The sequence below is a fragment of the Streptomyces sennicomposti genome (assembly GCF_019890635.1).
GTDB classification, from domain to species: Bacteria; Actinomycetota; Actinomycetes; order Streptomycetales; family Streptomycetaceae; genus Streptomyces; species Streptomyces sennicomposti.
The window spans coordinates 57672-100575 of sequence record NZ_JAIOAB010000022.1; the positions used below are offsets into that span (position 1 = coordinate 57672).

Genomic DNA, 42904 nt, shown 5'->3' on the forward strand with positions numbered 1-42904 from the left:
TTCCCGCCGCGCAAGGGGGAGTTGCTGCCGACGGGAAACGTGCGCGACACGGTCGCCGGCATCGAGGTCACCTGCGTCGACAACGGCATGCCGACCGTCCTGATGCCGGCCGGGGCCCTCGCGGTCACCGGTCAGGAGGACCCGACGGACCTGGAGGGCAACCGGGAACTGACCGCCCGACTCCATGACATACGGCTGGCGGCCGGCCGTCTGATGGGACTCGGCGACGTCACCGGCACCACCGTCCCCAAGCTCACCCTGCTCTCCGCGCCGCGCCACGGCGGCGCCGTCACCACCCGCACCTTCATCCCGACCCGCGTCCACACCTCCATCGGCGTCCTCGGCGCCGCGAGCGTGGCGGCCGGGCTGCGGATCGAGGGAAGCGTCGCGCACGGCATCGCGGCCCTCCCCGCTGAGGGCGATCGGCTGCGCATCGAGCATCCCAGCGGGTTCACCGAGATCGAGAGCAGCGTCGAGCACGCCCCCGACGGCGGCCTGAGGGCCCGTCGCACCGCCGTCGTCCGCACCGCCCGCAAGATCTTCGACGGCACCGTCTTCCCCGTACCACCCACAGGAGGTCGCTCATGACCCCGCCTCTCGGCGACATCGCCCACATCGGCCACGTCCAGCTGTTCACCCCGGACCTGGACGCCTCCGTCGCCTTCTTCACCGACTTCCTGGGCCTGACCGTCAACGGGCAGGACGGCGACACCGTCTACCTGCGCACCTTCGACGACTACGAGCACCACAGCCTCGTTCTCACCGCCCGCGACCAGCCCGGCCTCGGCCGCCTCGCCCTGCGCACCTCCAGCGAGGAGGCGCTCCGGCGCCGGGTGAGGGCCGTCGAGGCGGCGGGCGGCGCCGGCCACTGGACGGAGGACGAGCCCGGGCTCGGCGCGCTCTACGTCACCGCCGACCCCGACGGCCACGAACACGCCCTGTACTGGGACAGCGAGCACTACCGGGCCCCGGAGGCGCTCAAGCCCTCTCTCAAGAACCAGCCGCAGGCCAAACCCAACCGCGGCGTCGGCGTCCGCCGCCTGGACCACGTCAACTTCCTCGCCGCCGACGTCCTGTCCAACGCCGAGTGGCAGGAAAGGCTCCTCGGCGCCCGCCCCACCGAGCAGATCCGGCTCGACTCCGGGAAGATCGCGGCACGTTGGCTGACGTACACCGACAAGTCGTACGACGTCGTCTACACGTCCGACTGGACCGGCAGCGAGGGCCGGCTGCACCACATCGCCTTCGCCACCGACACCCGCGAGGACATCCTGCGCGCCGCCGACCTCGCCATCGACACCGGCGTCTTCATCGAGACGGGACCGCACAAGCACGCCATCCAGCAGACGTTCTTCCTCTACGTCTACGAACCCGGCGGCAACCGCGTCGAACTGTGCAACCCGCTCACCCGCCTCGTCCTCGCCCCCGACTGGCCGCTGATCACCTGGACGGAGGAGGAGCGCGGGAAGGGGCAGGCATGGGGCCTGCAGACCATCGAATCCTTCCACACGCACGGCACGCCGCTCGTGCAGCCCTGATCCGAACCGCCCTTTCCGGCCCCGGAGGACGGCGCTCCCGACTTCCGGGGCCCAATGGCCTCTCCGATTGTCAACAAAAGTGTTGACGTACCGGGATCGGCTTCTTAACGTCTACGCCACAGCGAGTCCGAGGCTCCCCGCGCGGAGCCCGTACCTCCCGGGCGCATGCTCCGTCCGCCCTCCCCACCGGCCGCGCGAGCCGCACCGGCCCACTGCCCTTGCAGCCAGGGACCAAGGCCCTGCCCTGACGTCCCGCACGAGAGGAAACAATGATGTCCTCCTCCGCCACCTCCCCACTCGCCCGAGCGACCGGGACAGCGGCCCGCCGCAGCCGCACCGCTGTCATCGCCCTGTGCTGGGGACTCGTCCTCCTCGACGGCGTCGACACGTTCATCTACGGCTCCGTGCTGCCGAAGATGCTCGGCGGCCACAGCCTCGGTCTCACCCCCGACACCGCCGGCACGATCGGCAGTTACGCCAACTTCGGCATGCTGCTCGGCACGATCCTGTCCGGCATGGCCTCGAACTGGATCGGCCGCCGCGTCACCGTCTTCGTCAGCGTCGTGATCTTCACCCTCGCCACGCTGGGCACCGGCTGGTCCCAGTCCTCGGACCAGTTCGGCTTCTTCCGCTTCGTGTGCGGCTTCGGCCTCGGCGCACTGCTGCCGATCGCGATCTCGTACGGCATGGAGTTCACCTCGCGCGGGCGCCGCGCCCTCGCCACCGGCGTCATCATGACCGCCCACCAGACCGGCGGCGCCCTGGCCCCGCTGCTCGCTCTCTGGCTGGTCGACGACCACGGCTGGCGAACGGCCTTCATCGCCTCCGCGATACCCGCCCTGATCCTGCTCCCGGTCGCCGTCAAGCTGCTGCCCGAGTCGCCCACCAACCTGCTCACCCGCGGCCGCCGCGCCGACGCCGAGCTGCTCGCCGCCGACTACGGCACCGAACTGGCCGAGCCGAAGGCGACCGGCGGGGACAAGCTGGACGCGCTGAAGAACCTCTTCCGGCACGGCCAGTGGGCCACCACGCTCTGCTTCTGGCTGACCTCCTTCGCGGGTCTGCTCCTGGTCTACGGAGTCGGCCAGTGGCTGCCCAAGATCATGGTCGACCTCGGTCACGACACCGGCGACTCGCTGCTCTTCTCGACGTTCCTGAACGTCGGCGGCATCTGCGGCATGCTCATCGCCGGCCGCACCGCCGACCGCATCGGCCCGCGCAAGGTCGTCATCGCCTGGTTCGTCCTGACCGCCGTCTTCGTCTACCTCATGGGCGTCGAGATGTCGGTCGGCGCCCTGTACGCGGTGGTCTTCTGCGCCGGACTGCTGCTCTTCTCCGGCCAGACCATGGTCTACGCGACGGTCGGCACCCACCACAACGACGAGGACCGCCCCACCGCCCTCGGCTGGGTCTCCGGCATGGGCCGCTTCGGCGCCATCTTCGGCCCGTGGATCGGCGGCGCCCTCATCGAGGCGGGCAACGCCGACATCGGCTTCACCATGTACGCCTGCGCCGCGCTGTTCGGCGCGCTCATGATGACCGCGGCCGCCCTCACCATCAAGAGCCGCACGGCCGCCAAGGTCTGACCGCGGACAGCCGGAAGAGACCCTCCGGCGCCGGGGGCCCACGAGGAGTCGCGCACCAGGTGGTCGTGTCGGCCGGTCCTCCCGGCCCGGTCACCGCGCGCACAGCCGGTCCAGGGACGCGCGGCTCTCCTCGTCCGCGGCGCGGTAGACCAGCAGGCGCAGTTCCGGATCCTGGAGCGGCAGCAGGACTTCGAAGTCGACGGTGAGCGCGCCGGCGACCGGATGCCGCAGCGCCTTCCGGCCGCGTCCGTTGACGCCGACCTCCCGCTCCGACCACAGGCGGGCGAAGTCCTCGTCCTGCGCGGCGAACTCGTCGATGAGGCCGGACAGTTCCCGGTCCTTCGGGTGCGCGGCCCATGCCGCGCGCAGGTGGGCGATCCCGTCCCGCAGCACCTGCTCCCGGTCGGCGTAGAAGCCGCGCATCGCCGGGTGCAGCAGGCACAGCCACATCGCGTTGCGCCGTGACGGCGGCACGGTCTCGAAACCCGGGAGCAGCCGGGCCATTTCGGGGTTCCAGGCGAGGATGTCGTAGCGGTGGTCCAGCAGCATGGCCGGCAGCGGCGAGAGATCACCGACCAGGCGTGCCAGCGACGGCGCCGCACCGGCGGCCGGCCCACCGGCGGCGGGGCGGCGGCGTCCGGCCAGGTCGAACAGGTAGTCGCGTTCGCTCGGATCCAGGCACAGGGCCCGGGCCAGCGCCGCCAGCACCTCTGCCGAGGGCCGCAGCCCGCGGCCCTGCTCCAACCGGACCACGTAGTCGGTGCTGACCCCGGCCAGTTCGGCGACCTCCTCTCGGCGCAGCCCCGGCGTCCGCCGGCGCCGCCGGGGCGACGGCAGGCCCAGCCGGTCGGGGTCGAGGCCTTCGCGCCTGCTCCGCAGGAAGGCGGCCAACTCCTGGGCGGGATCCATGGTTCGGGACGTCATGACCGGTCCAACGCCCCAGGGTGGGACCGGTCTTCCCAGGAAGTGCCGTCCCTTACCCCCGGGCCGCCGCCGCCACAGACTCGGTCCCGGCAACGGACCACGAGCACAGGAGGATCTGATGGCACTGACCCTCGACGCCTACCGGCTGCTGGGCCGCTCGGGACTGCGGGTCTCACCGCTGGCCCTGGGCACGGCGACCTTCGGCACCGAGTGGGGCTGGGGCGCCGAACGGGCCGAGGCCCGCAAGCTGTTCGACCACTACGTCGGGCTGGGCGGCAACCTCCTGGACACCGCCGACACCTACACCGACGGCAGTTCCGAGCGCCTGCTGGGCGAGTTCGCCCGTAAGGAGCGCGAACGCCTGGTGCTGGCGACCAAGTACTCGACGCTGCGCCGTCCCGGCGACCCCAACTCCGGGGGCGGTCACCGCAAGGCCCTGTTCGGCTCGGTGGAGGGGAGCCTGCGGCGCCTGGCCACCGACTACATCGACCTGCTGTACCTGCACGTCTGGGACTTCCGCACGCCGGTCGAGGAGGTCCTGCGCGGCCTGGACGACCTGGTCCGGCAGGGCAAGGTGCTGTACGTGGCGATCTCCAACACCCCGGCCTGGCAGGTGTCCCGGATGCAGGCGATCGCCGACCTGCGCGGCTGGTCGCCGCTGGTCGCACTGCAACTCGAGTACAGCCTGATCGAACGCACCGCGGAGCGCGACCTGATCCCGATGGCCCGGGAACTGGGCCTGGGCGTGGTGCCGTACTCACCGCTGGGCGGCGGGGTGCTCAGCGGCAAGTACGGCCGGGACGACGTGACCGCGACGGGCGACGGCGCTGGCGACGGCACCCGCAGGAGCCTCAACCTCGCCCTGGGCACGCTCACCGAACGCAACCTGGCCGTGGCCGGGGCCGCCCGGGATGTCGCCGCCGAGCTGGGCCGCACCCCGGCCCAGATCGCGCTGGCCTGGACCCTGCGCAACCCGGGCGTGACGACCACGCTGATCGGGGCCCGCACCCCCACCCAGCTGGAGGAGAACCTCGGCGCCCTGGAGGTCGAGTTCACGGCCGCCCAGCTGGCCCGCCTGGACGCGGCGAGCACGATCGAACTCGGCCGGCCGCACGACCTGTTGGCCAGCGACCACATCCGCCGGGTGACCACGGGCGGCCTGCGGATCGAGACCCGTAGCTGACGGCCGGCCGCGGCGGCAGGAGCCGGGGTCCGGCGCCGCGCTGGTGACGGCCCTGGCCGCCCTGCCGTCAAGCCTCGCCCGGCCGCGAAGGCGTGACCGTGCGAGCAGGAGGCAACGAGACCTCCGGCGGCGGGAGTTCAGTGCCGGGAGGCTCGTGACCGCCCGGGTGCGCGCGCACTTCGCGGCGAGGGCCTCAATCTCAGAGCCCTCTGAGTCGGGGCCGCTAGCGTCCCGCTCATGGTGCGCGATTACCTCATCATCGGGGCCGGACCGGCCGGACTACAACTCGCCGCTCTGCTCGAACGCGACGGGCTCGACTACGTCGTCCTGGAGCGGGGAAGCGGACCGGGTACGTTCTTCACCACGTATCCGCGGCACCGCCGGCTGATATCGATCAACAAGGTCAACACCGGGTGCACCGACCCGGAACTCAACCTCCGCATGGACTGGAACTCGCTGCTCAGCGACGATCCGCGGCTGCTGTTCGGCCGGTACACCGACCGCTACTTCCCCCACGCCGACGACCTGGTGCGCTATCTGGCCGACTTCGCCGACTGCACCAGCGTCCGCGTCGAGTACGGCACGGACGTCGTCCGCGTCTCCCGCGCGGAGGGAGTCTTCACCGCCCTCGACGCCGGTGGACGGACCTGGCGGGCCCGGCGGCTCGTCGTGGCGACCGGCGTCTCCCGCCTCAACGTCCCGCGCATACCGGGCATCGAACTGGCCGAACGCTACGACACGTTCGACACCGACCCGGCGTCCTTCACGAACCAGCGGGTGCTCGTCGTCGGCAAGGGCAACTCCGCGTTCGAGACGGCCGACGCCCTCATGGAGAAGGCCGCGGTCATCCATGTCGCGGGCCCGCACTCGGTGCGGATGGCCTGGAAGACCCACTTCGTGGGGCATCTGCGCGCGGTGAACAACAACTTCCTGGACAGCTATCAGCTCAAATCGCAGAACGCCGTCCTGGACGGCACCGTGGAGAGCATCGAGCGGACCGCCGACGGCCGGTACCGGGTGGCGTTCCGCTACGCGCGGACCACGGAACACCTGCGCGAACTGCGCTACGACCGGATCATCCTCTGCGCGGGCTTCCGCTTCGACGCCGAGGTCTTCGACGAGAGCTGCCGTCCCGCGCTCGCCATCGACGACCGGTTCCCCGCGCAGACCTCCGCGTTCGAGTCGGTGAACGTCCCCGGTCTCCACTTCGCCGGCACCCTGACCCAGCAGCGGGACTTCAAGAGATCCACCAGCGGCTTCATCCACGGCTTCCGCTACGGCGCCCGCGCACTGCACCGCATCCTGCGCGCCCGCCACCACGACACGCCCTGGCCGTCCCAGACGCTCACCGCGGCGCCGGAGGCGATCGCCGACGCCGTCATCGCCCGCGTCAACCGCTCGTCCGGACTGTGGCAGCAGTTCGGGTTCCTCGGCGACGTGGTGACCGTCGACGGGGAGACGGCCCGCTATCAGGAGGAGGTCCCGCTCGACCACGTCGCCGACGGCGGGCTCGGGCCCGCCGCGCACCGCTTCGTCGCCGACCTGGAGTACGGGGCCGACCACGACCAGGCCGACCCGTTCGACGTCGGTGTGCCGCGGGTGGCCGAGAACGACGCCGAGCACGCGGAGGACTCCGCCTACCTCCACCCCGTGGTCCGGCACTACCGCGACGGCGTCCTCGCCGGCACCCACCACCTGGCGGAGAATCTGGAGAACGACTGGGACATCCCGGCCGTGCACCAGCAGCCGCTCGCCGCGTTCGTGAAGTCCTGCCTTGGCTGAGCAGTTCCCCGGCGGCGTGCTGGACCTCCTCGACGCGGCGGGCGACCGGCCGGTGTTCGAGCACGCCGACCGGGTGGTCACCGCCTCCGGGCTCCTCGGCCTGATCAGACGCGCCACGAGTGGTCTGCGCGAGTACGGCGTCCGGCCCGGCGACGGTGTCGGCCTGCTGCTGGGCGTGAGCCCGGAGGCGTTCGCCGCGATCATCGCGGCCCATGTCGTCGGCGCCCGCGTCGTGGGCGTCCGGCCGGGACTGACCGGACGCCAGCAGCGGCACCTCCTGGCGGACACCCGCGTGCGGGTCACCGAGGTCGGGACCGCCGGCGTGTCCGGCACAGGCGGCCGGGAGAGCGACTTCTCCACCACGGACGACCGAGCCCCTGGCGACCGCAACAGCGGTGACCGGGCCCGTGGCGACCGGCACGGCGGCGACCGGCACGGTGGCGACCGGGACGGCGGCGACCGGGACGGCGGCGGTCCGGACACGCCGTGGCCCGGACGCGTCCTCGCCCTCGACGCGCTGCTGTCGGCGCCGGACGACGGCCTGCGGCCCCGGGTGTCGGCACGGCCGCACGACATCGCCCGGCTCATCCACACCAGCGGCAGCACCGGCGTGGCCAAGGCCTGCGCCCAGACCTACGCGGCGATGACCGACGCCTGGGCCCTGCGCCCCGACGCCTGGCCGCCGGCCGTCCGCGAGCTGGCCGCGCGGCTGGAGAGGTTCCTGGTGTTCGGCACTCTGGCGAGCCAGGTGATGATGGAGTACGGGCTGCTCGCCCTCACGGCCGGCGGAACCCTCGTCACCGCCGACCCGCCCGTCTTCCCGGACGCGCTCGTGCGCCACCGGGCGACGGCGAGCGTCATCACCGTGGCCCGGCTGAACCGCCTTGTGGCCGGTCAGCGGGATCGGCCCGCGGACCTGGGCGCGCTGCGGGCGCTGATGGTGTCCGGGTCCCCGCTGGACGCGGGGCGGCTGCGGGAGGCCGTCGAGGTGCTCGGGCCCGTCGTCTTCCACGGGTACGGCCAGACGGAGACCGGCATGATCTCCATGGCCGTCCCGGGGGACCCGCCCGGTTCGCTGGGCGTGCCTCCCGTCGAGCTGGAGGTCCGGGACGCCTCGGGCGGGACCGTGCCGCCCGGCGCCGACGGCGAACTCTTCGTCCGGACCCCGTCGCAGGGGTGCGGCTACTGGCGGGAACCCGCGCTCGGCGCCGAGGTGTTCGTGGACGGCTGGGTGCGCACCCGCGATCTCGGCCGCCTCGACGCCGAGGGCCGGCTGTGGCTCACGGGGCGCACCCGTGACGTGATCATCGTCAACGCCAACGTGTACTACGCCGGTCCGATCGAGCGGCTGCTCGCCGCCCATCCGGCCGTGGCCGAGGCGTACGTCGTCGCCGTGCCCGACGAGAACACCGGGGAGGCCGTCCACGCGTTCGTGGTGCCCGCCGCCGGTCGGCTCCCGGACCCCGGTGAACTGCGCGAGCTGGTGGCGGCGCAGTTGGGCGAGGCGTGCGCACCCGCCCGCCTCCACCTCATCGACGAGGTGCCGCTCACCCCTGCCGGGAAGCCCGACAAGCGGCGGCTGTCCATGGAAATGTGACGAAGCGTCATGTTCCGCAAGGGCTTCGCCGGCGCGCGCCTCACGCGACGGCGAAGCCCTTTCCGCGTCCTCAGCGGACCTCGGCCGGGACCGCCCGCAACGGCGGGTCCTCCTTGCCGGCGCGGTCCCGCCGGTCGATCAGCCGCAGGAGCGGGGTGGCCATCACGGTGGTGACGAGGGCGACCACGACCAGGGCGCTGAACATCGCCCGGGTCACGATCCCGGCCGCCAGACCGAGGTTGAGCGCGATCAGCTGCATCAATCCTCGCGCGTTCATCAGCGCCCCGACGCGCAGCGCCACCCGGTTCGGCTCGCCGGCGGCGCGGGCGGCGAGCCAGCAGGCGCCGAACTTGCCCACGACGGCGACCACCACGCACCCCGCGGTGAACAGCAGCACCGGCCCGGAGCCGAGCAGGGCGAAGTCCGTGTTCAGCCCGGAGTAGGTGAAGAACAGCGGCAGGAACACCCGGCCCACCGGTTCCAGCGTCTCCACCGAGCGGTCCAGCTGGGAGGAGCGGGGGAAGACCAGTCCCAGGCTGAACGCGCCGAACACCGCGTACAGGCCGATCTCGTCGGTGTACCAGGCCGCCAGGAAGAGCACGCCCACCAGCGCGAGCAACAGGTTGTCGGGTCCGGCGCGTTCGGCGAGCCGTACGGTGCGCGGGCGCAGGCGGACCGCCGCCGCCAGGACGGCGACGAGGCCGAACGCGCCCGCGACGGCCACCGACACCAGCCCCGCGCTGCCGCCCGAGATGCTGAACACGCCCGCCAGCAGGATCCAGGCGACCGCGTCGTCGACGGCTCCGGCGCCGAGCGAGAGCGAGCCGAACCGGGTTCCGGTCAGGCCCTGTTCGGCGATGATGCGGGCCAGCATGGGGAACGCCGTCACCGCCAGGGCGACCCCGACGAACAGCGCCGACACGACCAGCCGGGTGTCGGGCGCCAGGACACCGGTCCGTCGGCCGGCGGTGACGATCAGCAGGGCGCCGAGCGCCACCGGCACCAGCACACCGGCCGCCGAGACCAGGGCGGCGGGCCGGGCGACGCCGCGGAGCCGGTCCACCCGGAACTCCCAGCCGACGCGGAACATGAACGCGACCAGGCCGATCTGCCCGACGACGTACAGCACCGGTCGCAGGTCCGGCGGGAAGAGCGCGGACTCGGTGCCGGGCAGCAGCGCGCCGAGCACCGAGGGGCCGAGCACCACGCCGGCGACCATCTCGCCGACCACGGGCGGCTGTCCGACCGCCTGCAGCAGCCGGCCGACGGCCCGGCAGACGACCAGGACGACCACGACGGCGAGGAAGAACGCGGGGGCGAGATCCGTGGCGCTCATCGGCTGTCTCCTTCCGGGTGGGCGACCGGGCAGCGGGCGGCCGGGTGCTCCTCGAAGTAGCGGGTCGCCGGCCTCTGGTGGCGGGCGTGCAGCACCATGACGGTGCCGAGGACCAGTTGCCGTACGCCGCGGGTGACGTCCTCGACCGCGTCGCGGACCCGGACGGCGGTGCGCAGCGCTTCCAGGCGGCGCGGCCGGTCGGGCAGGGTGCGCGGGATCAGCAGGCAGGGCGCGCGGTGCGGGATGGACCGGGTGTGGGAGGCCGTGGAGTCCAGCCGGAAGCGGTGCAGCACCTCCCGTACGGCGGCGCTCAGCACGAGGGGGGAGAGCCGCCAGGCCGGGCAGGGCCGGTTGGCGGCCATCCCGAAGGGGATGTGGTGGGCGTCCTTGCGGGACAGGGTGGTCCAGCGGTCGGGGTCGAACTCGTCGGGCCGGTCGTAGCCGGTGGCGTGGTAGTCGGGGTAGCTGAAGCACACCACCGTTCCGGCGGGGAGGGTCGTGTCCTCGTCGAGCGGGACGGCGTCCGTGGTGATGCGGTGGGCGATGCCGAACAGGGGGTACAGCCGCATCGTCTCGTCGAGCACGTGCGCGAGGTGGCGTTCGTCGTCCGGGGCGGCCGCCAGCCGGTCCTGTACGCGGGGGTGGCGGGCCAGGGCGAGCAGGACGTGCGCGGTCGCCTCGGACAGTTGCACGACGGCCGTGTTGAAGAACGTCCCCTGGAGGTAGTGCACCTGTTCCTGCGGCGTCAGGGAGGCCGGCAGCGGGTGCGGCACGTCACCGGCGGCGATCCGCTCGCGCAAATAGGCCGTCAGCCGGGCCCGGCGGCGCGGGTGGCGCAGCGAGGTGCACTTCAGGGCGCTGATCACGTCGTCGGCGTGCGCGGTGATGAGTTCTCGGGCGCGCGGCGGGCACGGCTCCTTGAACACCAGTTCGTAGCAGAACTCGGCCCATGCGGGCATCACCAGGTCCCGCAGCCGTACCAGGCTGATCCTGTCCTCCGGCAGCGTCTCCAGCACGCGGGCGACGGCCCGGCCGGCCGTCGCGGCGAGGGCGGCCGAACTCCCGGCCAGGACGCGGCGCGTCGTCGCGGCGACGTCCTCGTAGCGCGCGCCGGGTTCCAGGTGTTCCTGGTGCACCTCGGGTCCGGGCGCCAGCCAGTACCAGAACAGGTCGGACAGGCCCGCTCCGGCGCTGCGCCCGTCGGCGGCCGGATGGGCGTAGACCCGCTCGAACACCTCGGGTCCGTGGCGGGCGTCGGGCAGGGTCACGGCGCGGTCGCCGTTGACCTTCTCGAAGATGCGCACGCGCAGCGCCACCACGGTGCGCGGCAGCCACCATGTGTCCGCCGCGGCCGTTCTCGGTCCGTTCCTCACCACCGCGGCTCTCCTCTCCGGACCACCATGTCCCTCGTCAGGTCGGCGTTGCGGCGGCCGCCGCACAGCGCGAGCGTGTGGTCGTACTCGTCGCGCAGCAGCGCCAGGACCCGGCGGACGCCGCTCTCCCCCGCGGCGGCCAGCCCCCACACCACCGGCCGTCCCACGCCGACGGCCCTCGCGCCCAGGGCGAGCGCGACGGCGATGTCGGTGCCCCGCCGCACGCCGCCGTCCATCAGGACCGGCACCCGGCCGGCGACCGCGTCGGCGACCGCCGGCAGACAGTCCAGGGCCGCGGGGACGGTGTCGCACTGGCGGCCCCCGTGGTTGGAGACGAGCACGCCCGCCGCGCCGTGCTCGACGGCCAGGCGCGCGTCCGCCGGATGCAGGACTCCCTTCACCAGTACGGGAAGCGACGTGCCGCGCACGATCTCGTCGAGGTCCTGCCAGGACACCTCCGGGGACATGGGGACGTCGGTGAGGCCGCCGGGCGGGGCGCCCGGCAGGTCGCGCATGTTCTCCGCGGCGTAGCCGGGCGGCAGGTCGGTGAACCCGTTGCGCAGGTCCCGCGTGTGCCGGCCGAACACGGGTGAGTCGACGGTCACCACCAGTGCCGTGCAGCCCGCGTCGGCGGCGCGCCGCGCGAGCGCCGCGGTGACCTCGCGGCGGGGGTGCGGGGAGAGCTGGAACCACACCGCCGGGTCGGATGCGGCCTCGCGTGCCGCCGCGACGACGTCGGCGACCGCCGTGGTCGCGGCGGTCCCGGTGACGAGGACGGCGCCCTCGGCCGCGGCGGCGCGGGCCGTGGCGCGCTCGCCGTCGGGGTGCATCAGCCGGTGGAACGCGGTCGGTGCGACGAGGACCGGCGCGGTGCGCGGGGCCCCGGGCAGATCGACGGCGGTCTCCCGTCTCCCGCTGCCGCGCAGCACCCTCGGCAGCAGGGCGTAGCGGGCGAAGGCCCGCTCGTTGTCGGCGAGGACGCGTTCCTCGCCGGCCCCGCCCGCCACGTAGTCGTAGTGGACGGGGTCCAGCGCGCCGCGCGCCGCCGCGTGCAGGTCGTCGAGGGTCACGCCGCCCCCGCCGGGGCGGGGCCGCGGTGGGCGGCGAGGAAGGCGCGCAGCGGGGCCCGGTGGATCTCCTCGCTGTCCCACTCGTTCTCCAGGTTCTCGGTGAGATGGTGCTCGGCGACGAACGCGCCGGCCCGGTACCAGCGGACCACCGGATGCAGGTAGCGGCCGTCGAGTCCTCGCACGTCCTGCTGGGAGGTGCGGCCCGCGGTGACGTCGAAGGGATCGACCCGGTCGTGGTCCGCGCCGTACTCCAGGGTGATCACCGCGTGGGCGTCCGCCGCCCCGAAGTCCCCGGCCCGTACGGCGCCTGGCACATGCCGCACGGGGACCTCCTCGGCGTAGCGCAGCGCGCCGTCGGGGCCCACGAGCAGCAGGTCGCCGAGGACGCCGAACTGCTGCCACAGCGCGGAGGAGCGGTTGACGCGGGAGACGACGGCGTCGACGGCCGCCTCGACGGTGTCCCCGAGGTCCCGCGTCGGCCACGGTTCGCCGTGGTGGCGCTGTCGCAGCGCCCGGTGCAGGGCGCGCACCGAGTAGCGGAAGCCGTGGATGAAGCCGGTCGTGGCCTTCTTGAAGTCGGCGCCCTGCATCAGCGTCCCGGCGAAGTACAGTCCGGGCACGTTGACGGACTCGCCGACGGGTGTGAGGGCGGGGAACCTGCCGTCGACGATCAGATCGGGCACACAGGTGTCGTCGAAGACCGAGACGTCCATGCGGAATCCGGTCGCGACGATCACCCGGTCGTAGCGCAGGTCCTTGACCACCTCCTCGACCCGCTCGAAGGCGACCGGTACCCGGAAGCCGTCCTCCTCCTCGCGGACGGCGAGCACCCGGCCGTCGAGCACGGCGTTCTGCGACTTCAGCTGGTAGCTGTCCAGGAAGTTGTTGTTCACCGCGCGCAGGTGGCCGACGTAGTGCGACCGCCAGGCCAGCCGCAGCGAGCCGGAGCCGATCACATGGATGACGGCCGCCGTCTCCATCAGGCTGTCGGCGGTCTCGAAGGCCGAGTTGCCCCGGCCGATGACCAGCACCCGCTGGTCGGTGAACGACTGCGGGTCGGGGTCGAACGTGTCGTAGCGTTCGGCCAGTTCGATGCCGGGGACGGACGGCAGGTTCGGCAGGGGCACGCCGGTGGCCACCACCAGGCGGCGGGTGCGCCAGGTGTTCCCGGTGCGATCGGTGACGGTGAAGACGCTCTCGTCGCCGTCGCCCGCGCCGTCGCCGTCGTCGCGGGAGATGCGTTCCACGGCCGTGTCGTACCGTACGCGCACCCCGGTGCGGGCGGCGTAGTCGGACAGGTAGCGGACCATGTCGTCGGCCGGCGGGAAGTAGCGCCGGCCGTAGCGGGTGAAGAGCAGTTCCGGATCGTCGCTCAGCAGCGAGTTCCAGTCCATCCGCAGCCGCAGCTCCGGGTCGTCGTATCCGGTGTGCACCTTGTTGATCGAGATGAGTCGGCGGTGCCGGGGAAACCGGGCGAAGAACGTCCCCGGACCGCTGCCGCGTTCCAGTACGACGTAGTCGGCACCGTCACGCTCCAGTGAGGCGGCGAGTTGGAGTCCCGCGGGCCCCGCTCCGATGATCAGGTAGTCGTGCGCCATGGACCGGAAGCTATCCACCCGTTTTCAGAGCGCTCTGAGATTCACCGCCTACGTTTCCCCGCGTGCTGACCCCTACGGACACCGTCTCGCTCACCGGTCCCCTGGCCCCCGCCGCGCTGCGCCGCGCGGCAGCGCCGCTCACCGTCGCCGTGGACGACGCGGCCCGCGCGCGCGTCGAACGCGGCAGGCGCCTGTTCGACGCGCTGCGGCACGACGACGGCGCGGCCCGCCCGATCTACGGCGCGACCACCGGCTTCGGCGCGCTCGTCGGATACGCGGGCCGCGCCGACGAGGCCGACCAGTGCGACAACACGCTCGCCCATCTGGGCGCCGGACAGGGACCGGACCTGCCGCACGCGATCGTGCGCGCCGCACTGCTGCTGCGCACGCGCTCCCTCGCCCAGGGCGCCTCCGGGGTGTCGGTCGAGGTCGTGGACCGGCTCGCCGCGATGTTCGCCACGACCTTCTGCCCCGCCGTCCCCCGCTTCGGCTCCGTCGGCGCGAGCGGCGATCTGATTCCGCTCGCCTACGCGACGCAGGCGCTGCGCGGCCGGGGCCACGCCTACGCGGACGGCCGCCGTATGCCCGCCGCTGACGCGCTGGCCGTCGCCGGGCTGCGGCCGCTGGGGCTGGACGGCCGTGACGCGCTCGCCCTCGTCAACGGCACCTCGGTCACCACGGCGGCTCTCGCCCTGGCGTGCGACGCCGTGCGCGCCGCGCACCGCTCGCTCACCTCGCTCACCTGCCTGCTCGTCGACGTCCTCGGCTGCGATCCCGGCTTCCTCGACGCCGATCTGCTGCGCGCCTACGGCCACGCCGGTGCGATCGACGCCGGAGCACGCATGCGGCACACCCTCGCCGGCTGCACGCCGTCCGGGTCCCGGCCGTTGCAGGAGCCGTACTCCCTGCGCTGTTCCCCGCAGTTGCTGGGCGCGGCCGAGGACGCGCTGCGGTACGTGGACGGCGTGGTCACCGCGGATCTCGGCGGAATCAGCGACAACCCGCTGTTCTTTCCCGGCGGCGCGGGCGAGGCGGCGCCGGGCAAGGTGGTGCACGGGGGGAACTTCTTCGGGCAGCCCGCCGCGTTCGCCGCCGACCTGCTGGCGTCCGTCGCCGCCCAGCTGGGCAATCTCGCCGAACGCCAGCTCGACCTGCTGGTGGACCCGGTGCGCAACGGCGGCCTCCCGCCGATGCTCGCCACCGCGCCGGGCGCCCAGCACGGTCTGCAGGGGGTGCAGTTGGCCACCACCGCTCTGGTCGCGGAGATCCGCCGGGCGGCCGCCCCCGCGAGCATGCAGAGTCTGCCGACCAATCTGCACAACCAGGACGTCGTGCCGTTCGGCACCCAGGCGGCCCTGCGCTCCCACGACATGGCGGAACTGCTCGGGCTGCTGTGCGGGTCGCTGGCGCTCGGTCTGCGCCAGGCCGTCCACGTCGGCGCCCGGCGGCCCACCGCGCCCCGGTGCGCCGCGCTGCTGGACGCTCTCGCCGAGGCGATCGCGCCGGTCGATCCCGACCGTCCGCTGGACGCCGACGTACGGGCCGCCGCCCGCCTCCTGGTCACCCACGACGTCACCCACGATCTGCCGTGACCGGGGGCGCCGGGGGCCGTCCGGGCCGGGGCGGGGGGCAGGGAAGCCGGATGGTGAACCGGGCGCCCCGGCCCGGACGGCCGGTGACGCCGACCGTGCCGCCGTGGCCCGTGACCACCTCCCGCAGCAGCGCGAGCCCCAGCCCGTACCGGCCGTCGCCGCCGTTCCCGCCCCGGTGGAACCGCTCGAAGAGCCGGTCCGCCTCGGCGGGGTCGAGACCGGAACCGGTGTCCGCGACGGTCAGTTCGGCCTCGCGGCCGGACCGCGTGACGCTCACCCGGATCCGCCCGCCCTGCGGGGTGTGGCTGATCGCGTTGGCCAGCAGTTCTCCCACGGCGCGGCGCAGCGCGGACTCGATCCCGGTGACGAACAGGGGCTGCGGCGGGCCGTCCACGGTGACGGTGAGCCGGCCGTCCCGTACCCGGTCGGCTTCCTCGGCGGCCACCGACCGGGCCAGCGCCACCAGGTCGACCGGCCGCCGCTGCGACAGCCGGGCCGGCCCCGCGGTGAGACTCGCGGACAGCAGCAGATCGTCGAGGACCTCCCCGAGCCGGCCGGCCGAACCGACCAGGCGGTCCAGTCCGGCGCGGTGCGCGGCCGGCAGTTCCTCGGCCGCGGCCTGCCGGGCCAGCAGCTGGGCCCGCGTGTGGACCTGGGTGACCGGAGTGCGCAGCTCGTGGCTGGCGTCCGTGACGAACCGGCGCTGCCTGGCGAGCGCGTCGGCCAGCGGGGCGACCGCCAGCCTGCCGAGGACCGCCCCGGTGAGGGCGGCGGCGACCAGGCCCACCGCCTCGGCGACGGCCAGGGCGGACCACAGGTGGGTGCGGTCGGCCAGTTGGAAGCGCATGTCGAACACCGCCTGCACCACCTTCCCGTCGGCTCTGGCCTGGGTGCGCACCAGGTAGACCGTGTCGTCGCGGCGCACGGTGCGTTCCACGGCCGTACGGGTCCGGCGCACCCGGTCCAGGTCGGCGCGGACCGGGAACCCGCGCGGGGCGTTCGGGAGCGGGGCCACGCCCGGCGCGTACAGCCAGGTGCACACGGGTGGGCTCGCCAGGTCGCCGAGCGCCGCACCGTAGCGCAGCTCTCGCCACACCTGCTCGTTCTGCGCCCGCGTCATCATGACGTCCGCGATGGCGCCGACCCCGGTGACCAGCAGCGTGATGATCGCCGCGGTGATCACGGCGATCCGCAGCCGGGCGCGGCGCACGGCCGCCCGGTCCGGGTTCCCGGACGGTCTCACAGCGCCCCCAGCCGGTAGCCGAGCCCGCGGACCGTGCGCACGACCTTCGTGCCGAGCTTGCGGCGCAGGTAGTAGACGTAGGTGTCCACGATGGAGGACGCGGGCGCCTCCTCGAACACCGTCCGGCGCAGTTCCGCCCGCGTGTACACGACGTGGGGGCGCGAGGCGAGGGCCCACAGCAGCGCGAACTCCCGCGCGGCGAGCGCGATGCGCTCCCCGTCGGCCAGTTCGACCGCCCGGTGGGCGACGAGGAGGCGTCCCGAGCCGATGCTGAGGACGTCGGTGACGTCGAGCGCCCGCCGGCACAACGCCCTTAATCGCGCGCTGAGTTCGTCGAGGTCGAACGGCTTGACCAGGTAGTCGTCGGCGCCGGCGTCCAGGCCGTCCACCCGGTCGTGCACGGTGCCCATCGCGGTCAGCAGCAGCACCGGGGTGCGCAGCGCTCGGGACCGGAGGCGGCTGAGCAGGTCGAGACCGTCCAGCACCGGCAGCCGCCGGTCGAGGACGAGTACGTCGTAGCGGCGGGTGAGGCCGAGGTGCAGCCCCTGTTGCCCGTCCGTGGCGACGTCGACCGTGTACCCCTCGTCCCGCAGTACCGTTTCCAGCATCGCGGCCAGTTCCCGGTCGTCCTCGACCAGCAGCAGCCGCCCGGCCTCCCGGACCACGGCTTGCGTCACTGTCCCTCTCCCCTCGCTCGGCCCTGTTTCCTTCAACGCTCAAGCGTTGCAGGAGAGTTCACGGTGAGGGAGGGGGCCTCGGGGGTCAGTGGCACGAGCGGCGGGGCGTCAGTCCGCGGGGCGGAACGGGATGTCCTCACGCGGCCACCTGGTGTCGTGCCGGAACGCCTCGCTGTCGAAGCCGGCGAGGGTGTCGCGGAGCTGGCGGAGGTTTCCCAGCTCGAAGTACAGGGCGCGCAAGGAGTACTGCGACACCGCCATGGTGTACCGGCGGTCCTCGTGCGGGATCAGTCCCATCTCCTCGGCTCGACGGTGCGCCCAGACCACGTCGCGGATGTCCTCGTCCACCCGCCGCAGGCGGGCGTCGAGGAGATCGAGCAGCTTCGGCAGCGGCACCCCCCGGCCGAGGAAGACGCGGAGCAGTGTGGGGTCCTTGACGATCACGGCGTCGTCGTCCCCCTCGGCGACCCATCGCCTCAGCGTGCGCTCGCCCGACCGGGTGATGTGGAAGACCTGGGCGCGGCGGGATCCGCCGAGCGACACCTCGCTGTCCTGGACGAGGCCGAGAGCCAACAGGCGCCGCAGTTCACGGCGGATGTGGCTGACGGCCGGCGCCCAGTAGAAGAAGCGCAGGGCGAAGGTCGTCCGTTGCTTGATCTCGCCCGCCGAGAGCTTCTCGCCGTTGACGGACAGGATGCCGAGCACGGCGTACGCGGTGGCGGACAGGTCTTCGGCGGGAGCCCCGTCGTCCGACCCATCTTCTGGCGTGTCGTTGTTCTCCTCCACGCGAGGAGTATAGGCCGACGATCCATCGATTCGTTGGACTATTAGACCCATGCGGCGGATCAGCGTTCGCGGGTCTTAGGGGATTACAGTGAGTCAATAGGCCTTGTTTCAGCGGGCGTCACGGCCCCGACGCTCACGGTTGGCCACATGGAGGGCCGCTTCACCGACGAATCCATAGGACTAGTAGTCTCACTGACGACGACCGACGGCGAGGAGGAAGAGAAGTGAGGATTCCGGACAACGAGGACCGGCTGCGCCGGCCGGCGCGCATCCGTTCACTGCGGGTCGGCGACCTCCGCGTGAGCTATGTGCCGGACGGCGTGGTCAAGATGGTCCCGCGCAGCCTCTTCCCGGCGACGTCGGACGAGACGTGGGCGCGGAACAGCCGGTACCTGGACTCCTCGGGCTGGTTGACGATCAGCGCGGGCGGACTGCTGATCGAGAACGGCGAACGCGCCATGCTCGTCGACGCCGGTTACGGCCCCTTCACCGAGCCGGTCTCGATGATGGAGCACGGCATGGCGACCATGTACGGCGGTTCGCTTCTCGACAGCCTCGACAGGCTCGGCCGCGGTCCGCACGACATCGAGACGGTGGCGATCACCCATCTCCACATCGAGCACCTGGGCTGGGCGGCGCACCCGGCGCCGGGCGAGTCCGAACCCGCCTTCGCGCACGCGGCGTACCTCGTCTCACAGCGGGAGTGGGACGACCGCCGCACGACGTTCGGAGTCACCGAGGAAGTCGCGGCGGCCCTCGCTCGCCGGGTGCGCACCGTGGCGGACGGGGACGAGGTGTTCCCCGGGGTACGCGCCGTCGCGCTGCCCGGCCACACGGCCGGGCAGATGGGATACGAAGTGACATCCGCCGGCGAACGGCTGCTCGCGTTCGCCGACGTCCTGCACTCTCCGGTGCAGGTGGCGCATCCGGACTGGACGATCGTCGGGGAATCGGCTGCCGAGGAGTCCGCCGGGCTCCGGCGCGAGGTGCTCGGACGGCTGGCCGATGAGGGCACGATCGGATTCGGCGTCCATTTCGCCGACGTCCCCTTCGGCCGCGTCCGGCGCATGGGCGACTCCTTCGCCTGGGAGCCGCTGGCCTGACTGACCGCTGTGGACGCGGTACCAGGGACCGTCCCAGCAGCCGGGCTGTGCGCTGTCGCTCATCGGGCTGGTGTGCCGGGCGGAACCGTCCGCCTCGGCCATCCCCTTGTACGACGGTTCCTGAGCGTCTGCCCGGCCAAGGGAAGACAGACGCCTCAGGCCCGTGAACCACTGCGGCCACAGCACTAAAGTTGCGAAGCCCCTCCGTCGACAGGAAACTCCGTTCCCGTCGAGAAGGTCGCGTCGAATGCCAAGTACGCCACTGCGGCGGCCACTTCCTCGGGCGTCCCCATCCGCTGCATCGGATTGGTGCTGCGGTAGGTGTCCTTCATCGTCTCGACGAGATCGGCGGGCAGGGAGCGGTCCAGGATGCCCGTGTCGATCGGGCCGGGGCTCACGGCGTTGACGCGCACCTTGCGCGGAAGCAGCTCGCGGGCCAGGGTGCGCGTCATCGACCGCAGGGCCGCTTTGCTCGCCGAGTAGACGCTGAGCGCGTCGAGCCCCAGGACGTTCACCACCGACGTGGTGAGGACCACGCCGCTTCCCTCGCGCAACAGCGGCGCCAGCGCCTGCACCGTGAAGTACGGGCCCTTGGCGTTGACGTCGAACAGGGCGTCGTACATCTCCTCCGTCGTCGACTCGAACGGCGCGGACGCCGTGACACCGGCGTTGACGAACAGCGCGTCCACCGTGCCGAACCGCTCCTGGACCGTGCCGGCCAGCGCCTTGATGTCCTCCAGGGACGCGGCGTCGCTGCGGACGGCGACCGCCTTGTCCCCCAACTGCTCCAGCGCGGCGTCCAGGGTGTCTCGGGTGCGGCCGGTGATCAGTACGTGCGCCCCACCGTCCGCGAACAACCGGGCCGTCGTCAGGCCGATGCCGCTGCTTCCGCCGGTGATCACGATCTTCTTGCCGTCGTAAGTGGTCATGCCCACAAGCCAAATACCCACCCGCACACCCTGTCCAAGACCTGTTCCGCATGCCGTGATGCCCCCGGCGTATGACGACGCGCGACGTATCCTGGGCGAATGGACTTCGATCTGCGGCTCGTGCGCTATTTCACGGCCGTGGCGGAGTACGGCAACTTCGGCCGGGCCGCCACCAGGCTGCACCTGGCGCAGCCGTCGTTGAGCCGCCAGATCCAGCGACTGGAGGATCAGCTGGGTGTCCGGCTCTTCGACCGCTCACGGCAGGGGAGCAGCCTCACCGACGCCGGCCGGGCCTTCCTCCCCAGGGCCCGGATCCTGCTCCAGGAGGCCGAGCAGGCCGCTCGCACGGCCAGGGCCGCCGCCCAGCCCCGTGCCGTCACCGTCGGCTGCGCCGAGGGACTGGTCGTCACCGCCTGCGTGCAGGAACTGCGCCGCCGGCACCCCGAGGGCCGGATCCGCACCCGGCACCTCGACTGGCGGGACACGCACGCCCTCACCGAGGGGCGGGTCGATGCCGTCGTCGCCTACCGGCCCCTGCCCTTCCCGACGGACGGCCTCCGGGTGACCAAGCTCCGTGAGGAGTCACGGGTGCTCGTCATGTCCGCGCGTCATCATCTGGCGAACGAGGAAGCCGTCAGCCTGCGGGCCCTGTCGGACGAGGAACTGCTGGCCTGCGCCAGCACGCCGGTCGTCTGGAGCACGCCCAGGCCGGTCGGCGACCGCCCGGCGTCGCCCCCGCCCGCGCTCGACGACAGCTACGAGGACAAGCTGGAACTCATCGCCACCGGCCACTGTGTCGCCCTCTTCCCGGCCGGCGACCGACGTGCCGCCGTGCGCGAGGACATCGCCCTGGTGCCCGTCATCGACACCGACCCCTGCGAAGTCGTGCTCGTCACGCGCGCCGACGACTCCAACCCGCTGCTCGCATCACTGGCAGACGTCGCGCACACCTTGCTCGGCACAGCCTCCCCACGGGAGACCAACGAACTGCCCGCCGACTGACTCCCTCGCCTCTGCGCGGTGTTCCACAGGGCTGTCGCCGCGCAGCCCTCGTCGGCTCGGACCAGCCGGACCGTCAACGGCCCCCGGCTCCCGCCAAGCGCGGGCCCGCTGCCGACGGCGCGGTTCGAGGGCGGCGACCGCCTCGCCCGCGACGCCGGTGCCCAGGCCGAGGCCGGAAGCTTCAGGGCGGCCTGGTGGATGGCGAGTGTCACCGACCGACCGGGTGCCTGCTGTCAGCCTGCTTCGACGTCAGCGGATCGTCCCGCGGCCTGCGCTCGATACCGCCCGGGTGTGATGCCGAACTTCCGTCGGAAGGCGTGGGAGAGCGCGTACGGGCTGCCGTGGCCGACTCGGCCAGGCGGAAGGTCTTCGTGGGTGGGAAGTGTCCGAACCTGGCGTTCCTTGGGACGGAAACTGACGGTCACAGCCAAGCGCGGATTCCTGTCCAACGGACAGAGGACCGCATCATTCATTCCCCGGCGACGAGTAGCACTTCGAAGGCAGGACTGATAAGGCTCTCCCGGAAGAGGACATGCGCCACCTCGCCTTGGAGCCGCGCAGCTTTTCGGAGGCGTATTCGCCGGAATGAAGCAAGGTAACCGACCGCTCGCATCCACCCCCCACGTACCGCCCATGCCCGTGAACACCCGGATGGTATCTTCCTGGCCATGGATCACCAGGGGGAGTTTCGGCGGGCGGCGCTTGAGTTGGGTGTCCCGGACGACGAGATCAGCAGGTTCAGCCAGCACCTTCGTTTGTCGATCGGGTTGTTCGCGGGCGGCGGTGGTTCTCCGGTCGGGCAGTTCGGTGGGTTGCCCCGACTGCCGGTCGGCATGAAGTGGCCGTCTGCGGGGGAAACTCCGTTGCCGTTGCTCTTTTCCGTCGATTGCGGGGCGCTGCCGAGAGTTGACGGCTTCGACCTGCCGGCGGACGGGACGCTGCTTTTCTTCGTGGACCAGGAGATGGACCACGAGGACACTTCCGGGAGTTACGCGCGAGTCGTGTATGTGCCGGACGGCACTGAAACCGCAGTCGCGAAAGCCCCTGGTTCCGTGGGTGTCCGGGAGCATGTCGACGTCTGCGCCGAACTCAGAGCCGAACTGCCCCTCTGGCTCCAGGAATGCGACGAGGGCGAGGACTGGCACGAGTACTGGGAGGATCTCGAGTGGGAGGACATGTCGCCCTTCCAGCAGCAGTTGGCCCGGTACATGGAGCGCGACCTGCCGCACTTGGACGAACTCCGGGCTCTGGCCCACGACCTTTGGCCGTCTGGCGCCGGCGTCCTCATCGGCGGGTATGCCGATGACGATGTGATCAACAGCATCGCGCAGCAGACCCTCGCGGGACGCGAGAAGGCGGGCGAGATCCCCGCCATCCCGATCGCGAAGTGGTACTCCCGCCTGGAGGAGGAAAAGCACCGGATGACGAGCGAATGGATATCACTCGCCAGGGAACGCCCGGAGTACGAGGCCTACTGTACGAGTTTTGTGATCCGCCACGACGACTTGGCCTCCGCTCGGGTGGACAAGGCGCTGGCCGTGACCGTTTTCGAGGCTCCGTGACCACTTCCTCGTGATCGGCGTGGGGCGGCAGGCCTGCCTACCCGGGGCGATTGGTCCCCGCGCGCGGGGCCTCCAGGCGACGGCGGACGCCGGCGGGCGAGTCGGGTGCGGTGGGCGTTCCGAGGCGATCAGTCGCGGTGGGCCGCGCGCACGCAATGTCCGAACTTGGTGTCGACCATCGCCATCGGCCTTGCCGGTGGGCCGCGCGCGCACGCGATGTCCAAGTCACGATGCTCTCTCCGGAGACCAGACACCGCCCCGCCCGCCCCGGCACTGTGGGCAGTGCGCTGAGCGCGAGAGCCCGGCGACGGCGCCCGCGCAGATCCTCGGCGGTTTCAGTGCCGCCCCCGGCCGGCGAAGCTGAGCTCCATGAGGAGGTTCTCGCCTTCGCCCGGCACCTCGCGGAAGCCGGCCTTCTCCCAGGCGCGCACCGCCCGCACGTTGCCCCTCACGGGATCGACCGTCACGCGCCGCCATCCGAGATTCCCGCCCAAGTGCGCGAGGAGAGCGCGGGCGGCGTCCGGGCCCAGGCCCCGGCCTCGCGCCTCCGCTACCAGCACCATGTCGATGCCGCCTTCAGCCGCTCCGGCGTGCCAGTACTGCGCATAGCCCACCGGTGTGCTCCGTTCCAGGACGAGGAAGGATTCCACGCGCGGCCGCCGCCGCCCGACGTACTTCTCGGCCACCTCGTCACGTGTTTTCGGTACGCCGTCCCAGTGCTCGACGAAGTCGGGGGAGGCGAACCATTCGGCCAGCAGGTCCAGATCAGCCGCGGTCGCCGGGACAAGGCGGGTCAGCACTCCGTCGAGGACCACTCCGTCGGCCATCAGCAACTCTCCGACTCCGCTAGGCTGGGAAGACTTCTGCACGGGCGCTATGCCTCAGGCCTCGGGGCGGGGGTGACCACGTCGTCGAAGCCGTATTGGGCGTGTGCGTCGGCGATGCCGAAGGTCACCTCGCGGCCCACAGGACGCTGGCAGACGATCGGTTCGGTGCCGTCGTAGTCGATGACGTCCCACGGGTCGCCGTCCAGGTCCACGAGCGGGCGGGTGAGGTCGTAGACGTCGCCGGTGGCCGGGTCGGTCCAGCTCGTCGGCAGCCGGGCGGCGTACCGGGCGGGCACGTCGGTCCCGATGCGGCGGTGCTCCCACAGGTCCCACACCCGCACCCGCTCACAGCTGTACACCGCCAGCGCCACGGGGCGACCGTGCAGCGTGCCGCAGGCCAGCGAGCTGACGACCTTGATGTCGCGGCCGTCGAACAAGGGCGGTCCGGCCTGACGGCGGCTGCGCAGGTCCCACACCCGCACGTCCTCGCCGCCGCTGACGGCGACCGTCCGTCCGGCCACCGTGGTCAGCGCCACGGCGTTCACCGCGCGGGCGTGGCCGTGCAGGGGCGTCCCCACCGGGTGGGGAGCCGTGAGGTCCCACAGGCGCAGTGTGCGGTCCGCGCCGCCGGAGACCGCGATCGGACGACCGTCGAGCAGCCCGTAGGACACCGCCGAGACGGGGCCGGTGTGGCCGGTGAGCGGTCGGCCGATCTGCTGACGCCGCTGAAGGTCCCAGATCCGCACGGTTCCGTCCTCGGCCGCGGTCAGGGCGACCGGGCGGCCGTGCAGCACCCCGCAGGCCACGGATACGATCACGTCGGTGTGGCCGCACAGCGGGTCGCCCAGTTGTTCCGCCGTGGCGACGTCCCATATCCGGACGGTGGTGTCATAGCCGCCGGTCACCGCTACGAGCCGCCCGTCCGACCGGGTGCAGGCGACGGCCCGCAGTCCGCTGCCGGCCCGTCTGTCCGGCGGGTAGGGGCGGACCTCGGCGTGGCCGATCTGCCGTCGCTCGGTCAGGTCCCACACCCACACCCCGCCGCCCACCAGGACCGCGACGGACCGTTGTTCAAGCGCCCCGTAGGCCACACCCCACACGGGGTGCGTGGTCGCGGGCCGGAAGGAAGGGCCGGCCTGCCGGTGATCGCGCATGTCCCAGAGCCGGGCCGAGGAGTCCTCGTCGAGGGTGAGCGCCATGGGCCGTCCCTCCACCAGAGCGCACACCACCTTCCCGACCGCTCCTGCCCTCAGCGGCGGGAGGAGCTGCGCACCGAAGTGCCAAGGAATCTGCGGACGGGTCTCCTGGGGTTGCTCGGGCATCGGCACTCCTCATCAGTCCTGCCGGGGACCAGCGACCGCCACGACGGATCGCCCCGGGACAAGGCGATCCTTCCAAAGCACCCGTGTTCCGGCCACCCTCACCCACCCTCACCAACTGGCCGTCGGACGGGCCGAGATGACCCCGACCCCCAGCGTCCACCTTGTTCCCCGCCCGCGGAGGCATGAATCCGCCGGGCGGGGAGACTTGTCGGTGTGCGCAGGGGCTCGCCCACCGCTGTCGAAAGGGATCTGTCATGCAGTCGGCCACGTCACGCGACGCCCTCGTCATCACAGCCGCGGCCACCGCGGGAGCCGTTGTCGCCGCACGCTGGTGGGCGCGTCACCACCCCCTCTCGGCTTCCCGGTCCCTCGCCGCGGGCCAGGACGTGGTGGGTGAACTCCAGTTGGTCCTCTCCGATCCCGCCACCGCGTTCACCGGTGCGCCCCAGGACGTGCTGCGCCGGCACTGGGACCAGCTGCACGCGCTTGACCTGGCGCCCGCCCCGGCGGACCTGCCGGTGGCGCCCACCGCCTGAGTCGGCCGCACAATCAACGAACTTCATTCACCGTGCTCGGGGACGACAGGACCCGCCTGGTCACCGTCGACACGGCGGGCAGTCCGGCTGTCAGAGGCCGAAGGACACACCCGTGAGCTTCTCCGAGGCGTCCCAGAGCCGTCGGGCGACTTCCGTGTCCTGCGCGGTCTTCGACCGGCGGATCGGTCCGGCACCGCCGCGCATGTGCATCCAGCGCTCCGGACCGATGAAGCTGTCGCCGGGGACGTCGCCGGTGGCGGCGTGCAGCACGGGCAGGGCGCCCTCCGCCGGGCTCTGCGCGAACAGACGGACCATCAGCCTCGTCGCGAGACCGGTCACCTGGTCGTAGATGTTCGTCGCGACGAAGCCCGGGTGGGCCGTGACGGCCAGCACCTTCGATCCGGCGGCGTGCAGTCGACGTTGCAGCTCGGACGAGAACAGCACGTTCGCGAGCTTCGATGTCGCGTAGGCGCTGGACTCCTTGTAACGGGCGCGTTCCCAATGGAGATCGTCGAAGTCGATCCGCCCCAGTCGCTCCGCCTGTGACGACACGGAGACCACGCGTCCGGTGACGTGGGGCAGAAGCAGGTTCGTCAGGGCGAACGGACCGAGATGATTGGTCCCGAATTGCAGCTCGAATCCGTCGGCTGTCCTCGCCAGGGCGGGAGCCGCGGTGCCCGCGTTGTTGACCAGCAGGTGGACCGGCTGCTGCCAGTCGGCGGCGAAACGGCGGACCGACGCCAGATCGGCCAGGTCCAGGTGACGTACCTCGGTGCTGCCGAACGTCGTCGTGGCGGCGCTCGCACCCTTCGCCGTGTCACGCACCGCGAAGACGACGTGCGCCCCGTACCCGGCGAGGGCCTTGGCGGTGGCGAGCCCGATTCCGCTGTTCGCGCCGGTCACGATGGCTGCCTTGCCTGTGAGGTCGGGAGTCATGGCACCGGGACTAGACAGCGCCTAGTTTCTAGTCAATGTCTAGTTCGAGGTAGGCTGAGGGAGTGACGACCCACAGGCCCTTCCATCACGGCAACCTACGAGCCGTCCTGCTGGACCAGGCCGAGCGGACCTTGCGCGAGGGCGGCGTCGACGCACTGTCGCTGCGCGAGCTGGCACGCAAGGCCGGGGTCAGTCATGGCGCACCGCGGAGCCACTTCGTGGACCGGCAAGCGCTCCTGGACGCGCTCGCCGAGCGGGGCTTCGACCGCCTCGCCGACGAAGTGGAAGCGGCGATCGCCGCCGACGGCGCGGACTACAAGGAACGTCTCCGCGCCATCGCGACCTCGTACGTGCACTTCGCCGTCACGGACGCCGCGCTCCTGGACCTCATGTTCACCGCGAAGAACGGCGACGCGCCCGGGCTGCGCGCGGCCTCACAACGACTTTTCGCAGCCGTCGGCGACCTGATCGACCGCGGAACCGAGACCGGAGAACTCGAACACCACGACGCGCACCGCCTGCAGATGCTCTTCGCCGCGATCATGCAGGGCATCGCGTCCCTCGTCAGCAGCCGCCGCATCTCCGCGCAGGACGGTGACGCTCTCATCGACGACGCGATCTCCCTGCTGGTCCGCGAGCAGGAGCAGGAGCCGGACGACATCGGCCGGAGCGGTTCCGGCGAGCGGCCCCGCCGGCTCGCCGACTGACACGACGGCCTACAGCCGGTCCCCCACGCCGGCCGGCTTCGGAGGATGCGGCCCGCCACCGTCCTTGATGTCCTGCGCGCAGGTGCGTCGGTCGTAGGACTGGTCGTTGGGGATCAACAGCACACCGACAACCTGCTCGGGGCGCTCGACGGTGAGGTACTCATCGCCTGTGAGGGCGCCGTCCGGCTCGAGCCGCGCCTCGGACAAATAGATCGTCTGACACCCCAGCGCCACCCGCCCCTTGTCGACGGCGCAGGCGTCCACCGCGGGGCCTGGGCCGGACGCCTCGGAAGCGCCGTCGAAGCGGTAGTGGAAGTGGACCTTGTCTCCTTCGGCGGGCACCTGCGGGTGGGGCTCGAGGCGCCAGTCGACGACCTCGACGGTGACGCCGATCGACTGCTCCGAGGTGTCCACGACCTGCACCCTGGCACCGGCCTCACCGCGCTCCGCCGTGGTGTCGGTGCAGCCCCAGGGGGAAGCGCAACTGGACAGGGCGAGAATGACCAGGGCCGACGGAGCACCGGCAAGTATCCGTGCGGACAACACTCAGGTGACCTCCAGTCAGGTGGAGCGGAGCAGTGTATCCCGGGGCCCGGCGGCTGCGGTCGGGGGCGACGAGCGCCGGCGGCGAACCCACGCTGACGACGCCTCAAGAGGCGGCCCGTCGGCGGCCTCGCCGGCCCGGGCGATGAAGGAGCCTTCGGCGAGAGCGGAGACGGCCCCGTCGGCGATCACCGGCCACTGTCCCGCCATCCCGCGTCGCAGGACACCGACGATCAGCCGGCCGAGTCCCGCGGTGCCGGCCAGGCGTCCCAGACCCGCGGGACGGCCGGGATGCCCGAGGTCGCGGCGACGGCCGGAACCGCAGCGGTGAGGGTGCTGCCCGCGCGTCAGTCGCCGACCCGATCGCACTCGGCGAGGGGGCCGCCCAGCAGGACGAAGTCAGGGGCGGCCTCGCACAGGACCTTCAGCGGATCTGGCGCGGGTTGGGCGCACGGGCGGGTGACTGCGCCGGCGTAGGCGCGGGCGGTGGACTCGCCATCCCGCGCGGCACGTGACCGTGTCGTCCGCGCGGCTTCCGGCCGCCCCCATGGTGGGCACCCGCACCCCCCGGCCCGAAACTATGGTGTCCCATCACATACGCCTCCCACCTGCCCGTTCCTACCGTGTGGCGACACGTAAACGTCCCCGTTACACGCCAGGAAGTGGTGCCGATGTCGTCGCCCTCAGCCGCTCCGCCAGCCCCCGCCAGCCTCAAGCGCATCGTCGCTGCGTCCCTCATCGGGACCACCATCGAGTGGTACGACTACTTCCTCTACGGGTCCGCCGCCGCGCTGGTGTTCGGGCGGGTGTTCTTCCCCGACTCCGATCCGCTGACCGGGACGCTGCTCTCCTTCCTCACCTACGCCATCGGGTTCGCCGCGCGGCCGCTCGGCGCCGTGGTGTTCGGGCACTTCGGCGACCGGGTCGGGCGTAAGAAACTGCTGGTCATCAGCCTGTTGATGATGGGCGGCTCCACCGCCCTGATCGGCTGCGTGCCCGGCTACGACACCATCGGCGTCGCCGCCCCGCTGCTGCTCACCACCCTGCGGCTGGTCCAGGGCTTCGCGCTCGGCGGCGAGTGGGGCGGGGCTGTGCTGCTCGTGTCCGAGCACGGTGACGCCCGGCGGCGCGGGTTCTGGGCCTCCTGGCCGCAGGGCGGCGCCCCCGCCGGCAACCTGGTCGCCGTCGGCGTCCTCTCCCTGATGACCGGGACGCTCAGCGACGACGCGTTCAACTCCTGGGGCTGGCGCGTGCCGTTCCTGCTCTCCGCCGTGCTCGTCATGATCGGGCTGTGGATCCGGCTGTCCGTCGACGAGTCGCCGCTGTTCAAGGCCGCGCTCGCCAAGGCCGAGCAGCGCAAGGCGCGGCAGAAGGCCGACCAATTGCCCTTCGTCGCCGTGCTGCGCAACCACTGGCGTGACGTGCTGGTCGCGATGGGCGCCCGGATGGCCGAGAACATCTCGTACTACGTCATCACCGCCTTCGTCCTCACCTACTGCGTCGAACACCTCGACCTCGGCAAGCAGACCGCCCTCAACGCCGTACTGATCGGCTCGGCCGTGCAGTTCTGCCTGATCCCGCTGTTCGGCGCCCTGTCCGACAAGGTCGGCCGCAAGCCGGTCTACCTCGTGGGCGCGGTCGGCGTCGGCGCCTGGTCCTGGGCCTTCTTCGGGCTGCTGGACACCAAGTCCTTCCCCGCGCTCGTCCTCGCCGTCACCGTCGGTCTCGTCTTCCACAGCGCCATGTACGCCCCGCAGGCCGCCTTCTTCTCCGAGCTGTTCGCCACCCGGATGCGCTACACCGGCGCCTCCATCGGCGCGCAGCTCTCCTCGGTGGCCGCCGGCGCGCCCGCCCCGCTCATCGCCACCGCCCTGCTCAGCTCCTACGGCAGCTCCGTGCCGATCTCGGTGTACGTCGGCCTGTCCGCCGTGATCACCGTGGTCGCCGTGGCCGTCGCCCGGGAGACCCGCGGCCGTGATCTGGCCGCCGTCGAACCCGCCGGTGAGGGTGCGTCGCGAACGGCCCAGGGTGCGGGCGTGGCCCAGGATGCGGGCGTGGCCAAGGGTGCGGGCGCGGTCTCCGACGCCAGCCGGGTCCCGGATGCCGGTCAGGCCTCGGGTACCGGTCAGGTCCCGGCTACCGGTCAGGTCCCGGGTACCGGTCAGGTCCCGGGTACCGGCCAGGTCCCGGACGCCGGTCAGCAGGCCGCCGCGTCCAGTTGACGCCCGCCCGCGTGTCTACCCCACCTCGGCGGCCACCGCAGCGGCCCACCGGTCCGCCCCGTCGGCCCGCCCCCGTCGGCCGGCGGCGGCCGGGGTGGGCCGCGTCCACCGGGTCTTCCACCCGGTCCGCGGGCTCCTTCGCCGACGCCTCCACCCGGTCCGCGGGCTCCTTCGCCGACTCCTCCACCGCTTTCTGCACCGCTTTCTGCACCGCTTCCTCCGCCGGTATCCGGGCCCCTGCCCACCGGTTCCTCCGCGGTCTCCCGGCCCCCGCTCCGCCGGGTTCCCCGGCCACCCCCGCCGTCTCCCCCCTCCCCACACCTGCCCTCTCCCGACTACGGTCCGCCCATGCCTGAGAAGAACCCCTCCGTCGTGCCCCATCTGCGCCGGCTGCTCGAACTGCTCGCCTCCGACGCCCCGCCCGAGGACTTCGGCGCCGTCGCCGCCGAGGCGCGGCGCGGCGGCGCGGACGCCCGGGACGTCGCGGAGGTCGAGCAGGCCGCCGCCGCGGCGCTGCGCGTGCGCGGCACCCTGCGCCAGCACCGGCGGCGGGAGGCGGAGCTGACCGCGCTCTTCGACACCGCCGGGGACCTCGCGGCGCTGCGCGACCTCGACGCCGTGCTGCGCTCGATCGTGCGCCGCGCCAGGATGCTGCTCGGCACCGACACGGCCTACCTCACCCTCCCCGACGAGGCGGCCGGGGACACCTACATGCGGGTGACCGACGGTTCGGTGTCCGAGCTGTTCCAGAATCTGCGGCTCCAGCTCGGCGAGGGCCTCGGCGGTCTGGTCGCGCAGACCGCCCGCCCCTACGCCTCCCCCGACTACCGCACCGACGAGCGCTTCCACCACACCGGCAGCATCGACGCCGGTGTCCTGGACGAGGGCCTGGTCGCCATCCTGGGTGTGCCGCTGCTGCTGGGTTCGGGCAGCGGCGGCAAGGTCATCGGCGCGCTGTTCGCCGCCGACCGCGCGCCCCGCACCTTCTCCCCCGACGAGGTCGCGCTGCTGTGCTCGCTGGCCGACCACGCCGCCATCGCCATCGACACCGCCAAGGCCATGGCCGACGCGCGGGCCGCGCTCGCCGAACTCGCCGAGGCCAACGCCGTGATCCGGGAGCACTCCGCCGCCATGCAGCGCGCCGAGGAGTCCCACGACCGGCTCACCGATCTGGTGCTGCGCGGCGGCGACGTCCCGGAGGTGGCCGCCGCGGTCGCCGGTCTCCTGGAGGGCGAGGTCACCGTCCACGACAGCGGCGGATGGCCGCTCAGCTCCACCGCCCGCGAGAGCGGCGGGGACGCCCAGGCCTCGGGTTCCGGGAGTGCCGCGGGCGCGGACGCCGCCGCCGCGCTGGTCGCCGCCGCCGAGGAGTCGCGGGCCGCCGCCCACGCGGTGTTCCGCGACGGGCGCTGGGTGTGCGCCGTACTGGCCGGGCAGGAGCTGCTGGGCAGCCTGGTGCTGCACGGGCGGCCCGACCTCGAAGGCCCCGACCGGCGGCTGTTCGAGCGCAGCGGTGTCGTCACCGCGCTGCTGCTCCTGCTGCGGCGTTCGGTGGCCGAGACCGAGAACCGGGTACGCGGCGACCTGATGACCGATCTGCTCACCGCGCCCGACCGGGACCCCGTCGGCCTGGTGGACCGGGGCCGCCGGCTCGGCGTCGATCTGAACCGGCCCCATCTCCTGCTGGTCGCCGAGGCCGGCGCCGCCGTCCGGGAGCGGCTGGCCGGGGCCGCCGTGCAGTACCTGTTCGGCAGCGGCAGCGTGAGCGCCGAACACGCGGGCGCCTCCGTGCTGTTGCTGCCCTGCGGGGACGGCGGTCCGGGGGAGGCGGCCCGCGCCGCCGCCGGGCAGCTCACCCAACTGGTCGGCGCCCCGGTCACGGTGGCCGGCGCGGGGCCTGCCGCCGGGCCCCGGGCCATCGCGGACGCGTACGCCGAGGCCGCGCGCTGTCTGCGGGCGCTGCGGGTCCTCGGCCGCGACGGGACCGGTGCGTGCGCCGCCGAACTCGGTTTCCTCGGGGTGCTGTTGGGCAAGGACCACGACGTGGACGGTTTTGTCACGGCCACCCTCGGACCGCTGCTGGACTACGACGCCCAGCGCGGCACCCAGCTCGTCCACACCCTGCACGCCTACTTCGGCTGCGGCGGGAGCCTGACCCGGGCGAAGGACGAACTGCACGTGCACATCAACACCGTCGTGCAGCGGCTGGACCGGGTGCAGACCCTGCTGGGTCCCGACTGGAACAGCCCGGAGCGGGCGCTGGAGCTGCAACTCGCCCTACGGCTCTATCTGTTGACTGCTAGCTAGAGCCGCTACGCCAGCCCCGCCTCGGTCAGCAGGCGGCGGGCCACCAGGTGTGCGCCCTCGTCGCCCACCAGGATCGTGTAGTGGTTGACGCCGGGTACGCGCTCCGGCCGGACCAGGTGCGGGTCGAGCTGCGCGGCGGCCAGGCGCTGTTCGTCGTACAGGCCCTGCGGCTCGTCCATCAGGCCGCGTTCGGCCCACAGCAGGACGGTGGGGCGGGGCAGCCGGTGGACCGCGCCGAGCACCTGCTCGCCGAGCTGGTCGATGCCGTCGACCCGTACGGCCTCGATCCGGCAGGAGGAGCGCAACTCCGGTTCCGCGCCGACCAGATCGCGCTGGATGTACGCGTCCACCCACGGCGACCACGCCTCGGCGAACGCCGGGTGGCTCTGCCAGAACGCGCGGTAGGCGTCCCGGTCCGGGAAGGTCATCGACAGGCGTCGCATGGCCGGGCCGATGACCGCGGTGATCAGTTCGTCGGGGTCCATGCCGGTGGGGACGGGGAAGCCCACGCCGCCGTCGACCAGCAGCAGGCCGGAGACCAGGCCGGGGTGGCGCACGGCGGTCAGGGCCGCGGTGAACGCGCCCATGGAGTGGCCGGTCAGCACCACCCGGCCCAGACCGAGTTCCTTCACCACGGCGGCCATGTCGTCGGCGTGCGCCGCGATGCCGTACGGGCCGGGGAGTTCGCCGCTGCCACCCCGGCCGCGCAGGTCGGGCGCGACCAAGGTGGCGCGGCCGGCCAGGTGGTGGGCGACCCGGGCCCAGCTCAGGCCGTTGGCGGTGATGCCGTGCAGGGCCAGCACGACCGGTGCGCCGGGGGCGGCGGCCGGCCAGCGCAGCACGGCCAGCTCGCCGCCGGATACCGGCACCCGCAGTTCCTCGGGCGGTGCGCAGTCCAGTTCCGTCATGTCGCTCACGCGTCGGTCGCCTCCTCGCGGGCCGTGGTGGTGCGGGCGGCGCGCAGGCGCGCCGGGAGCCGGGCCATGCCGCCGGGCAGCAGGTATATCACCGCGACGAACAGCGCGCCGAGCAGGAACAGCGGCTGGGACAGCGGCACCCGCAGCACGGCGGGCAGGCCGGCGACGGCGCCGGAGTTGGCCAGGTCGCCGAGCCGGTGGTCGGCCCAGGTGTAGAGGATGCCGCCGGCCATGGGTCCCCAGCGGGTGCCGGAGCCGCCGAGGACGACCATCACCAGCAGCGACAGGGTGAAGTCGGAGGTGGTGGTCTGCGGGGTGGCGCCGCCGGTCAGCAGCAGGTAGACGATGCCGCCGAGCGCGGCGAGGGCCCCGGCCAGGACGAAGGCGGTCAGCTTGAAGCCGTACGGGCGCAGGCCCAGGACCTCCACCCGGCGCTCGTTCTCCTTGATGCCCTCCCAGACCCGGCCGGTGGGCGAGCGGACCGCCCAGTGCACGACGGCGAGCACCACGACGAGGTAGGCCAGGGCGATCCAGTACAGGTTGGCGGTGTGGTCGATGCCGACGAGCGCGGCGGGCATCTTGTCGGCGGGAGCGGCGCGGCCCTCCTCGCCGCCGGTGACGCCGCCCGGGTCGCGCTGCACGAGGATCGAGCCGGCCTGCGCGAAGGCGAGGGTCACCATGGAGAACCCGATGCCGCTCACCCGCAGGCTGACCGCGCCCAGCAGTGCGGACAGCGCGACGCCGGCGAGCAGGCCGAGCAGTGCGGCGAGGGCGAACGGCAGGCCCGCCTCCAGCATGACGGTGTTCGTGACATAGGCGCCGGCGGCGAAGTAGAGGGCGTGGCCGAAGGAGAGCAGTCCGGTGCGGCCGAGCAGCAGGTCGTAGCCGGTGGCCAGGGCGCCGAAGACCAGGCAGAGGGCCAGGAGTTGGAGGTTGCCGGGGCTGCCGATCGGGCCGTCCAGCAGGCCGGGCAGCGGCAGCGCGCTGTAGGGGGCGATGAACAGGACCACCAGCAGCAGGGCCGGCCACCAGCGGGTGGCGCGGCGCAGCGGCCCGGTGTGCGGGCCGAAGGGGCGGTCCGCCGTGCGGGTCTCGCCGCGCGGCTGGGTGGCGGTGGTCATGCGAGTCTCCCGGTCAGCCCACGCGGCCGGACGAGCAGCAGGGCGGCGAGCAGGACGACGACGGCGAGGTCGCCGAGTCCGGCGCTGGTGTAGTAGTTGGCGAACTGCTGGACGAGGCCCACGGCGACGGAGGCCAGTGCGGCGCCGGTGAGCGAGCCCATGCCGCCCATGACGACGACCACGAAGGCGAAGATCAGCAGCGAGGTGCCCTGTTCGGGGTCGACGGAGCCGAAGTAGAGGCCGCCGATGGCGCCGCCGAGGGCCGCTGCGGCCCCGCCGATGGCGAAGACCAGGGTGAAGGCCTTGCGTACGTCGATGCCGAGGGCGGTGACCATGGCCCGGTCCTCGACGCCCGCGCGGACGACCAGGCCGTGCCGGGTGCGGCCGAGGAACAGCTTGAGCGCGACGAGGACCACCACGGCGGCGGCGATCAACACCAGCCCGTTCAACGGCACTTCGGCACCGAGCAGCCCGAACGTGCCGGCCAGCGCCTCCGGTCCGAGGAAGGGCCGGGCGTCGGCGCCCCAGATCGCGGACAGCAGCGCCGGTACGGCCAGTCCGACGCCGACCGTGGCGAGGATCTGCTCGCGCGGGCGGGTGTAGAGAGGCCGGATGACGGCGAGTTCGAGCAGGACCGCGGCGAGGGTGCCGACGGCGGTGCCGAAGACGACCGCGAGGACGAAGCCGAAGCCGCCGGAACCGGCGCCGGGCAGATGGCCGGAGGCGGCCCACCACGTGCCGTACGCGCCGGCCGACATCAGCGCGCCGTGCGCGAAGTTGAGCACGTCCATCAGGCCGAAGATGAGCGAGAGGCCCGAGGCGACCAGGAAATACAGCGCGCCCAGGCCGAGTCCGGTCAGGGTGAGCAGAACGACGGTGGACATCAGGCGTCCGCCTCCGCGGTCCGGGCGGCGGGGTGCGCCGCGGTGTGTTCTGGTGCGGTGGTGCCGGTGTGCCCCCGCTCTGCGCGGGTCCCGGTCCCGTGGCCGCCTCGGCCGACGCCGAGGAGGCGGCGGGTGGCGTCGGGGTCGGCGAGGAGTTCGGCGGCGGGGCCGTGGTGCGCGGTGCGGCCGTCGGCGAGCACGGCGCAGTGCCGGGCGAGGCGGCGCACCACGGCGAGGTTCTGCTCCACCAGCAGCACGGGCACGGCCTCGGCGGCGCGCTCCAGGACCCGGGTGACCTCGGTGACCACCTTGGGCGCCAGGCCCTTGGTGGGTTCGTCGGCGATGACGATCCGGTTGCCGTTGAGCAGGGTGCGGGCGATGGCGACCATCTGCTGCTGGCCGCCGGAGAGGGTGCCGGCCGCCTGGCGGGCGCGCTGCTTCAGCTCCGGGAAGAGCTCGTGGACCAGGTCGTACGCCGGTTCGCCGGCCCCGGGCCGCTCGGCCAGGCGCAGGTTCTCGGCGACGGTGAGCGCGGCGAACACGCCTCGGTCCTCGGGGGCGTAGCCCACTCCCCGGCGGACCAGGGCGTGGGTGGCCAGGCGTACCGTCTCCTCGCCGTCGAGCCGTACGCTGCCGGTGCGCGGGACGAGGCCCAGGATGCCGCGCACGGTGGTGGTCTTGCCGGCGCCGTTGCGGCCGAGCAGGGCGGTGGTGCCGCTCGCCGCCACGTCGAGGTCGACGCCGTGCAGGATGTGCCGGCCGCCGATGACGACGCGCAGGTCGCGCACGGTCAGCAGGGGCGGCGCGGTCTTCCCGGCGGGCGCGGCGGGGGTGTGCGCGGAGGACTTTGCGGGGGTGTGCGCGGGAAGCTCCGCGGAGGGGTGCGCAGGTGGCGTCGCGAAGGTGTGCGCATGTGGTTCCGCCGGGGTGTTCACAGGGCCTCCCCGAGGTAGGCCTGCTGCACGGTGGGGTCGGCCATCACGGCGGCGGGTGCGTCCAGGGCGAGCAGCGTGCCGTGGTGCATCACGGCGAGCCGGTCGGCCAGGCCGAGCAGCACGTCCATGTGGTGCTCGACCATGAGCACGGTGCGGCCCTCCTCGCGGTGCAGCGAGCGGATCAGCTCGGTCAGCGCGGGCACCTCCTCGGCGCTCACCCCGGCCATCGGCTCGTCCAGCAGCATGAGGCGGGGTTCGCCGACGAGCAGGACCGCGAGTTCCAGTTTGCGTTTCTCGCCGTGCGAGAGGGAGTCGGCGGGGGTGTCTGCGCGGTGGGTCAGCTCGGTGCGCGCGAGGACGCGGGTGACCTGGTCGGTGTAGGGGTCGGCGCGCCGCCACACCCGGTACGAGCCGCCGCCGGCCGCCTGGGCGGCCAGGCGCACATGGTCGGCGACCGTCATGCCGGGCCACAGGCTGGAGGTCTGGAAGGTGCGGCCGAGGCCGCGCCGGGCCCGGGCGTAGGCGGCCTCGGCGGTGATGTCGGCGCCGTCCAGCTCGATCGTGCCGCGGGTGGCCGGGTTGATGCCGCTGATCAGGTTGAACAGGGAGGATTTACCTGCCCCGTTGGGACCGATGAAGGCGAGGAACTCGCCCTCGCGGACGTCGAAGGTGACGGAGTCGACGATGGTGGCGCCGCCGACCGTCCAGCCGATGTCGCGCAGGGCGAGCACGGGCGCGGGCGCCGGGGAGGCGGGGGCCTCACCGGCGGCCGGGGCCCCGTCGGCGCTCGGCGGCGCCGTGTTCGGGGAGGTCATCTGCTCAGCCCACCGCCTTCTTCACCGGGGGCGCGACGGCCGCCGAGGGAACGTCGGAGACCAGCTGCGGCTGGGCGGCCGCGCCCGTGCCCTTCAGCTTGGCCGTGAACATGGGCTGGAGCAGGGCGTGGTCCTCGGCGCGGATCTGCTCCTTGCCCTTGGGCCCGTCGAAGCTCCAGCCCTCCAGCGCTTTGACCATGGCGGAGGTGTCGGTGGCGCTGCCGGACTCGATGGCGTGCACGATCATCTGGGCGGCGGTGAAGCCGTCCGGGCTGAACAGGTCGGGGGTGCCGCCCGCCTTGGTGATGCCGTCGAGCATCGCCTTCTCCACCGGGTTGCCGCCGCCGGCGCCCGGGAAGTAGTGGGCGAGGAAGGACACCTTGGAGCCGGCCGAGCCGAAGATCGGGTACGAGGCGGTGCCGGCCAGCCCGGTGACCACCTTCCCCGCGTCCAGCACACCCTGCTGGTCGAGTGCGGTCCACAGCGCGGGGGCGGTGGCGCCCGCCCACGCCACGAACACCAGGTCCGGCTTGCCGGCCTTGGCCTGCCGGGCGAACGGCGTGAGGTCGGTGGCGCTCGGCGGGGCCAGCACGGATTCGACCTTCGCGCCCTTCGCGCCGAGCACGGCCTTCACCGCGGCGACGTTGGCCTGCCCGAACGCCGAGTTCTGCGCGAGCACGGTGACCTTCTTGCCCCGGGGATCGCCGAGCAGCGACCCGGCGGTCAGGGTGTCCTGGTAGGACTGGCGGCCGGAGCGGAAGGTGTAGGCGTTGACGCCGGTGACCGCGTCGGTGGCGGCGGGGCCGCTGACGTAGAGCACCTTGTTCTGCGCGGCCAGCGGCGCCATCTGGAGCGCCACCCCGGAGTCGGTGGTCCCGGCGATGATCTTGTAGCCCTTGCCGACCAGGGTCTTGGTCGCGGCGACGGCCTTCGCCGGGTCGCCCGCGTCGTCCTGCTCGGTGACCTCGATCGGATGCCCGCCGGCCTTGTCGGTGCCGTGCGTGGCGTACGCGAGGCCCGCCTTGAAGCCCTCCTCGTACTGCTTGCCGTAGGCGGCGAGCAGCCCGCTGCGGGAGTAGACCAGCCCGACCTTGACCGGGTCCGACGCCTTGTCGCCGGCGGTGGATGTGCCGGCGGTGCCCGCCGAGGAGCAGCCGGCGACCAGGGCGCCCGCGGCGAGCAGGGTGAGCATCGAGACGGATCTGCTTCTGAGGGTGCGCATGGCTGGGGAACGCATGATGGCCGGCTCCTGAGGTGTGTCGCCCGTACGCCGCCGCCGGGCGCCGTCCCTCCCGGGGAACGGCGTCCCGCAGCCCGCGGCGGTGGGAACGCGGTGGGTGGTTGGCCGGAACGATAGGAGCGGCGCGGCGCGTACGGCATGTGGCCGGCACCCGCTCCTGGCGGCCCGGTCATGGCATCGGCACACATGGCCGGTGCCGGCCGGGGCGGCCATCGTGAGACCGCCTGACCTCCGTCGCGGGCCGGCCGTCACGCGCCGGCCGGCCACGGCCCGGAACCGCGCCTCACGCGGCGGGCGTACGACGGTCCTTGACGTTTCGTCAGGCGGCACGGAGATCTTGATGGGGAAGGAATCGGCATGGACAAGGTGGTGGACTCGGCCGCGCGGGCGGTGGCGGACGTCCCCGACGGCGCGGTGCTCGCCGTGGGCGGCTTCGGCCTGTGCGGCATCCCGTCGACCCTGATCGGCGCGCTGGTCGAGGCCGGCACGTCCGGGCTGCGGGTGGTGTCCAACAACTGCGGGGTGGACGACTACGGTCTGGGCCTGCTGCTGCGGGCCGGCCGGATCGCCCGGATGACCTCCTCCTACGTGGGCGAGAACAAGGAGTTCGCCCGGCAGTACCTCGCGGGCGAGCTGGAGGTGGAGCTGACGCCGCAGGGCACGCTCGCCGAGCGGCTGCGGGCCGGCGGCGCGGGCATCCCGGCGTTCTACACCCCGGCCGGGGTCGGCACCCAGGTCGAGACGGGCGGCCTGCCCTGGCGCTACGCCCCCGACGGCAGCGTGGCGGTGGCCTCGCCGCCCAAGGAGGTACGGGAGTTCGGCGAGCGCCGCCATCTGCTGGAGGAGGCCATCACCGCCGACTTCGCGCTGGTACGGGCCGAAGTCGCCGACCGGCACGGCAACTGCGTCTTCCACGCGGCGGCGCGCAACTTCAACCCGCTGTGCGCGATGGCGGGCCGGGTCACCGTGGTCGAGGCCGAACGCATCGTGGAGGCGGGCGAGTTGCCGCCGGACGCCGTCCATCTGCCGGGGGTGTACGTGGACCGGGTGGTCGCCGTCGACACCTCGCTCGACAAACGTGTCGAGCGGCGTACGGTACGCCCGCGTCCGGCGGGTGCCGGTCCGGGGGGCGGTGGCTCCGCGGGCGGGGCTTCCGCGGGCGATGCCTCGGCGAGCGGGGCTTCCGCGGGCGGGGACGGTCGCACCCGTACGGCCGCGACACCCGCCGCGGGCGCCACGCCCGCCACCGCCGACACGGACGGCTCCACCACCGCCGCCGCACCCCGTACCGCCACCGAGGAGAACTGACGATGCCGCTCGACCGGGACCAGCTCGCCGCCCGCGCCGCGCGGGAGTTGCGCGACGGCCAGTACGTCAACCTGGGCATCGGCCTGCCCACGCTCATCCCCAACCATCTGCCCGAGGGCGTGCACGTGGTGCTGCACTCGGAGAACGGCATCCTGGGCGTCGGCCCGTATCCGTACGAGGGCGAGGAGCACCCCGACCTGATCAACGCCGGGAAGGAGACGGTGACCACCGTCCCCGGCACGTCCTACTTCGACTCGGCGTTCTCCTTCGGCATGATCCGGGCCGGCCGGATCGACGTGTCCGTGCTGGGCGGCATGCAGGTGTCGGCCCGGGGCGACCTGGCCAACTGGATGATCCCGGGGAAGATGGTCAAGGGGATGGGCGGGGCGATGGACCTGGTCCACGGCGCCCGCCGGCTGATCGTGGTCATGGAGCACACCGCCAAGGACGGCTCATCGAAGATCGTGGAGGAGCTGACGCTGCCCGCCACCGGCCGCCGCGTCGTCCACCGGATCATCACCGACCTGGCCGTCATCGACGTGACACCCGAGGGGCTGCGGCTGGCGGAGACCGCTCCCGGCGTCACGGTGGAGCGGGTGCGGGAGGCCACGGACGCCGAACTCCTGCTCGGCGAGGGGGCGGTGACCGGCCGGCGGTGACGCGGCGGGCGACTTCATTCCAGCGGGTCGTGGCCCCAGTTCATCAGGGAGTGCCGCCACCGGGTGTCCGTGACGTCGCCCGAGGGCCGCTGGGCCAGGTGCCGGCGGATGTAGCCGTTCACCTTGCGCATGTGGGCGTAGTCGTCGTCCGTGAGGTCGCCCTTCTTCGCCCGGAGGATCTCCACGATCCGGCGGCCGGAGGCGTGCCCGGTGGACTCCCCGCCGTCCTTGTGCTGACCGGCGCCGCGCGACGCGTCGGTCGCCAGCCACTCCTCCAGCCGGGCCGGCTTCATGTTCACCAGCTCGCGGAAGTCCTCCCGGACCTCTTCGCGCTCGTCGTCGTCCACGTCGCCTCGCTTCTCCTCATGGTCCCTCTGGTCCCGTCGGTCTCTTCAGCCAGCGTGCGGGGTCGGGGCGCGGTCCGCAGCTCGCGCGGACCCCCGGGGGGGCGTGCGGTGGGGGCGGTGCGGTGATCGCCGGTACCCCTGTCGTCGGCCCGTCCGGGCTGCGATCATGTGGCTGATGTGGCTGACGTAGCAGGCGCGGCAGGCGCGGCCCCGCGCGCGGCTCCGCTGCGGCCGTCCCCGCGGCGGCGGCCCGGCTTCAGGGCCGTACCGGCCGACGCCCGCCCGCCGACGCCCGCTCGCCCGCAGGCACCCGAGCCGACAGGAGTTCCCATGGCCCTCGACGTCGACGCGATCCGCGCGCGGATACCCGCGCTGAAGTCCGGCTCCGCACGGTTCGACGCCCCCGGCGGCACCCAGACGCCCCAGCCGGTCATCGACGCCATCGCCGAGACCCTGTCCCGCCCGCTGGCCAACCGGGGCCGCACCACCGAGGGCGAGCGCAACGCGGACGACACCGTCGCCGACGCCCGCGCCGCCCTCGCCGATCTGCTCGGCGCCGAGCCGCGGAGCGTCGTGTTCGGGCGCAGCGCCACCCAGCTGGCGTACGACCTGTCCCGGACGCTGGCCAAGGGCTGGGGGCCGGGCGACGAGGTGGTCGTCACCCGGCTGGACCACGACTCGAACATCCGGCCCTGGGTCCAGGCGGCCGAGGCGGTCGGCGCCTCGGTGCGCTGGGCGGACTTCGATCCGGCCACCGGCGAGCTGCGTCCGGAGCACGTGGCGGCGGTGCTCTCCGCGCGCACCCGGCTGGTCGCGGTCACCGCGGCGTCCAACCTGATCGGCGCCCGCCCGGACCTTCCGGCCATCGCCGCCCTGGCGCACGAGGCGGGGGCGCTGCTGCACGTGGACGCCGTGCACTACGCCTCCCACGCCGCCGTGGACCTGGCCGCCCTGGGCGCGGACACGCTGGTGTGCTCGCCGTACAAGTTCCTCGGTCCGCACCTGGGGGTGCTGGCGGCGCGGCCCGAGTTCCTGGCGACGCTGCGCCCGGACAAGCTGCTGCCCTCCAGCGACGCCGTCCCGGAGCGGTTCGAGCTGGGCACGCTGTCGTACGAGCTGCTGGCCGGCGCCCGCGCGGCGGTGGACTTCCTCGCGGAGCTGGCGCCGGGGGCGGGCGGCACGCGCCGGGAGCGGCTGGTGGCCTCGTTCGCCGCGCTGGCGGAGCACGAGGACGCCCTGCGCGAGCGGATCGAACGGGGGCTGGCGGAGATCGGCGGGATCACCGTGTACTCGCGGGCCGCGCGGCGCACCCCGACCCTGCTGTTCACGGTGGCGGGCCTGCCGTCGGCCGAGGTCTCCCGGCACCTGGCCGCCCACGGCGTCGACGCCCCGGCCGGTACGTTCTACGCGCTGGAGGCCTCGCGGCGGCTCGGTCTGGGCGACGAGGGCGGCGTACGGGTGGGGCTCGCGCCGTACAGCTGCGCGGAGGACGTGGACCGGCTGCTGGCGGCGCTGGAGGCGCTGGAGCGCTGAACCGGGCGTGCTCCACCGCCGACGCGTCAATGCGCTGACCATGCGAATCACCCGCCAGGGTGAGGATCCTGCGGGCGTCTGCCGGGACTTCCGGTCCTTTCACGGCCGGGAGCCCGGCCCCGTCGCCGTCTCCCTCGTCGCACCGGCCCCCCGGATCGGTGCCGCCGAAGCGACACGCCGTGCCATTCCCCGCATACGGCGATGAAACCGGCCGCATCACATTGACCGAGTCCCGTATACGGTCGCTGTTCACCGCCCCGGGTCCGAGGTTTGCTGAGGCACGCCGCCGTCCGACGGTCGCGCGGCCTCCGCGCCCCTCGCGTGGCACACCGAACCGTTCGAAAGACAGGGGGACCTCATCATGTCCGTCCGGAAGACTCTCGCCCTGGTGGCCGGCCCGGCGCTGCTGGGCAGCGGCCTGACCCTGCTCGCACCGGCGAGCAGCGCGCTCGCCGCGCCGCAGAACACCGCCTCGCCGGCCACGGCCGTGCGGCACACCCGGCCCGCCGTCGGGCTGGAGTGCGGCCGGAACTGGCCGCACCACCAGTACCGCAGGGGCGGTGTGTCCGGGGCGTACACGGCCTTCCATCTGTGTTGGGACAACCGGCGCAACGCCCGGATCGACTACTCCTCGTCCTACGTCAAGGACACCCGGACGGACCGCCAGAAGGCCTACGTGTACGTGCGGTACCAGAAGCTCATCAACGGCCACTGGAAGCGGGAGTGGACGGGCCCCCTGGCCGGCGCCGGTCCCCGCAACGGCAAGACGAAGCACTTCCAGTGGGGCAACTCCTCGGTGCAGGGGGTGGCGGTGGCCGTCTGCGCCGGCACCAAGGCCCCGTGGCAGCGGGGCAGCCACTGCAA

General features: G+C 72.8%; 37 protein-coding genes and 4 pseudogenes (1 of these 41 running past the window's edge). 18 read left to right on the forward strand and 23 right to left on the reverse strand.

The window, feature by feature from the left end; all coding sequences use genetic code 11:
* The 3 genes from K7787_RS15105 to K7787_RS15115 all read left to right on the forward strand — a co-directional run.
* On the forward strand, positions 1–588 hold the 3' portion of the coding sequence (locus K7787_RS15105) for a 4-oxalomesaconate tautomerase (protein WP_223001715.1). The gene continues 495 nt to the left of window position 1, outside the view; 588 of the gene's 1083 nt are visible here — the last part of the coding sequence; its start codon lies off the left edge, out of view; it ends in the stop codon at positions 586–588.
* Positions 585–1538 carry a catechol 2,3-dioxygenase gene (locus K7787_RS15110; RefSeq protein WP_223001716.1) on the forward strand — a complete coding sequence of 318 codons (954 nt, stop codon included), beginning with the start codon at positions 585–587 and terminating at the stop codon, positions 1536–1538. Before K7787_RS15105 ends, K7787_RS15110 begins: the two co-directional genes overlap by 4 nt.
* Before the next feature lie 272 nt (positions 1539–1810).
* The gene (locus K7787_RS15115; RefSeq protein WP_247720906.1) at positions 1811–3124 is read left to right on the forward strand and encodes an MFS transporter; all 1314 of its coding nucleotides are present in this window, start codon (positions 1811–1813) and stop codon (positions 3122–3124) included.
* 90 nt (positions 3125–3214) lie between these two features.
* Here K7787_RS15115 and K7787_RS15120 read toward each other — a convergent pair whose 3' ends face one another.
* A complete protein-coding gene (locus tag K7787_RS15120; protein ID WP_223001718.1) occupies positions 3215–4048 on the reverse strand; it encodes an MmyB family transcriptional regulator in 834 nt (277 codons plus the stop codon).
* Positions 4049–4166: 118 nt separating this feature from the next.
* Here K7787_RS15120 and K7787_RS15125 point away from each other — a divergent pair, with 118 nt between their 5' ends.
* The 3 genes from K7787_RS15125 (at position 4167) to K7787_RS15135 (ending at position 8610) form a co-directional block, all read left to right on the forward strand.
* Positions 4167–5231: an aldo/keto reductase gene (locus K7787_RS15125; protein WP_223001719.1), complete on the forward strand. Its 1065-nt coding sequence runs from the start codon at positions 4167–4169 to the stop codon at positions 5229–5231.
* 237 nt (positions 5232–5468) lie between these two features.
* Positions 5469–7013 (forward strand): NAD(P)-binding domain-containing protein, encoded by a 1545-nt coding sequence (locus K7787_RS15130; protein ID WP_223001720.1) that lies wholly within the window; start codon positions 5469–5471, stop codon positions 7011–7013.
* Complete coding sequence (locus K7787_RS15135) at positions 7006–8610, forward strand: class I adenylate-forming enzyme family protein (RefSeq protein WP_223001721.1); 1605 nt, start codon at positions 7006–7008, stop codon at positions 8608–8610. Before K7787_RS15130 ends, K7787_RS15135 begins: the two co-directional genes overlap by 8 nt.
* Before the next feature lie 70 nt (positions 8611–8680).
* Here the strand turns inward: K7787_RS15135 and K7787_RS15140 are convergent, their stop codons facing one another.
* The 4 genes from K7787_RS15140 to K7787_RS15155 are packed head-to-tail and all read right to left on the reverse strand — an operon-like array spanning position 8681 to position 13987.
* A complete protein-coding gene (locus tag K7787_RS15140) occupies positions 8681–9946 on the reverse strand; it encodes a cation:proton antiporter (protein ID WP_223001722.1) in 1266 nt (421 codons plus the stop codon).
* Positions 9943–11322, reverse strand: a complete 1380-nt coding sequence (locus K7787_RS15145) for a cytochrome P450 (RefSeq protein WP_223001723.1) — start codon at positions 11320–11322, stop codon at positions 9943–9945. The genes K7787_RS15140 and K7787_RS15145 overlap by 4 nt, the downstream gene beginning before the upstream one ends.
* A complete protein-coding gene (locus K7787_RS15150) occupies positions 11316–12389 on the reverse strand; it encodes an alpha-hydroxy acid oxidase (RefSeq protein WP_223001724.1) in 1074 nt (357 codons plus the stop codon). The genes K7787_RS15145 and K7787_RS15150 overlap by 7 nt, the downstream gene beginning before the upstream one ends.
* Positions 12386–13987, reverse strand: a complete 1602-nt coding sequence (locus K7787_RS15155; RefSeq protein WP_223001725.1) for an NAD(P)-binding domain-containing protein — start codon at positions 13985–13987, stop codon at positions 12386–12388. The genes K7787_RS15150 and K7787_RS15155 overlap by 4 nt, the downstream gene beginning before the upstream one ends.
* Before the next feature lie 62 nt (positions 13988–14049).
* On the opposite strand from K7787_RS15155, the gene K7787_RS15160 reads away from it, so the two are divergent.
* Entirely contained in the window at positions 14050–15579 is a 1530-nt protein-coding gene (locus K7787_RS15160; protein ID WP_223001726.1) for an aromatic amino acid ammonia-lyase, read from the forward strand.
* Here K7787_RS15160 and K7787_RS15165 read toward each other — a convergent pair.
* From K7787_RS15165 to K7787_RS15175, 3 genes are all read right to left on the reverse strand, one after another.
* Positions 15560–16822: a sensor histidine kinase gene (locus K7787_RS15165; RefSeq protein WP_308036364.1), complete on the reverse strand. Its 1263-nt coding sequence runs from the start codon at positions 16820–16822 to the stop codon at positions 15560–15562. The two genes, K7787_RS15160 and K7787_RS15165, sit on opposite strands and share 20 nt — an antisense overlap.
* A complete protein-coding gene (locus K7787_RS15170) occupies positions 16819–17499 on the reverse strand; it encodes a response regulator transcription factor (RefSeq protein WP_106434072.1) in 681 nt (226 codons plus the stop codon). The genes K7787_RS15165 and K7787_RS15170 overlap by 4 nt, the downstream gene beginning before the upstream one ends.
* Positions 17500–17607: 108 nt before the next feature.
* A complete protein-coding gene (locus K7787_RS15175; protein WP_009192408.1) occupies positions 17608–18285 on the reverse strand; it encodes a hypothetical protein in 678 nt (225 codons plus the stop codon).
* A 224-nt stretch (positions 18286–18509) separates the two neighbouring features.
* On the opposite strand from K7787_RS15175, the gene K7787_RS15180 reads away from it, so the two are divergent.
* Positions 18510–19388, forward strand: coding sequence for an MBL fold metallo-hydrolase (locus K7787_RS15180; protein ID WP_223001727.1), 879 nt, complete (start codon positions 18510–18512; stop codon positions 19386–19388).
* A 185-nt stretch (positions 19389–19573) separates the two neighbouring features.
* Here the strand turns inward: K7787_RS15180 and K7787_RS15185 are convergent, their stop codons facing one another.
* Positions 19574–20317, reverse strand: coding sequence for an SDR family oxidoreductase (locus tag K7787_RS15185; protein ID WP_223001728.1), 744 nt, complete (start codon positions 20315–20317; stop codon positions 19574–19576).
* Positions 20318–20416: 99 nt separating this feature from the next.
* Here K7787_RS15185 and K7787_RS15190 point away from each other — a divergent pair, with 99 nt between their 5' ends.
* A complete protein-coding gene (locus K7787_RS15190; protein WP_223001729.1) occupies positions 20417–21319 on the forward strand; it encodes a LysR family transcriptional regulator in 903 nt (300 codons plus the stop codon).
* 233 nt (positions 21320–21552) lie between these two features.
* Here K7787_RS15190 and K7787_RS31750 read toward each other — a convergent pair.
* Positions 21553–21672 (reverse strand): annotated as a pseudogene (locus tag K7787_RS31750) (AraC family transcriptional regulator); the annotation flags it as partial.
* A gap of 315 nt (positions 21673–21987) precedes the next feature.
* On the opposite strand from K7787_RS31750, the gene K7787_RS15195 reads away from it, so the two are divergent.
* The gene (locus K7787_RS15195) at positions 21988–22881 is read left to right on the forward strand and encodes a DUF1963 domain-containing protein (protein WP_223001730.1); all 894 of its coding nucleotides are present in this window, start codon (positions 21988–21990) and stop codon (positions 22879–22881) included.
* A 335-nt stretch (positions 22882–23216) separates the two neighbouring features.
* Here K7787_RS15195 and K7787_RS15200 read toward each other — a convergent pair whose 3' ends face one another.
* Positions 23217–23708 (reverse strand): GNAT family N-acetyltransferase, encoded by a 492-nt coding sequence (locus K7787_RS15200; protein WP_223001745.1) that lies wholly within the window; start codon positions 23706–23708, stop codon positions 23217–23219.
* Between the two features lie 47 nt (positions 23709–23755).
* Complete coding sequence (locus tag K7787_RS15205; protein WP_247720907.1) at positions 23756–25030, reverse strand: WD40 repeat domain-containing protein; 1275 nt, start codon at positions 25028–25030, stop codon at positions 23756–23758.
* A gap of 254 nt (positions 25031–25284) precedes the next feature.
* Between K7787_RS15205 and K7787_RS15210 the strand changes: the two genes are divergently transcribed.
* On the forward strand, positions 25285–25566 hold the full coding sequence (locus K7787_RS15210; RefSeq protein ID WP_223001732.1) for a hypothetical protein: 282 nt from the start codon (positions 25285–25287) through the stop codon (positions 25564–25566).
* 90 nt (positions 25567–25656) lie between these two features.
* Here K7787_RS15210 and K7787_RS15215 read toward each other — a convergent pair whose 3' ends face one another.
* Complete coding sequence (locus K7787_RS15215) at positions 25657–26502, reverse strand: oxidoreductase (protein ID WP_223001733.1); 846 nt, start codon at positions 26500–26502, stop codon at positions 25657–25659.
* A 62-nt stretch (positions 26503–26564) separates the two neighbouring features.
* On the opposite strand from K7787_RS15215, the gene K7787_RS15220 reads away from it, so the two are divergent.
* Complete coding sequence (locus K7787_RS15220; RefSeq protein ID WP_223001734.1) at positions 26565–27209, forward strand: TetR/AcrR family transcriptional regulator; 645 nt, start codon at positions 26565–26567, stop codon at positions 27207–27209.
* Positions 27210–27218: 9 nt separating this feature from the next.
* Here K7787_RS15220 and K7787_RS15225 read toward each other — a convergent pair whose 3' ends face one another.
* From K7787_RS15225 to K7787_RS31760, 3 genes and pseudogenes are all read right to left on the reverse strand, one after another.
* The gene (locus tag K7787_RS15225) at positions 27219–27755 is read right to left on the reverse strand and encodes a hypothetical protein (RefSeq protein ID WP_223001735.1); all 537 of its coding nucleotides are present in this window, start codon (positions 27753–27755) and stop codon (positions 27219–27221) included.
* Between the two features lie 15 nt (positions 27756–27770).
* A pseudogene (locus tag K7787_RS31755) lies at positions 27771–28090 on the reverse strand (hypothetical protein); the annotation flags it as partial.
* Between the two features lie 12 nt (positions 28091–28102).
* Positions 28103–28246: pseudogene (locus K7787_RS31760) on the reverse strand (IS5/IS1182 family transposase); the annotation flags it as partial.
* Positions 28247–28423: 177 nt separating this feature from the next.
* Here K7787_RS31760 and K7787_RS15230 point away from each other — a divergent pair.
* Positions 28424–29974, forward strand: coding sequence for an MFS transporter (locus K7787_RS15230; RefSeq protein WP_223001736.1), 1551 nt, complete (start codon positions 28424–28426; stop codon positions 29972–29974).
* A 348-nt stretch (positions 29975–30322) separates the two neighbouring features.
* Positions 30323–32281: a helix-turn-helix domain-containing protein gene (locus K7787_RS15235; protein ID WP_223001737.1), complete on the forward strand. Its 1959-nt coding sequence runs from the start codon at positions 30323–30325 to the stop codon at positions 32279–32281.
* Positions 32282–32286: 5 nt separating this feature from the next.
* Here the strand turns inward: K7787_RS15235 and K7787_RS15240 are convergent, their stop codons facing one another.
* The 6 genes from K7787_RS15240 to K7787_RS15265 all read right to left on the reverse strand — a co-directional run bounded on the left by K7787_RS15240 (position 32287) and on the right by K7787_RS15265 (position 38190).
* Entirely contained in the window at positions 32287–33189 is a 903-nt protein-coding gene (locus tag K7787_RS15240; RefSeq protein ID WP_223001746.1) for an alpha/beta hydrolase, read from the reverse strand.
* Between the two features lie 5 nt (positions 33190–33194).
* Entirely contained in the window at positions 33195–34319 is a 1125-nt protein-coding gene (locus K7787_RS15245) for a branched-chain amino acid ABC transporter permease (RefSeq protein WP_239115908.1), read from the reverse strand.
* Positions 34316–35203, reverse strand: a complete 888-nt coding sequence (locus tag K7787_RS15250) for a branched-chain amino acid ABC transporter permease (protein ID WP_223001738.1) — start codon at positions 35201–35203, stop codon at positions 34316–34318. The genes K7787_RS15245 and K7787_RS15250 overlap by 4 nt, the downstream gene beginning before the upstream one ends.
* Positions 35203–35991, reverse strand: coding sequence for an ABC transporter ATP-binding protein (locus K7787_RS15255; protein ID WP_043262145.1), 789 nt, complete (start codon positions 35989–35991; stop codon positions 35203–35205). Before K7787_RS15255 ends, K7787_RS15250 begins: the two co-directional genes overlap by 1 nt.
* A gap of 143 nt (positions 35992–36134) precedes the next feature.
* The gene (locus tag K7787_RS15260; RefSeq protein WP_019980033.1) at positions 36135–36953 is read right to left on the reverse strand and encodes an ABC transporter ATP-binding protein; all 819 of its coding nucleotides are present in this window, start codon (positions 36951–36953) and stop codon (positions 36135–36137) included.
* 4 nt (positions 36954–36957) lie between these two features.
* Positions 36958–38190, reverse strand: a complete 1233-nt coding sequence (locus K7787_RS15265) for a substrate-binding domain-containing protein (protein ID WP_223001739.1) — start codon at positions 38188–38190, stop codon at positions 36958–36960.
* Positions 38191–38544: 354 nt separating this feature from the next.
* Here K7787_RS15265 and K7787_RS15270 point away from each other — a divergent pair.
* Together K7787_RS15270 and K7787_RS15275 are read left to right on the forward strand one after the other, a co-directional pair.
* Positions 38545–39294: pseudogene (locus K7787_RS15270) on the forward strand (CoA transferase subunit A); the annotation flags it as partial.
* A gap of 209 nt (positions 39295–39503) precedes the next feature.
* Positions 39504–40160, forward strand: coding sequence for a CoA transferase subunit B (locus K7787_RS15275; protein ID WP_223001741.1), 657 nt, complete (start codon positions 39504–39506; stop codon positions 40158–40160).
* Positions 40161–40174: 14 nt separating this feature from the next.
* On the opposite strand, the gene K7787_RS15280 is transcribed toward K7787_RS15275, so the two are convergent.
* Positions 40175–40507: a DUF3140 domain-containing protein gene (locus K7787_RS15280; protein ID WP_009192429.1), complete on the reverse strand. Its 333-nt coding sequence runs from the start codon at positions 40505–40507 to the stop codon at positions 40175–40177.
* Positions 40508–40837: 330 nt separating this feature from the next.
* Here K7787_RS15280 and K7787_RS15285 point away from each other — a divergent pair, with 330 nt between their 5' ends.
* On the forward strand, positions 40838–42040 hold the full coding sequence (locus K7787_RS15285) for a cysteine desulfurase-like protein (protein WP_223001742.1): 1203 nt from the start codon (positions 40838–40840) through the stop codon (positions 42038–42040).
* Positions 42041–42401: 361 nt separating this feature from the next.
* Positions 42402–42904 (forward strand): hypothetical protein (locus K7787_RS15290; protein WP_223001743.1); only part of this gene is annotated, 503 nt, incomplete at its 3' end.

Coding starts and splice junctions, on each gene's coding strand:
- K7787_RS15110 (WP_223001716.1), top strand. CDS start 585: ATGACCCCGCCTCTCGGCGACATCGCCCACATCGGCCACGTCCAGCTG.
- K7787_RS15115 (WP_247720906.1), top strand. CDS start 1,811: ATGTCCTCCTCCGCCACCTCCCCACTCGCCCGAGCGACCGGGACAGCG.
- K7787_RS15120 (WP_223001718.1), bottom strand. CDS start 4,048: ATGACGTCCCGAACCATGGATCCCGCCCAGGAGTTGGCCGCCTTCCTG.
- K7787_RS15125 (WP_223001719.1), top strand. CDS start 4,167: ATGGCACTGACCCTCGACGCCTACCGGCTGCTGGGCCGCTCGGGACTG.
- K7787_RS15130 (WP_223001720.1), top strand. CDS start 5,469: ATGGTGCGCGATTACCTCATCATCGGGGCCGGACCGGCCGGACTACAA.
- K7787_RS15140 (WP_223001722.1), bottom strand. CDS start 9,946: ATGAGCGCCACGGATCTCGCCCCCGCGTTCTTCCTCGCCGTCGTGGTC.
- K7787_RS15155 (WP_223001725.1), bottom strand. CDS start 13,987: ATGGCGCACGACTACCTGATCATCGGAGCGGGGCCCGCGGGACTCCAA.
- K7787_RS15185 (WP_223001728.1), bottom strand. CDS start 20,317: ATGACCACTTACGACGGCAAGAAGATCGTGATCACCGGCGGAAGCAGC.
- K7787_RS15190 (WP_223001729.1), top strand. CDS start 20,417: ATGGACTTCGATCTGCGGCTCGTGCGCTATTTCACGGCCGTGGCGGAG.
- K7787_RS15195 (WP_223001730.1), top strand. CDS start 21,988: ATGGATCACCAGGGGGAGTTTCGGCGGGCGGCGCTTGAGTTGGGTGTC.
- K7787_RS15200 (WP_223001745.1), bottom strand. CDS start 23,708: ATGGCCGACGGAGTGGTCCTCGACGGAGTGCTGACCCGCCTTGTCCCG.
- K7787_RS15205 (WP_247720907.1), bottom strand. CDS start 25,030: ATGCCCGAGCAACCCCAGGAGACCCGTCCGCAGATTCCTTGGCACTTC.
- K7787_RS15210 (WP_223001732.1), top strand. CDS start 25,285: ATGCAGTCGGCCACGTCACGCGACGCCCTCGTCATCACAGCCGCGGCC.
- K7787_RS15215 (WP_223001733.1), bottom strand. CDS start 26,502: ATGACTCCCGACCTCACAGGCAAGGCAGCCATCGTGACCGGCGCGAAC.
- K7787_RS15230 (WP_223001736.1), top strand. CDS start 28,424: ATGTCGTCGCCCTCAGCCGCTCCGCCAGCCCCCGCCAGCCTCAAGCGC.
- K7787_RS15235 (WP_223001737.1), top strand. CDS start 30,323: ATGCCTGAGAAGAACCCCTCCGTCGTGCCCCATCTGCGCCGGCTGCTC.
- K7787_RS15240 (WP_223001746.1), bottom strand. CDS start 33,189: ATGACGGAACTGGACTGCGCACCGCCCGAGGAACTGCGGGTGCCGGTA.
- K7787_RS15245 (WP_239115908.1), bottom strand. CDS start 34,319: ATGACCACCGCCACCCAGCCGCGCGGCGAGACCCGCACGGCGGACCGC.
- K7787_RS15250 (WP_223001738.1), bottom strand. CDS start 35,203: ATGTCCACCGTCGTTCTGCTCACCCTGACCGGACTCGGCCTGGGCGCG.
- K7787_RS15260 (WP_019980033.1), bottom strand. CDS start 36,953: ATGACCTCCCCGAACACGGCGCCGCCGAGCGCCGACGGGGCCCCGGCC.
- K7787_RS15265 (WP_223001739.1), bottom strand. CDS start 38,190: ATGCGTTCCCCAGCCATGCGCACCCTCAGAAGCAGATCCGTCTCGATG.
- K7787_RS15275 (WP_223001741.1), top strand. CDS start 39,504: ATGCCGCTCGACCGGGACCAGCTCGCCGCCCGCGCCGCGCGGGAGTTG.
- K7787_RS15285 (WP_223001742.1), top strand. CDS start 40,838: ATGGCCCTCGACGTCGACGCGATCCGCGCGCGGATACCCGCGCTGAAG.